The sequence below is a fragment of the Pseudomonas sp. FH4 genome (assembly GCF_000510915.2).
In the GTDB taxonomy this organism is placed as follows: domain Bacteria; phylum Pseudomonadota; class Gammaproteobacteria; order Pseudomonadales; family Pseudomonadaceae; genus Aquipseudomonas; species Aquipseudomonas brenneri.
Genome location: NZ_AOHN01000024.1, coordinates 282810 through 324427, shown reverse-complemented (window position 1 = coordinate 324427; position 41618 = coordinate 282810). Strand labels below are relative to the sequence as shown.

Below are 41618 nucleotides of genomic sequence, written 5' to 3'. Positions count from 1 at the left end.
GGCTGCTAGCTGAAACTGTCCAACTTTTCGGGGGCAGTCCATTTAGTTCTGCTGGGTGTCAGGAAATAGCCTGATTCCTCTTCTTTGGGGAACATCAATCCGTCACACCGGTCGGTTACATAAGTAGCTGCACTGCGCCTCGCGACGAACGCGTGCACAAACGCGACATTTTTAGTTGATCTCAAGCTCCTCACGCCCTAAAGTTCGCGCCGAACGTCCATGCTGGAAACGATCCATCCGGCTCAAGTACTGACGACGAGACAGCAAGGCCAAGGGAAGCTTATCCCATGGCCTTTTTGCTTTCGGCGACATGCCTTGGGAAGTAGGCGAACCAAAGTGGGGATACGGAGGACGTTCATTTGCACCCATTGATCAATTTAGTTTGCCCTTAGGAGTTCCCAGCATGTCGATCAACGTCGAAGACTATTTCGCGCGCGCCACGTTTGACAAAATGAAGGCGTTCGCCGACAAGCAAGAAACCCCGTTCGTGGTGATCGACACCGCGATGATCAGCCAGGCCTACGATGACCTGCGCGCCGGTTTCGAATTCGCCAAGGTGTACTACGCCGTCAAGGCCAACCCTGCCGTCGAGATCATCGACCTGTTGAAAGACAAGGGTTCGAGCTTCGACATCGCCTCGATCTACGAGCTGGACAAGGTCATGGACCGTGGTGTCAGCGCCGACCGTATCAGCTACGGCAACACCATCAAAAAGTCCAAGGACATCCGCTACTTCTACGAGAAGGGCGTGCGCCTGTTCTCCACTGACTCCGAAGCCGACCTGCGCAATATCGCCAAGGCCGCGCCGGGTTCGAAAGTCTATGTGCGCATCCTCACCGAAGGCTCGACCACGGCTGACTGGCCTTTGTCGCGCAAATTCGGCTGCCAGACCGACATGGCCATGGACCTGCTGATCCTCGCGCGCGACCTGGGCCTGGTGCCCTACGGCATCTCGTTCCACGTCGGTTCCCAGCAGCGTGATATCAGCGTGTGGGACGCGGCTATTGCCAAGGTCAAGGTGATTTTCGAGCGTTTGAAAGAAGAAGACGGCATCCACCTCAAGCTGATCAACATGGGCGGCGGCTTCCCGGCCAACTACATCACCCGCACCAACAGCCTGGAAACCTATGCCGAGGAAATCATCCGCTTCCTCAAGGAAGACTTCGGTGATGAACTGCCGGAAATCATCCTGGAGCCAGGCCGTTCGTTGATCGCCAACGCCGGGATCCTGGTCAGTGAAGTGGTGCTGGTTGCACGTAAATCGCGCACCGCCGTCGAGCGTTGGGTGTACACGGATGTGGGCAAGTTCTCCGGCCTGATCGAAACCATGGACGAAGCCATCAAGTTCCCGATCTGGACCGAGAAAAAAGGCGAGATGGAAGAAGTGGTCATCGCCGGTCCTACCTGCGACAGCGCCGATATCATGTACGAAAACTACAAGTATGGCCTGCCGCTGAACCTGGCCATTGGTGATCGCCTGTACTGGCTATCGACCGGTGCGTACACCACCAGCTACAGCGCAGTTGAATTCAACGGCTTCCCACCGCTGAAATCCTTCTACGTGTAAGCGCATTGCAAATAAAAAGCCCATGACATGTCATGGGCTTTTACATCTTTATACGACGATATCTTTGCGAGCAACTTTCCCCTGGACATCAATGTACATGTCCATCCTGCCATCCCCCTTGGTATCGACCCTAAAAAGCGTTCGCTGAAACTCACGGTCGTAGCTCACGAGCACATCACCAGGCTTGGAAATATACGTCGGATTAAGCGGGTCTTGCGGTTTACTGTGATCAAGAGGCAACTTGGAGCAAAATTTCAGCGGGCCTAATTGCTGGCGCAATCCTGAAAAGTCGAGTTTGTCCTTGCCGCTGGTAAAATCCATTACCCAGTTCGGCTTACCACTGGACGTAGTATCAAAAACAAAGGTATTCCCGCCCTTCCCCCCCCACATCTGCGCTCCACCACTGCCGCCATACAGGATATCGCTATCGGGGCCGCCTCGAAGAACATTGAAGGCATCATTGCCAATCAGCGTGTTCTTGCCTTTGCCGCCCCTGGCTTCTTCGATCGTCACACCATTGGCAATTCCGACGTTATTCCTCAATCCACCGACCGAAGAAAAAGAACCCGCGTTGAGGTTTATCGTCTGCGCTTGACTGAACCCAGAGAAATCGAGGGTATCCCAGCCGTCGCCATCCCACACGGCGAACAACGGTTTATCTTCGGCAGTTTTCAGGCTGTAGTGATCACGGTCAGTATTGGAGTTGAAACCGTAGGTTGTATCGCCTTTGCGTGTGGAGTAATTGGCACCATATTTTGATTGAACTGCCTGCATATCATCCATCATCAGACTGACTGGCATCACAGTATCTTCGGCATCACTCAGCAATGGCGTGTTGTAGCTCATTACCGTGTAATTATCCCAATTTTCCGCATAATCTGGAATTTGCGTTTTTTCATTCTCATCACTCCCCGAATGCTCCAGACCAAGGCTATGTCCCAGTTCATGAATCAGGGTAGAACGCCAATAATTGTCCCCATGTGTGCTTTTATCATCATCGGCCCAGTTCCCGAATTTGCTCGTCTGGTCCAGATTGCGCATCCAGAGACTTCCTTGGTGCACTGGATCCTTCGGGTCCGGATAGTAAGCAAACCCGCGAACAGGAGTGGCTTGGTCGCCAGCGCTATACCCTCTGTGGGTCAGATGCCCCTCACCACCGCCCCCCGTTTTTTCGGTGAACGTTACATTGGCAACATCGGCATACTCTTGTTGCGCCGCCCTGACATATTCCTTCTGCCTGAGACTCATCGGTACGATTTTTTCGAGCTTGGCTGCAGCTGTGTCACTCTTAAGTTTTTCGAACTCGTTTGGCTCGGCTGTGGAAAACTCATAGGTGAGCTCAATCCTGCCATTATGATTGCTATCAACCCAGCGCTTATCGCTTCGGTTAAGCCGGTCTGCAACCTGCGCGCTGGTCAGTGACGGCTCATCATCTGCAGACTTTTTTGTAACTCCACGCTTATCGTTTTCAAGAATCCGTTGAACTTCCTCATATCCCGTACGATCAGGTGCCTGATTGATTAGCATAATGAAAACTCCTGAGGCTCAGTAGAAACCGTGTTTTTCTAGAAAGCACCGTCCCCACGATTTGTGGAAAAGAGGCACAACTTTGCCACGCATCTACCCAGGAACTTATAAGCTGCATCTGCATGAAACATCAGAACCATCGGCTCCATCTGTAGTCTTTACAACCCCATTCCCTTAAGACGCATCACAAGCACCCGTGACGCTTTACTCGCAAACCAACTCAAGGGCTCGCAAACGATAGGCCTCAGACAACGCTCGAATCTGTGGGTGTTCCACTTGCGCTAGCACCTTGGTTGCCAGCCGCAAAAACTTCAGGTTCCCGCCCTCCAGCGCCTTGCGCAACCACTCCAGCGCAACCTCGACCTGGCCTTGATCTGCCAGCACCGCCGCATAACTGAACTGCCCGCGAAAGTCCCCACCCTCCGCCGAGCGGCGATACCAATCAAGCGCTGCGGACACGTCCTGGGCGCAGAACTGCCCTTGCTCCAGGTAACGCCCCAGCAGGTTCATCGACTTGGCATGCCCCAGTTCGGCAGCCTGGCGATAACAGGCCAATGCCTGCTGTTGGTCTAACGTCACGCCGCGCCCAGTGGCCAGCAGGTTGGCGTAGTTGTACAAGCCCCAATCCAACCCGGCTTCTGCGGCCAGGCGGTATTCCCCGGCGGCGGCCACCGCATCGGCGGGGCAACCCCAGCCATGCTCCAGGCAGCGCCCCACCATATTGCGTGCCATCCGGTGGCCGCCCCGTGCAGCGATCCGGAACCAGCGCAACGCCAGTGCCTCATCGCGCGCGATACCACGCCCGTCCAAAAGGATTTGCCCCAGCAGCGCCTGGGCGTCGAGCACGCCCTCCTTCGCCGCCATCAGGATCGCCTGAGCCGCACGGGCCGGGGACTCTTCGAGCATGGCCCGCAGTTGTTCACCGTCGAGGGTTTCTTCGCGGCGCAGGTGAAAAACCATGCTCAGACCTCGACCCAGCGACGCAACAGGTTGTGATAAGTGCCGGTGAGCTGGATCAGCGCCGGGTGATCCGGTACGTCACGGGTCAATTGCTGGATCGCACCGTCCATTTCAAACAGCAAGGTGCGCTGGCTGTCTTCACGCACCAGGCTCTGGGTCCAGAAAAACGAGGCATAGCGTGTGCCACGGGTCACGGCGTTTACTTTGTGCAGGCTGGAGCCTGGATACAGCACCATGTCACCGGCTGGCAACTTGACCCGCTGCAGGCCGAAGGTGTCCTGGATCTCCAGTTCACCGCCGTCGTACTCGTCCGGATCGCTGAAAAACAGCGTGGAGGACAGATCGGTGCGCACCCGCTCCGGGCTGCCCTTGGGCTGGCGCACGGCGTTGTCGATATGAAAGTCGAAGCTGCCACCGGCGGTGTAGCAATTGAGCAGCGGCGGGAAAACTTTGTGCGGCAGTGCTGCCGACATGAATTGCGGGTTTTGCCACAGGCGATCGAGCATGGCTGCGCCGATTTCCTTGGCCAGTGGATGGCCTTCGGGCAATTGCAGATTGTGCTTGGCCTTGGCCGACTGATGCCCGGCGGTGATCTTGCCGTCAGCCCAGTCCGCCTGTTCCAGGGCTTCACGAATGCGCAGGACCTCTTCGCGAGAGAACAGGCCGGGAATATGCAGCAGCATGAGGCGTTACCTGAGAGCAGAGGGACGTCAATGGTATTGATTCTTATTGACTGTGTAAAACCCTGATCGGACGAGCAGACGCATGAGCCAATAAAAACCGTAATTTCCCAAGTGTAAATTTTGTAAATACAGTGCAAATAGCAACGTATCTCAATTGCTATACATAATTGATTACAATATATTTCGCGACCTTCACATCCTTGGGGTAAGGAATTTCATGTCGCGCACAATTACAAAAGCACCGATCAGTTCACCGCGCCTGCTGGCTTCGGCCATTGGCGTGGCCATCAGCGCCAGCTCCGTAGCCCATATGGCTCAAGCGGCCGAAGAGACCGAACAAAAAGGCGAGCGCAACAGCATTTCCCTCGGTGCCACCAGCATCACCGGCCAAGAACAGGACGCAACGTCGTACCAGACCGAAAAAGCCTCTTCGCAGAAATACACTGCACCACTGGTCGACACCCCGCGCTCCGTCACCGTGGTGCCGGCGCAGGTACTCAAGGACACCGCCGCGACCTCGCTGCAAGACGCCTTACGCACCGTGCCAGGCATTACCTTTGGTGCCGGTGAAGGCGGCAACCCCCAGGGCGACCGTCCATTTATCCGTGGCTTCGATGCCCAGGGCGACACCTACCTGGACGGCGTGCGCGACACCGGTGGCCAGAGCCGGGAAATTTTCGATATCGAGTCCATTGAAGTCAGCAAGGGCCCGAACTCTTCGTTCGGTGGCCGTGGCTCGGCCGGTGGCAGCCTCAACCTGGTGAGCAAGACCCCACAAGCGCGGGACTTCCTCAACGGCGGCTTTACCTACGGTTCGGACCAGACCCGCCGCTATGCCCTCGACGTCAACCGCCAGTTCCTCGACACCGCCGCATTCCGCCTGAACCTGATGAGCCACGAACAGAACGTGGCCGGTCGCGACGCGGTCAATTACGACCGCTGGGGCGTGGCACCGTCGCTGACCTTTGGCCTGGGCACCCCGACCCGCGTCAACCTCAGCTACTACCACATGGAAAGCAACGACCTGCCGGATTCGGGGATTCCCTACAGCTACAGCAGCAGCGCTGCAAACGCTGCCCACGTGCATGACAAACCCACCGACGGCGGCGACAGCAGCAACTTCTACGGCCTCAAGGATCGTGACTTCCGCAAGACCCGCGCCGACATCAGTACGTTCTCCATCGAGCACGACCTGAACGACAACATGACGATCAAGAACACCCTGCGCCACGGCAGCACCGGCCAGGACTACGTGCTCACTCAGCCGGATGACAGCCAGCACAACGTCAACCAGTTCGGTACCGTGTGGCGTCGGGCCAACAGCCGCGTGTCCACCACCACGACCACCACCAACCAGACCGATCTGTTTGGCAATTTCCAGGCCCTGGGCTTCAAGCACAGCTACTCCACCGGCCTGGAATTTACCGGAGAAGAAACCCGCGTCAGCGGTTATACCGTCAGCCCCAATAGCAACCCGGTTTGCACCGTGGCCGGTGGCGGCAAGGGCGGCCAATGCACCTCGTTGAGCAACCCGAACCCGGACGATGCCTGGACCGGCAGCGTCGCCCGCAACTACCTGGGTACCAACACCAAGGCCACCAGCCGCGCCGCCTATGTATTCGACACCATCGAACTCGACCCGCAATGGCTGCTGAACGTCGGCCTGCGCTACGACACCTTCGACACCGAGGCCAATAGCAACGCAGCCACCGGCCGCACCAAGCTCAAGGACGACAGCCAGTTCTTCAACTGGCAGGCCGGCCTGGTCTGGAAGCCAATGGAAAACGGTAGCATCTACACCTCCTATGCAACTTCAGCCTCGCCTCCTGGCGGCTTGGTGGGTGAAGGTGTCGAGCCCAACAACATTACTAGCGGCATCAACACCAGCGACCTGAAACCAGAAGAAACCGTCAACTACGAGCTAGGCACCAAGTGGGACCTGTTCCACGACCGCCTGTCCCTGACCGCAGCGGTGTTCCGCACCGAGAAGAAAAACGCGCGCATCCTGGTGAACTCCAACACCTATGAGAACGCTGGCGAGTCCCGCGTCGATGGCCTGGAGTTGTCGGCCAGCGGCAAACTCACCGAGCAGTGGCAAGTGTTCGCCGGCTACAGCTACCTGAAAAGCGAGCTGGTAGACCCGGGCAAAAACGGCAACCGTCAGGGCGTCGTCACTGCCGGTTCCAACAAAGGCAACGAAATGCCCAACACGCCGAAGAACGCCTTCAGCCTGTGGACAACGTATGACATCACCTCGAAGCTGACTGTCGGCGGCGGCGCGTTCTATGTCGACGACGTCTACGGCGACGCGGGCAACACCGTCTACGTGCCGTCCTACACCCGCTACGACGCCATGGCCAGTTACAAGCTGACTAAGAACGTCGACCTGCAGTTGAACGTGCAGAACCTGACCGACAAAACCTACTACGACAAGGCCTACGGCGCGCACTTCGCCAACCAGGCAGCCGGTCGTACGGCGCTGTTGACCACCAGCTTCCACTTCTAAGCGGCTGGACGTTTCATGCAAAAGCCCCGTGCATCGGATGCCCGGGGCTTTCGTATGTAAAAAAGAATCTTTCTCGACAACTCACGGCATAATGCGCGCCGTAAAATTCATATCCAGCTCAGCGAGGCCGTCCGACGTGTTGAAGAAAACCCTATTTCAGTTGCACTGGTTTTTCGGCATTACCGCCGGGCTGGTGTTGGCCTTGATGGGGATCACCGGGGCTGCGTACTCGTTCCAGGATGAGATCCTGCGGGCACTCAACCCGACGGTGCTGACCGTGCAAAAGCAACCGGCCGGCGTGCTGCCACCGGCGGAACTGGTGCGCAAGCTCGAAGCCACCGAAGGCAAGGCCGTGTCCATGCTGTGGGTGGAAAGCGAAAGCGGCAACGCCGCACGGGTCTTCTTCACCCCGCCACCGGGCGAGCGCCGGGGCCAGATGCGCTACTTCGACCCGTACACCGGTGACTACCTGGGCGATGCCGTCGGCCAGGATTTTTTCGGCCTGATGCTGCAACTGCACCGCTTCCTGGCCATCGGTGACACCGGCCGGCAAATCACCGGTGCCTGTACGCTGATCCTGATTTTCTTCTGCCTCTCCGGCCTGTACCTGCGCTGGCCGCGCCAGGTGGCGAGCTGGCGTGCCTGGCTGACCCTGGACTGGCGCAAGAAAGGCCGCAGTTTCAACTGGGACCTGCACTCGGTGTTCGGCACCTGGTGCTTGCTGTTCTATTTGTTGGCCGCGCTCACCGGCCTGTACTGGTCCTATGAGTGGTACAGCAAGGGCCTGACCCGGTTGTTGTCCGATGCCCCGCAAAACGAGCGGGTGCGCAACCGTGGCCCGGCGCCTGCGGGGCCAGCCCCCGTCGCCAACTACGACGCCATCTGGAGCAGCATCTACAGCACCGCCGGCCCGGACTTGAGCGCCTACAACATTCGTATGCCGCCCGTGGCTGGGCAACCGGCCACGGTCTACTACCTGTTGCAGAGCTCTCCCCATGACCGTGCGCTGAACCAGATCAACCTGGACCCGGCCACCGGCGTAGTCAAAAGCGTTGAGCGCTATGGCGACAAAAGCCTCAAGGCGCAATTGCTGACCAGCATCTACGCGCTGCATGTCGGCAGTTATTTCGGCCTGGTGGGGCGGATCATCCTCACAGTCACTTCGCTGTGCATGCCGTTGTTCTTTATTACCGGCTGGCTGCTGTACCTCGACCGCCGCCGCAAAAAGCGCCAGGTGCGCGATGCCCGCAAAAGCCTGGGCAGCAACCGCAGTGATGCACCCGCGTGGCTGATCGGTTTCGCCAGCCAGAGCGGCTTTGCCGAACAACTGGCCTGGCAGACCGCCGGCCAATTGCAGGCCGCCGGGTTGCCGGTGAAGGTGCAATCCCTGGGTAGCGTCAACGAAGATGATTTGCGCCAATCAGACCATGCGCTGTTTGTAGTCAGCACCTTCGGCGATGGCGAAGCACCCGACAGCGCGCGCGGCTTCGAACGCAGCGTGCTGGGCAGCGACCTCAGTCTCAAGGGCCTGAACTACTCGGTGCTGGCCCTGGGCGATCGTCAATATGAACACTTCTGCGGCTTTGCCCGGCGCCTGCACTTCTGGCTGACCAACCAGGGCGGCAACGCCTTGTTTGCCCCGGTTGAAGTCGACAGCGGCGACGAGGACGCCTTGCGGCACTGGCAACAACAACTGGGCCAGATCACCGGCCACGCACCGGCAGCCGCCTGGGCCAGCGCCAGTTACGAAAACTGGACCTTGAGCCAGCGCACCCTGCTCAACCCGGACAGCAGCGGCTCGGGTGTCTACCTGCTGGGGCTCAACCCGCCCGCCCCGCGTGACTGGCTGGCCGGCGACCTGGTGGAAGTCATGCCGCGCAATTGCCCGTGGGCCGTCGAACATTTCCTCGATGGCCTGGGCATTGCCGGCACCGACGAAGTACTGATCGATGGCTTGGCGCGCCCCCTGGAACAGGTGCTTGCCAGCCGTCAGCTGCCGGACAATCGCGTGCATCTGGTCGGCCTGCATGCGCGTTCCCTGGTGGATGCACTGGTGCCGTTGGCCATGCGCGAATACTCCATCGCCTCGATTGCCAGCGATGGTGTGCTGCAGTTGATCGTGCGCCAGGAGCGTCATACCGACGGCAGCCTGGGCCTGGCATCGGGCTGGCTGACCGAGCACGCACCACTGGGCTCGGCGATCAGCCTGCGCGTACGGCGTAACAGCGGCTTCCACCTGCCAACTGACCCGGTGCCGATGATTTTGCTGGGCAACGGCACCGGCCTGGCTGGTTTGCGCAGCTTGCTCAAAGCCAGGATTACCGACGGCCAACAGCGTAACTGGTTGTTGTTTGGCGAACGCAACATCGCCCATGACTACCACTGCCAGGACGAGCTGCAAGGCTGGCTGGCCAGTGGCGACCTGGCGTTGCTGGACCTGGCGTTTTCGCGGGATCAGGCAGAGAAGATCTACGTCCAGGATCGCCTGCGCGAATCCGCCGATGTGCTGCGCAAATGGCTGGCCGATGGCGCGGTGATTTATGTCTGCGGGAGTTTGCAGGGCATGGCGACTGGGGTCGATCAGGCCTTGGTTGATATCCTGGGAAGTGAGGCTGTAGAACGGCTGATCGAACAGGGTCGCTATCGCCGGGATGTCTACTGACCTACACCCATCAACCTGTGGGAGCGAGCAAGCCCGCTCCCACAGGTTTTATCAGCTCGGTTGGAGTTTTTGTTCGAACACCGAGACGCCATCCAGGTCGCGCAACGTGACCGTCAACTCTGTCGTCTGCCCATCGATCTGCACCTCCCCAAAAAACTGAAACCCGGCAAACGGCGAAGTGTTTTGCGCCGGCGGGGCCTTTTCAAACACCACCTGCGGGCCGAAGGTTTTATCCAGCGGGTTGGGCCCAAAGCTCCCCGCATTCAACGGCCCCGCGACGAACTCCCAGAACGGCTCGAAATCCTGGAACGCCGCCCGATCCGGGTGGTAGTGATGCGCCGCGCAGTAATGCACATCGGCAGTCAGCCACACATAGTTGCGCACCTGTTGCGCACGTAAAAAGCCCAGCAGTTCGGCAATTTCCAACTCGCGTCCCTGGGCCGGCCCCGGGTCGCCGTTGGCCACCGCTTCCCAGCGTGGCACACCGGGGCTGACCTCACCGTCGGGCACGCCAAGGCCGATGGGCATGTCGGCGGCGATCACCTTCCACTGCGCCTTCGACGCCTTGAGTTCACCCTTGAGCCAGTCCAGTTGCGCTCGCCCAAGAAACGGTTTTGCCCCGCCCAGGTTGTCATCGTTGGCCCCGCGATAGCTGCGCATATCCAGCACGAACACATCCAGCAACGGCCCGTAGCTGAGCTTGCGGTAGATACGTCCGCCCTGGTCGGCACTCTGCAAACGCATCGGTGCATATTCCAGCCAGGCCTGGCGTGCACGGCCCACCAGGGCGGTGATGTCCTTGGTCTGGTAACGCTCGTCCAGTTGCTTGCCGGGCGACCAGTTGTTGACCACTTCGTGATCGTCCCATTGCCAGATCTGCGGCACCTGCGCATTGAAGCGACGCACGTTCTCATCCATCAGGTTGTAGCGATAGTTGCCACGGTATTCATCCAGGGTTTCGGCCACTTTGCTCTTGGCCTCGGTGGTGAGATTGCGCCAGATGCGCCCGCCTTCGGTGGTCACTTGGGCCGGCACCGGGCCGTCAGCGTAGATGGTATCGCCACTGTGGATAAAAAAATCCGGCAGGCGCAGGCGCATGGCTTCGTAGATGCGCATCCCGCCAATATCCGGGTTGATCCCGAAGCCTTGGCCGACGGTATCGCCGCTCCACACAAAGCGGATATCGCGCCGTTGTTGCGGCACGCTGCGCAGGTGACCGAACCAGGGCTCGCTGGCGACGCCCGTCTGGGCGTCCTCGAACTGTACGCGATAGAAGATCGCCTGGTCGGCTGGCAAACCGGTCAACTCGACGCGGGCGGTGAAATCGCTGCGGCTGTCGGCCAAGGGCGAGACGAACCTGCGTGGGTTGCTGAATACACTGCGGGTGTCCCACTCGACCACCATGCGCGCCGGTCGGTCGCAGCGGCTCCAGATCATTGCGCGGTCACCCAGCAAGTCGCCGGACTGCACCCCATCGGTCAACAGCGGCCGGTCCTTGACCGAAGCTATCACTGCCGGTGCCAGCCCCGGCAGCAACAGGCCGGCGCCGACACCCTGGATCACACGGCGACGGCCGAGGTTAAAGTGGCTCATGGGCTTCCCTCCAAGCATCAAAAGGGAAACTAAAGCATGGGCGGATGAAGCGCAGATGACATGCCGCGCCTACAGGGTCAGGCGAGTGCCAGTTCTGCCGCCTCCGGACGCTTGATCACGGCATACACCAACCCGGTGAGTAGGCTACCCGCGACGATCGCCAACAGATACAGCAGCGCATGATTGATCGTGTTCGGGATCAGCATCACAAACAGCCCGCCGTGGGGCGCCATCAACTTGCAGCCGAAGTACATCGACAAGGCGCCGGTCAATGCGCCGCCGGCGATGCTGGCCGGGATCACGCGCAGCGGGTCCTTGGCCGCAAACGGGATGGCGCCTTCGGAGATAAAGCACATGCCCAGGATCAGCGCGGCCTTGCCGGCTTCGCGCTCGGTCTGGGCAAACTTGCGCCGGGCCAGGAACGTGGCGATGGCCATGCCAATCGGCGGCACCATGCCTGCCGCCATGGTGGCGGCCATCGGCGCGCCGCTCTGGGAGGCCAGCAGGCCAACAGAAAAGGCGTAGGCCGCCTTGTTGATCGGCCCGCCAAGGTCGGCGCACATCATCCCGCCCAACAGGATGCCCAACAGCACCGCATTGGTGGTGCCCATGGTGCTGAGAAAATCCGTCAGGCCCACCAGCATCTGCGCCACGGGCGGGCCGATCAGGTAGATCATCGCCAGGCCAGTGACCAGGCTCGCCAGCAACGGGATGATCAGGATCGGCTTGAGCGACTCCAGGCTCTGCGGCAACGGCACCGCACGGGTGATCAGCTTGACGCTGTAGCCAGCGAGGAAACCGGCGAAGATCCCACCGATAAAACCTGCGCCCAGGGTACTGGCCAACAGGCCGCCGATCATCCCCGGCGCGAGCCCCGGACGGTCGGCAATCGAGTAGGCGATGTAACCCGCAAGTAGCGGCACCATCAGGGTGAAGGCATGGTCGCCGACGGTCTTCAGGGCCGCCGCCAGAGTGCCTGACTCTTCGAAAGCGTGGATGCCGAAGACAAACGACAGGGCGATTAGCAGCCCGCCCGCCACCACCATCGGCAACATGAACGACACCCCGGTCAGCAGGTGTTTGTAGACCCCGGTTTTCTCCGGCTTGGCTGTCGCGCCACTGGCGGCGCTTTCCTGCCGGGCCTCGGCCAGGGCTTTATCGAGGATCGCGGCAGACTGCTTGAGCGCAATGCCGGTGCCACAACGATAGATTTTCTTGCCGGCAAAGCGCTCGGTGGCGACTTCGATATCGGCCGCCAGCAGCACCACGTCGGCGTCGCGAATGGCTTGTTCGCTCAAAGGCGTACGCGCGCCCACCGAGCCCTGGGTTTCCACCTGCAAGTCAAAACCCTTGGCCTTGGCGGCCTGCTGCAACGCTTCGGCGGCCATAAAGGTGTGGGCCACGCCCGTTGGACAGGCCGTGATAGCAACGATGCGCGGTGCGTTTTTTGCCGTCGGCACTGCAGCGCTGGCAACGTACAACTGGGCCTCTTGCGCGCCCCGTTGCAGCACCGCTTCAACGTCCTGCAACGCCTGGGCCGGGGTGCTCTGGTACACGCGTTTGCCGACAAAGCGCTGCATGTCCACCGGCGTGCTGGCGACCAGCAACACCCATTCGGCCGCGTCGAGAGTGGCCTGGGACAGTGCGCGTTCGGGGTGGTTTACATCCACCACTTCGACACTGGTGCTCCAGCCCTGGCGCTGCGCGGCGGCGTCCAGCAAACGGGCGCACAGCACACTGGTGACCATGCCGTTGGGGCAGGCGGTAACAATGGCTAACTTCATCACAAACCCTCTTATTGTTCTGTCAGCGGGCGCACAGCGACGCCGCTTTCAAGGCGCGCCAGTTGCGCGTCGTCGCTGATGCCGAAACCGATCTGCGTGACCGCCATGGCGGCTATCGCGGTGGCGCGGCGCAGGGTCTGCTCGGGCGCTTCGCCGCTGAGCAGGCCGTGCAGCATGCCCGCCAGCAAGGAGTCGCCGGCGCCCACGGTACTGGCGACGCTGACCTTGGGTGGTGTGGCGTGCAACGCTGCGCTCCGGCTGAACCAGTTCACGCCGTCGGCCCCGTGGGACACCACCACATGCTCCACGCCTTGGGCGTGCAAACGCTCAGCCGCCAGGGCTTGTTGGGCGACGGTCTGCGTGGGGCAGTCGAGCGCATCGGCGAGTTCTTCAGTGTTGGGCTTGATCAACCACGGCGCGGCCTTCAAGCCAGCGCGCAACGCTTGGCCACTGGTGTCCAGGGCGACTTTCAAACCAAGGTCCTTGAGCGTTTCCAGCAAGCCCTGAAACCACTGCGGGCTGACGCCCCGCGGCAAACTGCCGGCGACCACCACTGCATCGAACTCAGGACCGATCACCGCGATCAGCTTGAGCAATTGTTCTTGTGCCTGCTCACTCACCTGCGGCCCCGGTGCGTTGATGTCGGTGACCCGGCCATCCTGCTCGGCAATCTTGATATTGCTGCGGGTTTCGCCCGGCACACGAATAAATGCATCGCCAAACCCTCGGCTGGCGATCAGGGCATCGAAAGCCTGGGGGTTTTGCGCGCCGAGAAATCCACCCACACTCACGTTATGGCCCAAATCAGCCAACACTTGCGCCACATTCACGCCCTTGCCGGCGGCATGGGTGAGCAGGGTTTCGCTGCGGTTGACCGCACCCGGTTCCAGGCACGCCAAACGCACCGTCAGGTCCAACGCCGGGTTCAGCGTCAGGGTCAGAATCTTCGCCATTTACACGGCCTCCACAAGGGCACGCACTTGGGCCGGGGAACCCAGCGCCAGTGCTTGTTGCGCCAGGCTCCGGGCCTCGCTCAGACTGAATTCACGCACCCGCGCCTTCACTTCAGGAATACTGCGGGCCGACACACTCAACTCATCCACACCCAGGCCCACCAGCACCGGCACCGCCAGCGGATCCGCCGCCAACTCGCCGCACACACCCACCCATTTGCCATGGGCATGGGCCGCACGCACCGTGATGTCGATCAGTTGCAGCACCGCCGGGTGCAGGCCGTCAGCCTGGGCCGACAAGGTTGGGTGGCCACGGTCGATAGCCAGGGTGTACTGGGTCAGGTCGTTGGTGCCGACACTGAAAAAGTCCACCTCCTTGGCCAGCACCGGCGCCAGCAACGCGGCGGAGGGCACCTCGATCATGATGCCCAGTTGCAGGTCCGCCACCGGGATTTCCAGGCGCAGGCGCTCGGTCATGTCGCGGGCCGCACGCCACTCATCAACGCTGCCGACCATGGGGAACATGATGCGCAGCGGCCGGCTGTCCGCCGAGCGCAGCAGCGCGCGCAGTTGCGCCTCCATGATCTGCGGGCGTTGCAGGGTCAGGCGAATGCCGCGCACGCCGAGGAATGGGTTTTCCTCCTTGGCAATCGGCCAGTAAGGCAAGGGTTTGTCCCCGCCGACATCCAGGGTACGCACCACCAGCGGCCGGCCGCCCAGGCCATCGAGCACACGGCGGTATTCGGCTTCCTGGGTGGCTTCATCCGGTGCTTGCGAATGGGCCATGAAAATCAGTTCGGTACGCAGCAGGCCAATGCCTTCGGCACCCTGCTCGACAGCGGCCGCCACCCCTGCGCTTTCGCCGATATTGGCGAATACTTCGACCCCATGCCCGTCGCGGGTCAAGGCCGGTTCATGACGTTGCGCGGCGGCAGCCTGCAGGCGCTGTTCGCGGGTATCACGCTCTTGGGTGGCGCGCTGCAAGGTCGCAGCATCGGCATCCACATGCAGGCGCCCGCGTTGGCCGTCGAGCAACAGCGGCGTGCCCGAGGCCAGCAGCAGCACCGCGGGACCCGCGCCGACCAGCGCCGGGATCCCCAAGGCACGGGCAACGATAGCGCTGTGGGCGGTAGCGCCGCCGCGTGCGGTGAGGATCCCGGCGACCCGCGCCGGATCCAGCCGGGCAACGTCCGAAGGGCCGACTTCATCCATGACCAGAATGTAGGGTTCGTCCGGCTCTTGTGGGGTTTGCACACCACACAGTTGTGCCAGCACCCGACGGCCAATGTCACGCAGGTCGGCAGCGCGTTCGGCGAGTAATGCGTCCTGCAAGGACTCCTGTTGCTTAGCGGCGGCTTCGATCACACTCATCCACGCCGCTTGCGCGCTTTCGCCTTGCTTGAGCCGGGTGTCGACTTCGTCGGTCAGTTCCGGGTCGTCGAGCATTTCCTGATGGGTGATGAAAATCTCGCGGATCGCCTTGGATTTGCTACGTTCGATCAAACCCTGGATATCGCCGCGCACATCGCGCAATGCCGCGGACAAACGCTCGCGCTCGGCGCTGGTCGACTCGCCGCGCAGTGGATAGTCAAACGGCTGCAACACTTGGATATGGGCCGGGCCGATGGCGATCCCAGGCGCGGCGGCGATGGCCTGGATCAGGCTGCCGGAAGCTGGCGCGCGCAGTGGCGGCTCGCTCTCGACCACGTCCAGCCGGGCACTGACGGCTGGCAGCGGCTCGACCTCTTCGCCCAGGCCGGCTTGCACCGCCGCCAATAGCGCGGGCAATGCGTCGTCGGCACTACCGGGTTCGGCGACAAATTCCAGCACCTGACCGCGTCGGGCGCCAAGGCTGAGCAACTTGCTCAGGCTCTTGACCGACACCGCGCCGCCCTGCCCGTCCACGATCCGCACGCGGATTTCACCGTCGAACTGCTTGGCCAGTTGCGCCAGGACCTTGGCCGGCCGCGCATGCAGGCCGTGGGCGTTGGCCAGGGCGATGCGCGCGCTGGGCCAGTCGACAGGCAGTTCGCCACCCAGCACTTCGAGGACCGCTCGGCTGCTGGTGGCCCTTCCCAGTTCCTGGCCGCGACCTTCAATCAGCAAGGCGCACAAGCGCTCAAGCAATGCCTGATGAGCTTCGCCGAGGCTGGCCAGGCAAAACAGGCCGCTCAACGGTTGGCCCAGGTAGCGCATGGGTTTGTCCGGGGTGACAAAGGCCAGGCCCGGACGCTTGACCGTTTGTTCGCTGTGCAACCACCACAGGCCATCGCCCAGGGGCAGCGCATCGACTTGCTGTAGCACGGCGGCGAAGCCATTGCTCACACAGTCGGCCTGGCGCAGCAGGCGAGCGCCGCGCCACACCAGTTCTTCAAAATCGTCGGCGGATACGCCCAGGCCAATCATCTGGGCATCCAGCGCCAACTCCTGGGGAGCGCCTTGCAACAGCTTGAGCAAGGCCTCGGCCGAGGTGGCGCGGCACAGCGCCTGGCCCAGGTCGGTTTCGCCAAGGGCACGGGTCAGCAGTTGCAGCAGGCGCAGGTGCTCGTCGGATTTGGCGGCAATGCCAATCGCCAGGTAGACGATCTGGCCATCGCCCCAATCCACACCGTGGGGAAACTGCAACAGGCGCACGCCGGTGGCGAACACCTGATCGCGGGTTTCGGGGGTGCCATGGGGGATCGCAATACCTTGGCCGAGGAAGGTCGAGCCTTGCGCTTCACGGGCTTGCAGGCCGCTCAGGTAACCTTCGGCGACCAGGCCATCGGCCACCAGTTTTTCGGCGAGCAGTTGCAAGGCAGCAGACTTATCCACAGCCACCTGGCCCATGGATATCTGCTCTACGGTGAGCTCAAGCATGCCTTTCTCCTAGTTAGTGCGGGGGGCGCACTAGGTATTGTTTTGATTAAACCGTGCCAAAATAACTGACTGAGTGGTCAATTGGCAGTAGGCACTCAGCAGCGATCATCGTAAAAATACGCCTGCTGAAACGTTTAATCTAGAATTTATGGCAGATTACTGAGTAATTCTGCATCCTTGAAGCACCACTCGGCGCTTGAGTTGCGACAATGGTCGTGTGCAGGAATCGGTTACGATTGGACAAAATGTCGGGGCAAGCTCTAAAAAACAAGGAAATCCCGGTTTGAAACTCAGTGATATTGCACGCATAGCCGGTGTGTCCGTGACCACCGCCAGCTACGTCATCAATGGCAAGGCCGAACAGCAACGGATCAGCAGCGCCACCGTCGAACGGGTGCGCGCGGTGGTCGAGGAGCATGGCTTTACCCCCAACCCCCAGGCCGCCGGGTTGCGCAGCCGGCATACCCGCACCTTGGGGTTTATCCTGCCGGACCTGGAAAACCCCAGTTACGCACGGATCGCCAAGCTGTTGGAACAAGGCGCACGGGCCCGTGGCTATCAGTTGCTGATCGCCAGTTCCGACGACGATGCCAACAGCGAACGCCAGTTGCTGAAACTGTTCCGCGCGCGGCGTTGCGACGCATTGTTCGTTGCCAGTTGCCTGCCCGCCAGCGATGACTGTTATCGCGAGCTGCAAGCCATTGGCCTGCCGGTGATCGCCATCGACCGGGTGATGGCGCCCGAGCAGTTCTGTTCGGTGGTCAGCGATGACCGCCAGGCCTGCCAGCAATTGACCAGCAGCCTGCTGCAACCGCTGCCCCGGCAGATCGTCTTGATCGGCGCCCACCCCGAATTGAGCATCAGCCAGGAGCGCGCAGCAGGTTTCCAGCAAGCACTGCACGACTTCAAGGGTGACATTCTGATCGAGCATGGCGAAGCCTTCAGTCGCGACTGTGGCCGCCAGTTGATGGAAGAACTCCTGCAACGCCTGGGGCATTTGCCCGACGCGTTGGTGACCACTTCCTACGTCCTGCTGCAAGGGGTGTTTGACGCGCTGCATGACTTCCCGCTCAAGTCCCGACCGCTGCGCCTCGGCACTTTCGGTGACACCCAGTTGCTGGACTTCCTGCCGCTGCCGGTCAACGCCATGGCCCAGCAACACGCGCTGATCGCCGATACAGCCCTGCGCCTGGCACTGGCGGCGATTGAAGAGCAGCACTACCAGCCGGGCGTGCATGCGATTGGCCGGACCTTCAAGCAGCGGATTCACGAGGCATAGGCGTGGAGCTGATCGACAGCCACACACACCTCGACTTCGAGGATTTCGACGCTGATCGCGACGAGGTGCTCAAGCATAGCCGTCAGCTCGGCGTGCGGCGCATGGTGGTGCTGGGGGTGTACCAGCGCAATTGGCAGCGGTTGTGGGACCTGGCGCAACAGGACCCGGACCTGCATGTGGCCTTCGGCCTGCACCCGGTGTATCTGGATGAACATCGCTGCGCAGACCTGATCGAACTAGGTGACTGGCTGACGCGCCTCAAGGGCCACCGCCAGCTCTGTGCCGTAGGTGAAATCGGCCTGGATTACTTTCTTGAGCACCTGGACCGCGAGCGCCAGCAAACCCTGTTTGAAGCCCAGTTGCAGTTGGCTGCAGACTTCCAACTGCCGGCGCTGCTGCATGTGCGACGCAGCCACGCAGCCGTTATCTCTACCCTAAAACGCATCCGCCTGCCCCGGGGTGGGATCATCCATGCTTTCGCCGGCAGCCGCGAAGAGGCCCGTGAATACATCAAGCTGGGGTTCAAGCTCGGCCTGGGCGGCGCGCCGACCTGGCCCCAGGCATTACGCATGCACAAGGTCATCGCCCAACTGCCGTTGGAATCGGTGGTACTGGAAACCGACTCGCCAGACATGGCGCCCGCCATGTACCCCGGCCAACGCAACAGCCCAGAGCACTTGCCCGCAATCTGCAGCGCCCTGGCCGAACGGATGGGGATCAGCCCTTCAGCGCTGGCCGAGGCGAGCACCCGCAACGCCTGCGAACTGTTCAACTGGCCGCTCGATGATGGGGTTGACCGCCTGTAGCGTGAGGGTCATGCGATGCCGGTGGCGGGCGTAGCGCAGGGTGAGGAAGTGAATCAGGATCGCCACCAGCGATACGTTCAATTGCCCGACCTTGCTGATCAAGCCGACCCACTCCACCACCAGGGCCACCAACAAGGCCACGCAGGTCAACACGAGCATGCTTGGGCGCAGCAAGGCCAGGTTGTCCAGGGACTTCAACTGGCGCAGTTGCCTGGGACAATTGAGCAGCAGGACTTTGTGGCAATACGGACAGTCAAAAGGCTCGTTGAGGGCAATGGCATTGAGCTGCCAGGGCTTGAGTACGAAGGTGATATCGCAATGGGCGCAATGCCCTTTCACGCCTGGGGTTGTCGCGGTCATGGCCCTGCCTCCCGGGAGCGCTGGATGGGGTGTGAAACAAATTCTCACCCAATCTCGTTGCGAAAAAAGCTCACCCGGGAAAACAGGACATGCACCACACAGCTAACAGATAAAACCTACATCAAAGTCTTACACGCGAAATGCACCGATCAGCTTTTTCAGTTCAATCACCTGCAAAGACAATTGCCGGCTGGCCTCTTCGGTCTGATGCGCACCTTGGGCCGCGTGCTCGCCAGCCCGATTGATCTCGACGATGTTCTGGTCGATGTCATGGGCCACCGCCGTCTGTTGCTCTACCGCCGCAGCGATTTGCTGGTTCTGATCGACGATCATCCCCACGGCGCCCAGGATATTTTCCAGGGCAAGTTGGACTTTTTCCGACTGCCCGACCGTACCGCTGGCCATTTTATGGCTGCTGCCCATGGCCTTCACCGCCGCACCCACGCCCTGGTGCAATTTGGCGATCATCTGCTCGATCTCTTCAGTGGAGTGCTGGGTGCGCCGGGCCAGGGTGCGCACCTCATCGGCCACCACGGCAAACCCACGCCCCTGCTCGCCCGCCCGCGCCGCCTCGATGGCCGCGTTCAAGGCCAGCAGGTTGGTTTGTTCGGCAATGCTTTTGATCACTTCCAGCACGCTGCTGATCGATTGACTGTCGATAGCCAGTTGATTGATCACCAGCACTGATTGGTCGATCTCGGACGCCAGTTGCGCGATGCTGCCCTGCTGGGATTGCACCAGGCCACGCCCGCTGAGGGTTTCATCGTTGACGCTGTGAGCACTGCTGACAGCCGCCGCCGCACTGCGCGCGACTTCGTGGGCGGTCGCCGACATCTGGTTCATGGCCGTTGCCACCTGTTCGATCTGGCTGCGCTGGCCCGACACCGCCTGATTGCTGCGCGCCGATACCGACTCCACTTGCCCGGCCTGATGCTCGACTTCCTGGACGGTGTGCCCTACCCGTTCAATCAGGTCGTGGATTTTCGCTACGGTGCCATTGAACACCTCACCCAACTCACCCAACTCATCGCGGCTCTGGGACTTGAAGCTGACCGTCATGTCCCCGGCGGCGACCTTATCCATCATCGCGCCCAGGCGGCGCAGGGTGGTGCGGGTCGAGGCGTAGAAGCCGCCGTACAGATAGAAGATCAACAGGAACACCGCCGCCAGCGCCGCAACCAGCACCACCATATGCGTACGGTTCTGGGCCAGGCGCTGTTGCAGCTGCTGGTCGAGGAAGGACAGGGTCGCATCGTCCAGTTGATAGGTCTTGGCCATCAAGGCTGTCACTTGATCATAAAAACCCTGCCACGGCGCCTCAAGGGTCTCGGCCATCACCACCTGTTCCTCGAACAGTTCGCTGCCCTGCTTGAGGCTGGCCTGGCTGGCTTGGGCCAAGGTATCCAACGCGTCATGGGCGGCCTTGCTGGAGTTCAGGGCGTCCTGCACTTTCAAGCCGTATTCAGCCTGGAGCTTTTCCAACTGTTGCAACAGTTCGTCAAAACGCGTGCTGGACGATGAGTTGAGAAAGCCCTGGCCCAGGGAGTACGCACCCATGGCCCGGCCCTCGCCCAAGGTCTGGGTGACTTGTGGGGTGACGCTGGTCACCAGTTCGCTGAGTTGGCGCACATCACCCTGCACATCACGGCTCAACCCCGACTGGCTGGCAATGATCTGGCTGAACATCTGCGCCTTGTTGAGCAACTTGCCAATCAGCGCACTTTTGCTCAACAACGAAGATTCGCTTTGCTGGACCTTGAAGGCCGCGATCATCTCGTCGCGCTTACCCTCAAACACCGCAACTTGCTCGGGATCGACCGTCATCGCCTGGAAGCCTTGCAGGCGTTCAAGGACGCGCAGTTCCAATGCGCTGATCTGACTTTCGATATCGCCCGCCTTGCCCGCCTGGCCGAGGGTGGCGTTGATTTGCACCTGATTGTTCAGGGTTTCCAGGTCGCGGCGCAGGATCAGGCTGCTGCCCAGCAGGTCCAGGCTCTGTAACTCAACCTGCGTGCCCTGGAACTCACGCCAGGAATCGCGCACCAGGTAATAGTTGGTCACCAGCATCGGCAGGAAAAACAACACACTGATCAGGCTGAACTTCATGCCGAAGCTCAGGCGATTCATCAGCGCGATGGCGGGATAGAGCAAGCTCTTCACAGATGAACTCCCTTTTCTTTTATTTTTATTGAAGGCGCAGGGCAGCGGCAGAAAGCCACTATTGGGCGCGCTGTCTGTATAGCTTAAATCGGCGGGGAGTTTTGTAACTTAAGGTTAACGCGATCGGCGGCGCTTAATAGGCCGACCGATTTCTTGATACCAACACATCTTCCCTGTGGGAAATTGCTCTAATGCCAGTCAGTTAAGCGGTCATCGCCTTCTGTAGGAGCGAGCTTGCTCGCGAAAAACGTCAACGATAAGGCGTACTTACTGAATGAACGCGGCGCCTGTAAGTTTTTCGCGAGCAAGCTCGCTCCTGCAAAGGGCGTTTCTCAGGGTAAAACAGTCCAGATCGCAAACCCGGCGTACCACAACACCGCCGCGCGCAGCAGCAGTTCCCACAAGCGATCCAGGCTGTTGATGCCATCTGCACCCACTACCGGCGGCGGAATTTCCCCGGCCACCAGGCCAACCTTTTCCACCAACTGCGCTGCACTGATATCCCAGTTCAGCAGCTCATGCAGCATGACCCGGCTGACCGCGACAAAATTGCCCACCAAGGCAAAGCTCGCTGCCAGCAACCGCACCGGTAACCAGTCGAAAGCATGGCGCAATTGCCCGGCGCGCTCGGCCACCAATGGGTTCTGACTGCGCTCACTGGCCAGCGCCAGCAAGCGGTAGGCCAGGGCCACCACAGGGCCGAGGAGGAAATACCAGAAAATCACCGCGAAAAAACTCTGGTAGGCCTGCCACAGCAAATGGCCCTGGACCCGCTCCAGAAGTTGCTCGCCACTGTCGGCGCCAATGGCCAGGTCGCGTTCGGCAACATGCTCAGCCGCTTGCAGGTCCCCCCGGCGCCAGGCATCACGAAACGGCCCGAGCTGGCCCAACAGATCACCGCGCCCCAGGCTGTAGATCACCACCAGCAGGTGCACCGGCAGTGCCAGCAAACCATAGGCCACCGGTTCCAGGACCAGCAGCAACAGCCCCAGCAGCGCCACCGGCAGCAGTACCAGCAGCGCCAGGATCAGCCAGGGTTGCTTGCCCAGCCGCGTGCTCGACTCAAGCCGGGCCAGCTCGCGCAGCCAGCGGCCATCGCGCTGTACCCGCTGACGCAAGGCCGAGAACTTCTCGATCCACACCGCCAGCACCAACACCAGAAAACTCATTGTGCATGTCCTCCTTCCTGCAAGGCGCCGCGAAAACGCGCCCAATCAAAAGCCGGTCCAGGATCGGTCTTGCGTCCTGGGGCGATGTCACTATGACCGCAAATGCGCTGGAGCGTGATGCCCGGGTAGGCGGCCAGCAATTGGTGACTCAGTTCGATCAAGGATTGGTACTGGGCATCGGTAAAGGGTTGGTCGTCGGTCCCTTCAAGCTCGATCCCCAGGGAAAAATCATTGCAGGTCTCACGCCCCTCGAAACAGGAAACACCGGCATGCCAGGCGCGGTCCTGGCAGGAGACAAATTGCGTCACCGCGCCATCACGCTCAATCAGAAAGTGCGCTGAAACCCGTAAGTCAGCAATACCTGCAAAGTAGGGATGTTCCGTGACATCCAGGCGATTCTGGAAAAACTCCTGCACTTTGCCCGTGGCGAACTGGGCCGGTGGCAAGCTGATGTTGTGCACCACCAACAAGGAAATCTCGCCGCCCGGGCGCTCATTGAAGTTGGGCGATGGGCAATGGGCAACGCCCTGGCACCAACCGCTGGTGGGGTCCAACTGCATACAGGTTCCTTGCGCAAGACTTGGGAGCACTCAGTATGCCGTGATCCGCCTGGCGGTTGCGATCACTTGGCGCGATTGAGTTGCCGCAGATTGCCAATCACCGACGCCAGTGCGCGGTCGAACAACAGCGCATCATCCAGGGTGCGCACCCCGCCACGCTTGAACTCCAGGGCCAGTTCGGTGCAGGTTTTTTCCAGCACTTTGAGGCCTGTGCGATTGACAAAGATATAGCTGTTGGCCGGCTCGATAATCGCCGTCAGCTTGCAGCGCAGGGCATTGTCTTCATCTTCGCGGAACTCGACCCAACTGCCGATACGCAATTGGAGGACCTTGAGCAAATCGGGATCATCCTCTGCCAGGCTGACCGTCTCCACTGCCCCCAAGTCTTCGCGCACTTCAACCAGCGTCACGCTGGCAAGCGTTGCCCCCTGGAACGCCTGGGTATGCAGGGCTTGCAACTGGATAAAAAACTCCCGGGTAACAAAAGAGTCAAACGCCGCCTCGCTCAACCCCTCGCGCAGAGCCTTGAGCAACGCGGGTAATTGCTCCAGCAAGCGACGGCCGGCCTCGGTGTCCTCACTCAGGCCGACACTCCAGATCAGCTCATCCATGGTCCGCAACCGCGCCTGCCATTGCGACGAGTGTTGCCCATGTTTTAGGCATTCAAGCAACAAGACCTGGCTCCAGGCCTGCTGCAGGAACTGCACCACGAAATGTGGCAAGACCTTACCCAGCAAGCGCTGATTGAGCGCATCCGCAACCCGCTGTCGGGCCTGTTCGGTGCGCGCGCGCCCTTCCTCGGCATCGCGGGTACGCTGTTCGAGCAGCTCACTGCGACGGCGCTCGTCCTGGGTAAACGCGGTGAACTCGTGCAGGAGTACCGAGAAAATTGCCGGGTCATCGACAAAATCGTTCAACAACCGCTGCACCACCTGCTCGATGCGCAGGTACAGGCTGTCACGCTGATAATCATCACGCTTGCCCCAGCCCATGGCGGCGGTCCCGATTTCATTGAGCAGACGTCGTGCGGGGTGGTTGGCGCGGCTGAAAAAGCTCTTGTCCAGCACGGCCACTTTCAACATGGGAATCTGCAGGCGCGCAATCAAGGCCTTGAGGGAGTCAGGCAGGGTGCGGTCGTCGAGGATGAACTCGAACAACATGGCGATCAGGTTGATCACATCCTCATCGGCATCTTCGACTACCCGCGACTTTCCACTCTTGACGCTGACCCGGGTGAGCAGTTCTTCCAATTGGCGGCGCAGGTCAAAATCGTCCTCGACCGCAGGCTCCGGTACATATTGTTGCAAATGGGACAGCAGGCGCAGCAGGTCGCGGGTAGAGATAGGCTGGGCCTGGGCACTGGCCTCCAGGGTCGGGGCGACGCTGCCACGCACTGTCAGTAGCAGTTCTTGCAGGGCGGCGAAGACTTGTTGCTCGGCTTCGTCGGCTTGTGGGTCGACAGCCGGGGCGGCCTCGACGGGCGGGCGGGCCCTGCTGGCACGCTCGCCAGGACGCCGTGAAGGCACGGCCTTGAGTTCAGGCAGCACGCCCGTGGCGGCCAGCAACTGATTGGCCTCGCCGTACAGCAGGTCGGCATCGCTGAGTACGTACTTTTCAAACAGCTTCAAAATGATCAGCTTGACCCGGATCTCCACCCCCAGGCTGCGCCCGGCCCGCAGGAAGTACTCGCAGAGCATCGCCGGGCCAAGGGGGTTTTCCCGATCATCCAGGCGCTTGCCCAACAACACACCCAGGCGGGCGCTCAGTTGCCCCAGCGCCAGGCCGTCACGGTGCATGACCTTGTCGAGCATGGCCTCCAGGGCCACGGCTTTTTCCAGGTCGTCGGCGCACACGTCAGGCGTCTCGTCGTAGGAAACCGTCGGTAACAGCAACTCGCCTTGCCCGGCCTGCCCCAGGTTGGCGAACGCCGCGAAGAGCTGCTCCATGAACACACGCTCGAAATTCTTGCGCTTGAGGCGCAGGTCGCGCATCGCCTCAAAGAAAATATTGTGGTCGGCGCTGTTGCGGGCCTTGTCGGCCATTTCGAACAGGGTGTCGTCGGCGTTATCGAACAACTCCTGCAAACCCCGGTCGAGTTGCTGCGTGGCCTTGTCACGAACCTGGAGCACGATCACGGGCAGGCGGGCAAGCGGCGACGGCATCGCGTGTGCAGCGATCTTGTTGATCGGCACCACCTTTGCGTCATTGTGCATGCTGGCCTCCTGGAACGACGGGGTTCGGTTGAGTGAACGATCACTGCAACCGCCGATGGAATACCAGCAGTTACCGCGATTATCTGTAGATCACCGAGACGTCAAAGCTATGACGCCAATTGCAAGGCGCGAGATTATCTTGCAAATAGCCCCTGTAGCGCCAGCAAACTCTGTAGGCGCTTTGTAATCAGGCAGGTTATGGCGGCATACCTTGGGTTCGGCGCTGCCATGCCCCTATAATCGAGGCACTTTGTATGTGGAGCCCGCTATGCCGAATCTACGCCTCGCCGACCTCACCGCCGAAATCGAAGCCAACGTGCGCCGCGCACTGCTGGAAGATGTCGGCAGCGGCGATATCACCGCGCAATTGATCCCCGCCGAACGGCTGGCCAAGGCCACGATCATCACCCGTGATGCTGCCGTCATCAGTGGCACTGCCTGGGTCGATGCCGTGTTCCGCCAGCTGGACCCGCGGGTTGCCGTGCATTGGCAGGTGCGCGACGGTGAACGCGTGAGCCCCAACCAGGCGCTGTTCCACCTCGAAGGCCCCGCCCGCTCGCTGTTGACCGGTGAGCGCAGTGCGCTGAACTTCCTGCAGTTGTTGTCCGGCGTGGCCACGCGTGCGCAATACCTGGCGGACTTTGTCGCCAGCACCCAGGTCAAACTGCTGGACACCCGCAAGACCCTGCCCGGCCTGCGCCTGGCGCAAAAGTACGCCGTAACTTGCGGCGGTTGCCACAATCACCGTATTGGCCTGTATGACGCGTTCCTGATCAAGGAAAACCATATCGCCGCCTGCGGTGGCATTGCCCAGGCCATTACGGCCGCCCACAAGATTGCCCCGGGCAAGCCGGTGGAGGTCGAAGTGGAAAGCCTGCAAGAGTTGCGCGAAGCCCTGGCGGCGGGTGCCGATATCATCATGCTCGATGAGCTGAGCCTGGACGACATGCGCGAAGCCGTACGCTTGAACGGCGGCAAGGCCAAGCTCGAAGCCAGCGGCGGGATCAATGAAAGCACCTTGTTGCCCATTGCCGAAACCGGCGTGGACTACATCTCCATCGGGGCGATGACCAAGGATGTGAAGGCGGTGGATTTGTCGATGCGACTCAGTATTTGAGTGGCTACAAACTTTAAGCTGCAAGAGCGCCTGGCGCCACTTGCAGCTTAAGGCTTGAAATTTGCCGCTGCTTCTAGACCACCAGATTGTTCATCTCGCAGTACTCTTCCCACTCGACTCCCAACACCTCGGCCGCCTCCTTGTGCAGGGCCAGGCGTGCCGCCTCGAACTCTTGCGGCGTGGACGTGTACTTGAGGGTCAGTTCCCAAGGCTGGAAGCCCTGGCTCTCGGCCTCGTCTTCGAATGCCCACTGGATCTGGTCGCGCTGGTCATCAGCACTCAGGTCCTTGATCTCTTCCTTAAGCTGCGGCGACTCCTCAAGGTATTTCTTGAGGGCTTCTGCGTGCCGCACTTCCTGGGTCATTGCTGTCGTGGTCATGGTGTTCTCTTAGATCGAGGAATGGGGATGCATCTGGGTCATCAAGGTTGCGCAGATACAAAAGAACGGGCACGAATACCGGTTCATCTGGCCTTCAGAACCATTCTGGGATCATCTGAAAACTGTGGTGCCTTTTTGCCCGAGACAGGAGTCGAACCTGCGACCTTCGCGTTACGAGTGCGCTGCTCTACCAACTGAGCTACACGGGCGGTGGGCTAAAGCTAGCACTGCATTGGGCGCCCGGCAACTTACCGGACATGCGGCGCAATGACTCCCTGGACCCAGAACCGTGGCTGCAGATGGCGTTTGGTAACGTCGATGTAGTGTTGGCTGCGCTCAGTGGCGCCTGGCAGGTCGCGGTACACGACACATACCAGCAACGCCACCGAAAGCACCGCCGACACCTGCCAGGCCCGACGCAACAGCGGCATCGGCTCGGCAACGGATGTGCGCCACGGATGCAATGCCAACAGCCAGCCCACCACCAGCGCCAGCCATAGTTGTGAATAAGGCATCACAATCACCCCATCGACCATGGCCTGCACCGTCGCGCCCATCAAAGCGGCGAATAGACACAGGCGCAACAGGTCTTGCGATGATCCAGCAGGCCTTTGCCGGCGAATCACCATCAACGTGGCCCAGCCGCCGCGCAGTGCCAGCAACGACACACACAAGGCCGAGGGCACGCCCCACTCACTGGCCCACTGCAAGATTGCCTGGTGCGGATGGGCGGCAATCGGGTTCGGGATATCGGCAAAGTGCATCGGCCCGAAGCCTAGCCACGGCCGTTCACTGAGCATGTCCCAGGCTTGCCACCAGATCACTTCTCGACCTGAAAGGCTGGTGGTGAGTCGATCATTGGAAAGACTGGCGATTTCGAGCCCCAGATAACGCGCCAGGACCGAGAACAACAGCCAGTACAAAAACAGCCCGCCACACAGCGCAGCCATCTGCCAGACCAACCAGCGACGCCCTGCGGCCCCCAAAAAAGCCAGGACGGCTGCGACAACTCCGATACCCAGCCAGGTGCCACGGGTACCGCCACTGATTGCAATCAACCACCAGGCACACAACAGGGTAAACACCAGCCCACGCGCCAACCGTGAGGTGCTCGCGAGCAGCAGCGGCAACGCCAGCAAGGGTAAGGTAAAGGTCTGGAACTGGCCGTAGAAGCGCTTGTTGGAGAACCCGGAAAGCAGGAGATCGGTGTCCAGTATTGGTTCGCCACTGGTAAACGCCAGCACGCCCGCATATCCATATTGAAGGGTCTTGATCAGGCATAGCAGCAACACAAACAGGATCAGCACCTGATCCAGAGTTTGGTCGCCATTGCGCCGCAACCGGGCAAAAGCCGCGACAATCACCCCGCAGGTAATCATCAGCGCCCATTCGGTCAACGCCCAGAGGGGCTGGTGGGCCAACAACGAAGAAACCAGGCCGAGGCCGAACACCAGCACCAGGCCGATAGCGGTGGGTTTGTCGACCAGGCGACCGGCGGGAATCGACAGGCCATAGACCAGCGCACACACACCCACGCCGACCTGCATCACACGCTGCCAGTCATGACCACTGAAGGACAGGGTGATGCCCAGCAGCAAAAGGCTCAGCGTCACCACCAAGAACACGCTTCCTCGCTGTTGCACGGATAACGTCATGGGCAACCTTTACTTCCCTGTGGCGTGCCTGGGAGCCCGTCATATCCAACAGGCTCCGGTCACTGATTTTCGCTGCCCGGCCTCAGTTGCCAGCCGTGCAACCCTTTGCAGCGTACTGCTCTTGAGCAGTGGTGGTGCACTTCCAACCGTCAGTGGCACTGCGTACCAGGGTAATGATCTTGCCCTGGACGGGTGCAGGGGCATCAAGGATTTCACAGGCAATCGAGCCCGCTCCCGAGGCCACATCACCCGCAACGCTGATCACGCAGTTCGCGGTCGGGCTGGTACCGCCGATCAGCGCCAGCGTGGGCGTGGTGCCCTGATTGAAGGTGTCCTCAAAACCTGCCTTCAACGCCGAGATTTCCGCCAACCCCGCCGTGAACTTGGCCTTGGCCTGGTGCTTGGTATACATGGGCAGGCCAATCGTGGCCAAGATGCCGATGATCGCCACGACGATCAACAACTCGATCAAAGTAAAGCCGTTCTGACGCATCACACTCACTCTCCAGAATAAAACCCCATCGCAAGGCACATCCTGCGCCCTGCCCTCAACAACCGCGCCAGTGTACTCATCCGCGTCGGGCCAGGCGCTCACAAGACGCACAATCTGACATTTTTCCCCTGCCCAATCGCCTGACGGACACACAGGCCTGACTAAGCTGTAAATCGTCACCTGTCGATGAGCTGTCGCTCCCAATGAATGATGTCACCGTGAACTCCACCGCCACCTTCGCCTGGGAAGGCACACTGCGCAATGGCCGCAAGGTGTCCGGTGAAACCCGTGGCCATAGCCCGGCTGTGATCAAGGCCCAATTGCGCCGGCAAGGTATCAACCCGGTTCGGGTGCAACTCCGCTCCAGCCTTCTTTCGGGCCTGCGCAACCCCATCACGCCTGCCGATATTGCCCTGTTCACTCGCCAACTGGCGACCCTGCTGAAAGCGGGAATCCCCCTGCTGCAAGCCTTCGATATGATTGGCGAAGGCCTCGACAGCCGGGCCATGCGCACGCTGACCCAAGGATTGAAGCAAGAGGTTGCCGCCGGCAACAACTTGAGCGATGCGTTATTGAAACACCCGCAGTGTTTCAGCCCCCTGTATTGCAGCCTGATTGCGGCAGGCGAACAGGCCGGCACCCTGGAAACCCTGCTGGAACGGGTCGCCACCCACCTGGAAAAGAGCCAGCGCCTCAAGGCCCGGATCAAAAAAGCCATGACCTACCCGCTGGCGGTCCTGCTTGTGGCTATGCTGGTCAGCAGCATCCTGCTGATCCACGTCGTGCCCCAGTTCGAGAGCCTGTTCGCCGGCAGCGACACGCCTCTGCCGCGCTTTACACTGCTGGTTATCGTGCTATCAGAATTCATGCAAGGCGCGTGGTGGATGCTGTTGCTGGCCATGAGCACGACTGCCTGGGGGTTACGCCACAGCTACCGTCGACACCTTGGTTTTCGCCTCTGGCTGGACGCTGGTTTGTTGAAAATGCCGCTGGCAGGCACACTGCTGAAAAAAACTGCGGTCGCCCGTTACGCCCGTACACTCGCCACCACCTTTGCCGCCGGCGTACCGCTGGCACAGGCGTTGGATTCAGTGGCCGCAGCCGCCGGCAACGAGCGGTTCAAACGAGCCATCATGCGTATGCGCCAGGACGTGGCAATAGGAATGCAATTGAATCGAACCATGACCGCCAGCGGCCTGTTCCCTGGCATGGCGATACAGATGACAGCCATCGGCGAAGAGTCGGGCGCACTGGACAGCATGCTGGAGAAGGTCGCCGATCATTATGAGACGGACGTCGACAACCTGGTGGACAACCTGACCAGCCTGATGGAGCCGCTGATCATGGTGGTTCTCGGCAGTATTGTCGGGGCGCTGGTAATCGCCATGTACCTGCCGATCTTCCAGTTCGGCACGGCGTTTTGAACATGACCCTGGACCAACTCCTGATCCTCCACCCCTGGCTGTTCGTCTGGTGTTCACTGGTGCTGGGGCTGATCGTCGGCAGCTTCCTCAACGTACTGGTCTGGCGCCTGCCAAAAATGCTCGAACGGGACTGGCGCGCCCAGGCCCATGAAATACTTGGCCTGCCTCCGGAGCCCCGCGGCCCGACCTACAACCTGTTGCATCCCAACTCCTGCTGCCCGCATTGCTCGGCGCCGATTCGCCCGTGGGAAAATATCCCGGTATTCAGCTATCTGCTGCTCAGAGGGCGTTGTGCGCGGTGCCACGGCTCCATCAGCCCGCGCTACCCGCTGACCGAGCTGGCCTGCGGGCTGCTCTCGGCATTTATCGCCTGGCACTACGGCTTCGGCTGGCCGGCCGCAGGAGTCCTGTTTTTGAGCTGGGGCTTGCTGGCCATGAGCCTGATTGATGCCGATCACCAACTACTGCCGGATGCGCTGGTGTTGCCACTGTTGTGGCTGGGGCTGATCCTCAATTACTTCGAACTGTACGTCAGCCTGCCCGACGCATTACTGGGCGCAGTTGCTGGCTATCTGAGCCTGTGGGCAGTGTTCTGGCTGTTCAAGCTGTGTACCGGCAAGGACGGCATGGGCTATGGCGACTTCAAACTACTGGCCATGCTCGGCGCCTGGGGCGGCTGGCAGATCCTGCCGCTGACGCTGTTGCTGGCATCGCTGGTAGGCGCGATATCGGGGGTGATTCTGTTGCGCATGCGTAACGCGCAGACATCGGTGCCCCTGCCTTTTGGTCCCTATCTGGCGATTGCCGGCTGGATTGCATTGCTCTGGGGTGGTCAAATAACCGACTTCTATTTGCAGTCTGTCGGTTTCAGATGACCACTTCTGTCGCAACACCCTGGATTCTTGGCCTGACGGGCGGCATCGGCAGTGGCAAAAGCGCTGCGGCCCAGCACTTTATCGACCTTGGCGTAGACCTTATCGACGCCGACCACGCCTCGCGCTGGGTGGTGGAGCCCGGCCGGCCGGCACTAGCCAAGATTGCCGAGCACTTCGGCGACGCGATCCTGCTGCCTGATGGCCAGTTGGATCGCGCCGCCTTGCGCAAGCGCATTTTCGAGGCGCCGCAAGAACGCCTGTGGCTGGAGGCCCTGCTGCACCCGTTGATTGCCGACGAGATCCGCAGCCATCTGGCCCGTGCCCACTCGCCCTATGCAATTTTGGTATCGCCGCTGTTGATCGAGTCGGGCCAATACACCATGACCCAGCGCATCCTGGTGATCGATGTGCCGCAATCAACGCAGATTCAGCGTACCCTGCTGCGCGATGGCATCAGCGAAGAACAGGTGCAGGCAATTCTCAAGGCCCAGGCCTCACGGGAAGATCGCCTGCGCCATGCCGACGATGTACTGGTCAATGACCAGGACCTGGCCTGGCTGCAGGCCGAGGTCGAGCGACTGCACCACTTTTACCTTACTTTGCGTGGAGGCCGAACATGAGCCAACCCTTGACCGTCGAATGCCCAACCTGCGGTGCCCCCGTGGAATGGAAAGCGACCAACCTCAACCGGCCATTCTGCTCGGATCGCTGCAAATTGATCGACCTGGGCGCCTGGGCCGCAGAAGAACACAAAATTCCAGTTAGCCCGGATGCCGAAGACGAACTGTTCTCGGAAGATCTGCCACCGCGCGCCCACTAAGGCCGCATAAAAGCGTACTCCTGCTGGTCGTCGAGGTTTTCTGCAAGGTATTGCAGCTCGTCGGCCAGGTCTTCAAAACTGCGCACGCCCTTGCTCTGCTGCACCACGGCACTCAGCAGGGCACGCAGGCTCAAACCAGGGTCAAAGCCAATTTCCAGTGCCGCTTCCTGACTCCTGCGTACCTCTTGCCGCGCCCACTCGTACACACTCATGATCGTGCTCCAGAAAGTTTCGCAGAGCATGCGACCACTTGCGCGTCTCGCCTTTGATTTGGATCAAGGCTGCGAATTGTCGTCCTTCCAGGGCGCCGAGAGGTAGCGCGTACGGTTGAATGTCTCAAGCCATTCCGGGCAAAACACCACCAGAGCACTGATCACTACGCCGTTGATAAATGCTTCGGGAAAGATGATCAGCCACAGGTAACCGATAAAATCCTCGATCCACTCAGGCATGGCGAAGCGGCCGTCCAGCCACAGCAGGCCCAGGCCGGCCAACAGGCACAGCAACGCCGACAATGCAGCGGCAAAAAAGCCCAAACAGAAGATATAGACGAAGGGATTGCGCGGCTGCGCCCGCTCCACCAACAACGCGCATGTCTCGGTTACCAATACTGGCAAGAGGACCAGCAACGCGCCGTTGATCCCGAGCGCCGCCAAGTCCTGGCGTCCGAGCAGCACCAGGCCCAGTTGCGCCGCCAGCCCGCCGACAATTGCCAGCGGCCAGTCGAGCAGCAGGGTCACAGCGGTCATGCCGATAAAGTGGTAGGACACGCCGGTATCGAAGTCACGACGCACCAACCACAGCATGAACAGCGCGAACACGGTGCCAAACAACAGATGCTGGCGCCGTCGGTCGGCAAACAGCTCGACCCAGGGCGAGCGCAGGATCGCCCATAGGATCACGGGCGCATACAACAGCCAGCCCAGCCACAGGGTCAGTGGCGCCAACACAGCGGCGCTGATCACGGCTGCAACGGCTCCCCAAGCTCAACCGCCTGGGCCCACAGAGGCAAAAGACTCAGTAACACCACAACCAGAAACTTCACCGCGAACTCCTTGTAGAAAACCGTCAACCGAACCGCCAGTCTACACCGAGCCTTTTCACACGGGACTTCCTGCGCTCATCATTTGAACGCTAAGCTGCAACCATGGATGACTCAGATTATTTGCGCCTGCTCACCATAGCGGCCGAACAAGCCAACGCGTTCCTGTCCAATGCCCGCAAATGGGAGCGTGAGCGTTGGGTCTGCCAGCGCCTGCTGCAAGGCCTGAATGTGCCCTACCGCGCCGAAGAGTTTCATGCCGCCGGTCAAGAACCGCCGGATGTGCTGTTTCGCGACGCCAGTTTCGAAGTGTTTTTTGTCCTCGACGAAGGCCGGCGCCTGAATGACGAATGGCGCGACGAGCTACTGCGTCGGCGCAGTGCTTTTTCCCTGAGTCAGTTGGTGCGGCGTGAAGCCAAGCCCAGGCGTATTCCCGCCCATGAATTCCTGCTGCGCCTGGCGCCGACCCTGCGCAAGAAAGCCCATAACTACAAAGAACGCGGCATGGACCTGGGCGAGCTGGATATCATCGCCTTCGCCAGCCTCAAGCGCGAAGTGCTGGACCTCAACAGCCATTTCCCGCCGCCCACCGAATACCTGCGCCAGGGCTGGCGCTCGCTGTCATTGGTCGGCCCGACCTTTGCGCGCGTGTTGTTCGCCCACCCGGACGCACCGGATTTCTTGCGCAACAACCTGGGGCGCAGCATAGTGTTCGATGTGGGTATCAGCCTGTAACGTGGTGCCCTTTAGCAACGTCTACCTGACGAGGCCTTTATGACCAGCCGCCTGAACCCTGACGACCAGCAACATGTCGAAGAGTACCTGCAACTGTCCCAGCACCAGGTTGAGCGCAAGCCTTTCCGGCCGTGGCTGCTCCTTGGGGTGGTACTGATTGTGGTGATTGGCCTGGGCCTGCTGAGCCGCCTTTTGAGTTACCTGACGCTATGAGCTGCCTGGCGCTCGCTCGGGTAACCGCACCGATTTCTTTTAGCCTTGCGAGATATCCCCATGACCCATCGTATTATTATCGTCGGCGGCGGCGCCGGCGGCCTGGAGTTGGCTACCCGCCTGGGTAAGACTCTGGGCAAGCGCGGTACCGCCAGCATCACGCTGGTGGACACCAACCTCACCCATATCTGGAAACCCCTGCTGCACGAGGTTGCCGCCGGCTCGCTGAACTCCTCTGAAGACGAACTCAATTATGTTGCCCAGGCAAAATGGAACCACTTCGAGTTCCAGCTGGGGCGCATGAGCGGGCTCGATCGGGATCAGAAGAAAATCCAGCTGGCCGCGACCCTTGATGAAGAAGGCCGGGAACTAGTGCCCGCGCGCGTGCTGAGCTATGACACCCTGGTCATCGCCGTTGGCAGTACCACCAATGATTTCGGCACCGAAGGCGCGGCACAGCACTGCCTGTTCCTTGATACCCGCAAGCAGGCCGAACGTTTCCACCAGCAACTGCTCAATCACTATCTGCGCGCCCATGCTGGGCAAACCGATGTGGTCGAGCAAATCAGCGTGGCGATCGTTGGTGCTGGCGCTACCGGCGTCGAACTGGCGGCCGAGCTGCACAACGCCGCCCATGAACTGGCGGCCTACGGCCTGGACCGGATCAAGCCGGAAAACATGCACATCACCCTGATCGAAGCCGGGCCACGGGTATTGCCGGCCCTGCCAGAGCGGATCAGCGAGCCTGTGCATAAAACCCTGGAAAAACTCGGGGTGACGGTCATGACCAACTCCGCCGTGAGCGAAGTCACCGCCGACAGCCTGATTACCAGCAATGGCCAGGTGATTCCCGCCAGCCTCAAGGTGTGGGCCGCCGGGATTCGTGCGCCAGGCTTCCTCAAGGACATCGATGGCCTGGAGACCAACCGCATCAACCAATTGCAGGTCCTGCCAACGCTGCAGACCACACGTGACGAGAACATCTTCGCCTTTGGCGACTGCGCGGCCTGCCCGCAACCGGGCACGGATCGCAACGTTCCACCACGGGCACAAGCAGCGCATCAGCAGGCGTCGCTGCTGGCCAAATCGCTGAAATTGCGCATCGAAGGCAAGACACTGCCCAGCTACAAGTACACCGACTACGGCTCACTGATCTCGCTCTCGCGTTTTTCGGCTGTGGGTAACTTGATGGGTAACCTGACCGGCAGCGTGATGCTCGAAGGCTGGCTGGCGCGGATGTTCTATGTGTCGCTGTACCGCATGCACCAGATGGCGCTGTACGGGTTCTTCCGCACGATGATGTTGATGCTGGGCAGCAAGATCGGCCGGGGCACCGAACCGCGTCTCAAGCTTCACTAACAGCACGACTAGGTCAATGCGGGGGGCTTGCTCCCGATAGCGGTGGTTCAGACACACCATCATCGGGAGCAAGCCCCTCCCACATTGGATCGGCGGTACTTTCAGGTTTTTCACAGGCAAAAAAAATCCCCGTATCTTTCGATACGAGGATTTTTAATATGGTCGGGGTAAGGGGATTCGAACTCCTGACATCCTGCTCCCAAAGCAGGCGCGCTACCGGACTGCGCTATACCCCGGTAAAAAAAAGGCGACCTTTTCAAGTCGCCTTCTTCGATCAGGGCTTTTGGCCTCTGATCTTAAGATTCGATTCCAGTGTTAACTGGTCTCAAAAATGGTGGGTCGTGTGGGATTCGAACCTACGACCAATTGGTTAAAAGCCAACTGCTCTACCAACTGAGCTAACGACCCAAAAATGGTCGGGGTAAGGGGATTCGAACTCCTGACATCCTGCTCCCAAAGCAGGCGCGCTACCGGACTGCGCTATACCCCGGCTTGAAATTGGCTCCGTGACCAGGACTCGAACCTGGGACCCAATGATTAACAGTCATTTGCTCTACCGACTGAGCTATCACGGAACTACATATTTCAAATTACAACTTTTACTACGATGTAACCTTCTCTTTGACGCTGTCCGTATCGCTACGTTAGCGTGTCTGAGGCGCGCTATTCTACAATCTTAAAAACCCCTGTCAACCCTTTAAATTGCTTTTAAGACAATGATTTGCGCTTCTTTCTGATTTCTTCTTGGGGAGAAGAAACCCGTGGGCTGACGTTGCTGCGGGGCGCACTTTACAAGCCTTTGCCTTACAGTTCAACGCCCTATCGAAAAAAAAGGCCCCGCAATGCGGGGCCTTTGCTTATAACCACCCAATCGGCGCTTAGTGGAAGACGATTTCGTCGTTTTCCACGGTGGCCTTGACGCTGGTCCCCGGCACAAAGCTGCCCGACAGGATCAGTTGGGCCAACGGGTTCTCGATCCAGCGCTGGATCGCACGCTTTAATGGCCGTGCGCCATACACTGGGTCGTAACCCACGGCGATCAACTTGTCCAAGGCCTCGCTGCTCAGCTCCAGCATCAGCTCGCGCTCTGCCAGACGACTGCGCAGGCGGCCCAGCTGGATCTCGGTGATGCCTGCAATCTGATCCCGTGCCAGGGGCTCGAAGATCACCACTTCATCGACCCGGTTGATAAATTCCGGGCGGAAGTGGCTGGTCAGTGCATCCATCACCGCTGCGCGCTGGGCTTCGCGATCCCCTACCAGTTCCTGGATCTGTACCGAGCCCAGGTTGGAGGTCATCACGATCACCGTATTACGGAAATCCACGGTACGCCCGTGACTGTCCGTCAGCCGGCCATCTTCCAGCACTTGCAGCAATACGTTGAACACATCCGGGTGAGCCTTCTCGACCTCATCCAGGAGGATCACCGAGTAAGGCTTACGCCGTACCGCTTCAGTCAGGTAGCCACCTTCCTCGTAACCCACATAGCCTGGTGGTGCCCCGATCAAGCGCGCCACGGAATGTTTCTCCATGAACTCGGACATGTCGATACGTACCATCGCCTCTTCGGTATCAAAGAGGAACTCGGCCAGGGCCTTGCACAGCTCAGTCTTACCCACACCGGTCGGGCCGAGGAACATGAACGAGCCACTCGGGCGGTTCGGGTCGGACAACCCGGCGCGCGAACGCCGTACCGCGTTGGACACTGCCACCACCGCCTCTTCCTGGCCGATGACGCGCTGGTGCAACAGGCTTTCCATGCGCAACAGCTTGTCACGCTCGCCTTCCAGCATCTTCGACACCGGAATGCCAGTCCACTTGGAGACCACCTCGGCAATTTCTTCCTCGGTCACCTTGCTGCGCAGCAGCTGGTTTTCACTGTGACCGTGCTGGTCGACCATTTGCAGGCTGCGTTCCAGATCCGGGATCACCCCGTACTGCAACTCAGCCATGCGGTTCAGGTCGCCTTTACGGCGTGCAGCTTCCAGCTCCTGGCGCGATTGCTCGATCTTTTGCTGGATCTGCGCAGAACCCTGTACTTCGGCTTTTTCCGAGGTCCAGATTTCTTCCAGGTCCGAATACTCACGCTCCAGACGGACAATTTCTTCCTGGAGTTTTTCCAGGCGTTTCTTCGCCGCGTCATCGTCTTCTTTCTTCAGCGCCTGGGATTCGACTTTCAGCTGAATCAGGCGCCGCTCCAAACGATCGAGCACTTCAGGCTTGGAGTCGATTTCCATGCGGATACGGCTAGCCGCTTCGTCGATCAGGTCGATAGCCTTGTCCGGCAACTGACGGTCAGTGATGTAGCGATGGCTCAACTTGGCCGCCGCAATGATCGCGCCGTCAGTGATGGCTACCCGGTGGTGGACCTCATAACGCTCTTTCAGGCCACGCAGGATCGCGATGGTGTCTTCTTCGCTCGGCTCTTCCACCAGTACTTTCTGGAAACGACGCTCAAGGGCCGCGTCCTTTTCAATGTACTGGCGGTATTCGTTGAGCGTGGTCGCACCGACGCAATGCAACTCGCCCCGAGCCAGTGCTGGCTTGAGCATGTTGCCCGCGTCCATCGAACCTTCGCCTTTACCGGCGCCGACCATGGTGTGCAGTTCGTCGATAAACAGAATGATCTGCCCTTCCTGCTTCGACAGTTCGTTAAGCAGGGATTTGAGGCGCTCTTCGAACTCGCCACGGAACTTGGCACCGGCGATCAACGCGCCCATGTCCAGGGACAGCAAGCGCTTGCCCTTGAGGCCGTCAGGCACTTCACCATTAATGATGCGCTGGGCCAGACCTTCGGCAATGGCGGTTTTACCCACGCCAGGCTCACCGATCAGCACCGGGTTGTTCTTGGTGCGGCGCTGCAAGACCTGGATGGTGCGACGAATTTCATCATCACGCCCGATCACCGGGTCCAGCTTGCCGTCTTCGGCGCGCTTGGTCAGGTCGACGGTGTATTTGTCCAGGGCCTGGCGCGACTCCTCGTGATTGGGGTCATTCACCGCCTCGCCGCCGCGCAGGTTGTTGATGGCATTTTCCAGGGCCTTTTTGCTCACGCCCTGGCCCAGCAACAACTTGCCGAGCTTGCTGTTGTCGTCCATGGCGGCGAGTAGCACCAGCTCGCTGGAGATGAACTGGTCACCCTTCTGCTGGGCCAGGCGGTCGGCCTGATTGAGCAGGCGCGCCAAATCCTGGGACATATTCACGTCGCCAGTAGGGTTCTGGATTTTTGGCAGTTGATCGAGCTCTTTGCTCAATTCCTTGCGCAGGCTGTTGACGTCAAAGCCCACCTGCATCAGCAGGGGCTTGATCGAACCACCCTGCTGCTCAAGGAGCGCCTGCATCAAGTGCGCAGGCTCGATGGCCGGATGGTCGAGGCCAACCGCCAGGGATTGAGAATCCGATAACGCCAATTGTAATTTGCTGGTTAAACGATCAATACGCATTAGTCACCTTCCTTTTGAGCAGGCCGGAGCTATGTGCGAGCGAGCTTGCTCGCGATTAACGCATCCTGAATGAAGAAACCTGCCAGATACCCTTATAGATGGGGTGGATTCTGGAAGATTCAAGCCGGCGATGCTTGATATGGATCAGGGGAGTCTAGCGTTCGAGCCAGATAAGGGAGGCGAATCGACCGGTGCGCGGGTTGCGCCGGTAAGAAAAGAAGCGTGAGTCGGTCACCGTACACAAGCCCCCGCCGTAGACCGCCGTGATACCGCGTGCAGCCAGGCGCAGGCGCGCCAGCTGGTAGATGTCGGCCAGGAACTTGCCAGGGTTGTGGCTCGGCACAAAGGCTTCGGCCGTTTGCGCAAGTTGCTGCATGAAGGCTTCACGTACTTCAGGGCCGACTTCAAAGGCCTTTGGGCCAATCGCCGGACCTAACCAGACCATTACCTCGGCAGGCGCTGTTTCCAGGCTTTGCGCAGCAGCTTCCAGCACACCCGCGGCCAGTCCACGCCAACCGGCATGGGCCGCGGCGACCCGGGTCCCGGCCTTGTTGCAAAACAAGGCCGGCAGACAATCGGCGGTCATCGCGGTGCAGGCGATGCCGGGCGTATCGGTCCAACTGCCGTCTGCCTCGGCAATCTGCCCAGGATCGGCCTCGACCACGACGACGCCATGAACCTGGCGTAGCCAGGCCGGCTGGATATCGAACGCGGCAGTGAGACGACGGCGATTCTCAAGCACAGCCCCAGGGCTGTCCTCGACATGATCGCCAAGATTCAGGCTGTCGAACGGCGCCAGACTGACGCCGCCCGCGCGGGTAGTGACGCAGGCTTTCACCCCGGCCGGCGCAGGCCAGTCAGGAATCAGCCAGTCACTCATCCGACAAAGGCCTCGCGGTCTTGCTTGAGCAGCGACAACAACCAGACAAAATCGTCAGGCAGTGGCGATTCCCAGCTCATCCGCTCACCGCTCGTCGGATGGTCCAGTTCCAGGAAGCGTGCATGCAGCGCCTGGCGCGGGAACGATTTCAACGATTCGACCATGGTCACACTGGCCGCCGGCGGAATACGGAAGCGACCACCGTAGGCCGGATCACCGACCAACGGGAAATTGATATGCGCCATATGCACCCGGATCTGGTGGGTACGGCCGGTTTCCAGCTTGACCCGAACATGGGTGTGGGAGCGGAAACGCTCCAGCACGCGGTAGTGGCTGACGGCCTGCTTGCCGCCCTCCATCACCGCCATGCGCTGGCGCTGCTGGCCATGGCGACCGATAGGCGCATTGATCTTGCCACCCGCCACGACTACACCAATCACGATGCACTCATAGATGCGGCTGACGCTGCGGCTCTGCAATTGTGTGACCAACTGCGTCTGCGCCTGGATGGTCTTGGCCACCACCATCAGACCGGTGGTGTCCTTGTCCAGGCGGTGGACAATGCCGCAGCGCGGGACATTGATGATGTCCGGCACATGGTGCAACAAGGCATTGAGCAAGGTGCCATCAGCGTGCCCGGCTGCCGGGTGAACCACCAGGCCTGCGGGTTTGTTGATCACCAGGATGTCGTCGTCTTCATAGACGATATCCAGCTCGATGTCCTGGGCGATCCATTCTCCCTGGGCTTCCTGCTCGGCAGTCAGCTCCAGAATCGAACCGCCATGGACTATGTCTCGCGGGCGGATAACCGCTCCATCCACAGTCAGGCGGCCGTCTTTGATCCAGGCGGAAAGGCGCGAGCGCGAGTGCTCAGCGAATAGTTGTGCGGCGACTTGATCGAGGCGTTGGCCGCCCAATTCGGACGGCACCTCTGCGCGAAGTTCAATTTTATCGGACATGCTCAGACTAGGCGTGGCACAGCCTTTGGTTTCGGCTGCGCGCTTGTGGTTAAATACGGCGTCTTTTGCCCCGAGGCTTTCATCGGGGCGCTCATCATAACAGGACGGCCCCGCCCAAGACAGCGGCCGTCATAGGGACGCAAGCCGCCATGCAAGTGAAACACCTGCTGCTGATCGCCATCCTCGCCATGACTGCTGCTTGCTCGTCAACAAAGGACGTCGTCGACGAAAACCTCAGTGAAGTCGAGCTGTACCAGCAGGCTCAGGCCGACCTGGACAATAATAGCTACACAAGCGCCACGGCCAAGCTCAAGGCCCTGGAGTCGCGTTATCCGTTTGGCCGCTATGCCGACCAGGCCCAGCTCGAACTGATCTATGCGAACTACAAGAACGCCGAGCCGGAAGCTGCCAAGTCCGCCGCCGAGCGTTTTATCCGCCTGCACCCGCAGCACCCGAACGTGGACTACGCCTACTACCTCAAGGGCCTGACCTCGTTTGACCAGGATGTCGGCCTGCTGGCGCGCTTCCTGCCGCTGGACATGACCAAGCGTGACCCAGGTGCCGCGCGCGACTCGTATAACGA

The 41618-nt window shown here is 60.4% G+C and carries 34 protein-coding genes and 5 tRNA genes (1 of these 39 only partly in view); 14 read left to right on the top strand and 25 right to left on the bottom strand.

What is annotated here, in order from left to right; genetic code table 11:
• The first annotated feature begins 403 nt into the window (after positions 1-403).
• A complete protein-coding gene (locus H097_RS20180; protein WP_032861941.1) occupies positions 404-1567 on the top strand; it encodes a type III PLP-dependent enzyme in 1164 nt (387 codons plus the stop codon).
• Between the two features lie 48 nt (positions 1568-1615).
• On the opposite strand, the gene H097_RS20175 is transcribed toward H097_RS20180, so the two are convergent.
• The 3 genes from H097_RS20175 to H097_RS20165 all read right to left on the bottom strand — a co-directional run bounded on the left by H097_RS20175 (position 1616) and on the right by H097_RS20165 (position 4737).
• Positions 1616-3094 (bottom strand): M10 family metallopeptidase C-terminal domain-containing protein, encoded by a 1479-nt coding sequence (locus H097_RS20175; protein ID WP_050593420.1) that lies wholly within the window; start codon positions 3092-3094, stop codon positions 1616-1618.
• A gap of 204 nt (positions 3095-3298) precedes the next feature.
• Complete coding sequence (locus tag H097_RS20170; protein ID WP_032861940.1) at positions 3299-4054, bottom strand: tetratricopeptide repeat protein; 756 nt, start codon at positions 4052-4054, stop codon at positions 3299-3301.
• Positions 4055-4056: 2 nt separating this feature from the next.
• The gene (locus H097_RS20165) at positions 4057-4737 is read right to left on the bottom strand and encodes a Fe2+-dependent dioxygenase (RefSeq protein WP_032861939.1); all 681 of its coding nucleotides are present in this window, start codon (positions 4735-4737) and stop codon (positions 4057-4059) included.
• Positions 4738-4954: 217 nt separating this feature from the next.
• Between H097_RS20165 and H097_RS20160 the strand changes: the two genes are divergently transcribed.
• Complete coding sequence (locus H097_RS20160) at positions 4955-7243, top strand: TonB-dependent siderophore receptor (protein ID WP_032861938.1); 2289 nt, start codon at positions 4955-4957, stop codon at positions 7241-7243.
• 136 nt (positions 7244-7379) lie between these two features.
• On the top strand, positions 7380-9905 hold the full coding sequence (locus H097_RS20155; RefSeq protein WP_032861937.1) for a sulfite reductase flavoprotein subunit alpha: 2526 nt from the start codon (positions 7380-7382) through the stop codon (positions 9903-9905).
• A gap of 51 nt (positions 9906-9956) precedes the next feature.
• Here H097_RS20155 and H097_RS20150 read toward each other — a convergent pair whose 3' ends face one another.
• The 4 genes from H097_RS20150 to ptsP form a co-directional block, all read right to left on the bottom strand.
• Entirely contained in the window at positions 9957-11498 is a 1542-nt protein-coding gene (locus H097_RS20150) for an alkaline phosphatase D family protein (RefSeq protein ID WP_032861935.1), read from the bottom strand.
• Between the two features lie 77 nt (positions 11499-11575).
• Positions 11576-13282 carry a PTS fructose-like transporter subunit IIB gene (locus tag H097_RS20145; protein ID WP_032861933.1) on the bottom strand — a complete coding sequence of 569 codons (1707 nt, stop codon included), beginning with the start codon at positions 13280-13282 and terminating at the stop codon, positions 11576-11578.
• 11 nt (positions 13283-13293) lie between these two features.
• Positions 13294-14235 carry a 1-phosphofructokinase gene (gene pfkB / locus H097_RS20140; RefSeq protein WP_032861931.1) on the bottom strand — a complete coding sequence of 314 codons (942 nt, stop codon included), beginning with the start codon at positions 14233-14235 and terminating at the stop codon, positions 13294-13296.
• A complete protein-coding gene (ptsP, locus tag H097_RS20135) occupies positions 14236-17094 on the bottom strand; it encodes a phosphoenolpyruvate--protein phosphotransferase (protein WP_032861930.1) in 2859 nt (952 codons plus the stop codon).
• A 283-nt stretch (positions 17095-17377) separates the two neighbouring features.
• Here ptsP and cra point away from each other — a divergent pair, with 283 nt between their 5' ends.
• Positions 17378-18373, top strand: a complete 996-nt coding sequence (gene cra, locus H097_RS20130) for a catabolite repressor/activator (protein WP_032861928.1) — start codon at positions 17378-17380, stop codon at positions 18371-18373.
• 2 nt (positions 18374-18375) lie between these two features.
• Positions 18376-19179 (top strand): TatD family hydrolase, encoded by an 804-nt coding sequence (locus H097_RS20125; RefSeq protein ID WP_032861927.1) that lies wholly within the window; start codon positions 18376-18378, stop codon positions 19177-19179.
• On the opposite strand, the gene H097_RS20120 is transcribed toward H097_RS20125, so the two are convergent.
• The 5 genes from H097_RS20120 to H097_RS20100 form a co-directional block, all read right to left on the bottom strand.
• A complete protein-coding gene (locus tag H097_RS20120; RefSeq protein ID WP_032861925.1) occupies positions 19099-19539 on the bottom strand; it encodes a hypothetical protein in 441 nt (146 codons plus the stop codon). The genes H097_RS20125 and H097_RS20120 overlap by 81 nt on opposite strands.
• A 129-nt stretch (positions 19540-19668) precedes the next feature.
• A complete protein-coding gene (locus H097_RS20115) occupies positions 19669-21699 on the bottom strand; it encodes a methyl-accepting chemotaxis protein (RefSeq protein WP_032861924.1) in 2031 nt (676 codons plus the stop codon).
• A 332-nt stretch (positions 21700-22031) separates the two neighbouring features.
• Complete coding sequence (gene ampE, locus H097_RS20110; RefSeq protein ID WP_032861923.1) at positions 22032-22868, bottom strand: regulatory signaling modulator protein AmpE; 837 nt, start codon at positions 22866-22868, stop codon at positions 22032-22034.
• Positions 22865-23428 carry a 1,6-anhydro-N-acetylmuramyl-L-alanine amidase AmpD gene (gene ampD, locus H097_RS20105; protein ID WP_032861921.1) on the bottom strand — a complete coding sequence of 188 codons (564 nt, stop codon included), beginning with the start codon at positions 23426-23428 and terminating at the stop codon, positions 22865-22867. Before ampD ends, ampE begins: the two co-directional genes overlap by 4 nt.
• A 62-nt stretch (positions 23429-23490) precedes the next feature.
• Positions 23491-25641: a DUF1631 domain-containing protein gene (locus H097_RS20100; protein WP_032861919.1), complete on the bottom strand. Its 2151-nt coding sequence runs from the start codon at positions 25639-25641 to the stop codon at positions 23491-23493.
• A gap of 268 nt (positions 25642-25909) precedes the next feature.
• On the opposite strand from H097_RS20100, the gene nadC reads away from it, so the two are divergent.
• Positions 25910-26758, top strand: coding sequence for a carboxylating nicotinate-nucleotide diphosphorylase (nadC, locus tag H097_RS20095; protein WP_032861918.1), 849 nt, complete (start codon positions 25910-25912; stop codon positions 26756-26758).
• A gap of 73 nt (positions 26759-26831) precedes the next feature.
• On the opposite strand, the gene H097_RS20090 is transcribed toward nadC, so the two are convergent.
• The 4 genes from H097_RS20090 to H097_RS20075 all read right to left on the bottom strand — a co-directional run bounded on the left by H097_RS20090 (position 26832) and on the right by H097_RS20075 (position 29285).
• Positions 26832-27137, bottom strand: coding sequence for a DUF6388 family protein (locus tag H097_RS20090; RefSeq protein ID WP_032861916.1), 306 nt, complete (start codon positions 27135-27137; stop codon positions 26832-26834).
• Positions 27138-27273: 136 nt separating this feature from the next.
• Positions 27274-27346 (bottom strand) — tRNA-Thr (locus tag H097_RS20085).
• A gap of 39 nt (positions 27347-27385) precedes the next feature.
• On the bottom strand, positions 27386-28792 hold the full coding sequence (locus tag H097_RS20080) for an O-antigen ligase family protein (protein ID WP_032861915.1): 1407 nt from the start codon (positions 28790-28792) through the stop codon (positions 27386-27388).
• Positions 28793-28874: 82 nt separating this feature from the next.
• A complete protein-coding gene (locus H097_RS20075; protein WP_032861913.1) occupies positions 28875-29285 on the bottom strand; it encodes a pilin in 411 nt (136 codons plus the stop codon).
• Positions 29286-29488: 203 nt separating this feature from the next.
• On the opposite strand from H097_RS20075, the gene H097_RS20070 reads away from it, so the two are divergent.
• Genes H097_RS20070 through yacG form a run of 4 tightly spaced genes read left to right on the top strand, consistent with a single transcriptional unit; the run spans position 29489 to position 32404 of the window.
• Positions 29489-30709 carry a type II secretion system F family protein gene (locus H097_RS20070; protein ID WP_032861912.1) on the top strand — a complete coding sequence of 407 codons (1221 nt, stop codon included), beginning with the start codon at positions 29489-29491 and terminating at the stop codon, positions 30707-30709.
• 8 nt (positions 30710-30717) lie between these two features.
• Positions 30718-31584: an A24 family peptidase gene (locus H097_RS20065; RefSeq protein ID WP_275656704.1), complete on the top strand. Its 867-nt coding sequence runs from the start codon at positions 30718-30720 to the stop codon at positions 31582-31584.
• Positions 31581-32204 (top strand): dephospho-CoA kinase, encoded by a 624-nt coding sequence (coaE, locus tag H097_RS20060; protein ID WP_032861910.1) that lies wholly within the window; start codon positions 31581-31583, stop codon positions 32202-32204. Before H097_RS20065 ends, coaE begins: the two co-directional genes overlap by 4 nt.
• The gene (gene yacG / locus H097_RS20055; RefSeq protein ID WP_032861907.1) at positions 32201-32404 is read left to right on the top strand and encodes a DNA gyrase inhibitor YacG; all 204 of its coding nucleotides are present in this window, start codon (positions 32201-32203) and stop codon (positions 32402-32404) included. Before coaE ends, yacG begins: the two co-directional genes overlap by 4 nt.
• On the opposite strand, the gene H097_RS20050 is transcribed toward yacG, so the two are convergent.
• A complete protein-coding gene (locus H097_RS20050; RefSeq protein WP_032861905.1) occupies positions 32401-32616 on the bottom strand; it encodes a hypothetical protein in 216 nt (71 codons plus the stop codon). The two genes, yacG and H097_RS20050, sit on opposite strands and share 4 nt — an antisense overlap.
• A gap of 63 nt (positions 32617-32679) precedes the next feature.
• Entirely contained in the window at positions 32680-33369 is a 690-nt protein-coding gene (locus tag H097_RS20045; RefSeq protein WP_032861903.1) for an energy-coupling factor ABC transporter permease, read from the bottom strand.
• A gap of 182 nt (positions 33370-33551) precedes the next feature.
• Here H097_RS20045 and H097_RS20040 point away from each other — a divergent pair, with 182 nt between their 5' ends.
• Genes H097_RS20040 through H097_RS20030 form a run of 3 tightly spaced genes read left to right on the top strand, consistent with a single transcriptional unit; the run spans position 33552 to position 35753 of the window.
• Positions 33552-34181: a DUF1780 domain-containing protein gene (locus tag H097_RS20040; protein WP_029292005.1), complete on the top strand. Its 630-nt coding sequence runs from the start codon at positions 33552-33554 to the stop codon at positions 34179-34181.
• A 39-nt stretch (positions 34182-34220) separates the two neighbouring features.
• Entirely contained in the window at positions 34221-34394 is a 174-nt protein-coding gene (locus tag H097_RS20035) for a DUF3094 family protein (RefSeq protein ID WP_032861901.1), read from the top strand.
• A 60-nt stretch (positions 34395-34454) separates the two neighbouring features.
• Entirely contained in the window at positions 34455-35753 is a 1299-nt protein-coding gene (locus tag H097_RS20030) for an NAD(P)/FAD-dependent oxidoreductase (RefSeq protein WP_032861900.1), read from the top strand.
• Positions 35754-35912: 159 nt separating this feature from the next.
• Here H097_RS20030 and H097_RS20025 read toward each other — a convergent pair.
• The 7 genes from H097_RS20025 to rluD all read right to left on the bottom strand — a co-directional run bounded on the left by H097_RS20025 (position 35913) and on the right by rluD (position 41035).
• Positions 35913-35989 (bottom strand) — tRNA-Pro (locus H097_RS20025).
• A 96-nt stretch (positions 35990-36085) separates the two neighbouring features.
• Positions 36086-36161 (bottom strand) — tRNA-Lys (locus H097_RS20020).
• 5 nt (positions 36162-36166) lie between these two features.
• Positions 36167-36243, bottom strand: a tRNA-Pro gene (locus tag H097_RS20015).
• Positions 36244-36252: 9 nt separating this feature from the next.
• Positions 36253-36328 (bottom strand) — tRNA-Asn (locus H097_RS20010).
• Positions 36329-36631: 303 nt separating this feature from the next.
• Complete coding sequence (gene clpB / locus H097_RS20005) at positions 36632-39196, bottom strand: ATP-dependent chaperone ClpB (protein WP_032861899.1); 2565 nt, start codon at positions 39194-39196, stop codon at positions 36632-36634.
• A 154-nt stretch (positions 39197-39350) separates the two neighbouring features.
• Positions 39351-40076 carry a peptidoglycan editing factor PgeF gene (pgeF, locus tag H097_RS20000; protein ID WP_032861897.1) on the bottom strand — a complete coding sequence of 242 codons (726 nt, stop codon included), beginning with the start codon at positions 40074-40076 and terminating at the stop codon, positions 39351-39353.
• On the bottom strand, positions 40073-41035 hold the full coding sequence (rluD, locus tag H097_RS19995; protein WP_032861896.1) for a 23S rRNA pseudouridine(1911/1915/1917) synthase RluD: 963 nt from the start codon (positions 41033-41035) through the stop codon (positions 40073-40075). Before rluD ends, pgeF begins: the two co-directional genes overlap by 4 nt.
• Before the next feature lie 149 nt (positions 41036-41184).
• On the opposite strand from rluD, the gene H097_RS19990 reads away from it, so the two are divergent.
• A protein-coding gene (locus H097_RS19990; RefSeq protein ID WP_032861895.1) for an outer membrane protein assembly factor BamD crosses the window boundary here: on the top strand, positions 41185-41618 show its 5' end (the start). It continues 592 nt past the right edge of the window; the window shows 434 of its 1026 coding nt (coding positions 1-434); it begins with the start codon at positions 41185-41187; its stop codon lies off the right edge, out of view.

Coding starts and splice junctions, on each gene's coding strand:
- coaE (WP_032861910.1), top strand. CDS start 31,581: ATGACCACTTCTGTCGCAACACCCTGGATTCTTGGCCTGACGGGCGGC.
- H097_RS20100 (WP_032861919.1), bottom strand. CDS start 25,641: ATGCACAATGACGCAAAGGTGGTGCCGATCAACAAGATCGCTGCACAC.
- ampD (WP_032861921.1), bottom strand. CDS start 23,428: ATGCAGTTGGACCCCACCAGCGGTTGGTGCCAGGGCGTTGCCCATTGC.
- H097_RS20070 (WP_032861912.1), top strand. CDS start 29,489: ATGAATGATGTCACCGTGAACTCCACCGCCACCTTCGCCTGGGAAGGC.
- H097_RS20090 (WP_032861916.1), bottom strand. CDS start 27,137: ATGACCACGACAGCAATGACCCAGGAAGTGCGGCACGCAGAAGCCCTC.
- pfkB (WP_032861931.1), bottom strand. CDS start 14,235: ATGGCGAAGATTCTGACCCTGACGCTGAACCCGGCGTTGGACCTGACG.
- H097_RS20180 (WP_032861941.1), top strand. CDS start 404: ATGTCGATCAACGTCGAAGACTATTTCGCGCGCGCCACGTTTGACAAA.
- ptsP (WP_032861930.1), bottom strand. CDS start 17,094: ATGCTTGAGCTCACCGTAGAGCAGATATCCATGGGCCAGGTGGCTGTG.
- H097_RS20050 (WP_032861905.1), bottom strand. CDS start 32,616: ATGAGTGTGTACGAGTGGGCGCGGCAAGAGGTACGCAGGAGTCAGGAA.
- H097_RS20165 (WP_032861939.1), bottom strand. CDS start 4,737: ATGCTGCTGCATATTCCCGGCCTGTTCTCTCGCGAAGAGGTCCTGCGC.
- H097_RS20175 (WP_050593420.1), bottom strand. CDS start 3,094: ATGCTAATCAATCAGGCACCTGATCGTACGGGATATGAGGAAGTTCAA.
- H097_RS20040 (WP_029292005.1), top strand. CDS start 33,552: ATGGATGACTCAGATTATTTGCGCCTGCTCACCATAGCGGCCGAACAA.
- H097_RS20170 (WP_032861940.1), bottom strand. CDS start 4,054: ATGGTTTTTCACCTGCGCCGCGAAGAAACCCTCGACGGTGAACAACTG.
- H097_RS20145 (WP_032861933.1), bottom strand. CDS start 13,282: ATGAAGTTAGCCATTGTTACCGCCTGCCCCAACGGCATGGTCACCAGT.
- clpB (WP_032861899.1), bottom strand. CDS start 39,196: ATGCGTATTGATCGTTTAACCAGCAAATTACAATTGGCGTTATCGGAT.
- H097_RS20120 (WP_032861925.1), bottom strand. CDS start 19,539: ATGACCGCGACAACCCCAGGCGTGAAAGGGCATTGCGCCCATTGCGAT.
- H097_RS20075 (WP_032861913.1), bottom strand. CDS start 29,285: ATGCGTCAGAACGGCTTTACTTTGATCGAGTTGTTGATCGTCGTGGCG.
- H097_RS20160 (WP_032861938.1), top strand. CDS start 4,955: ATGTCGCGCACAATTACAAAAGCACCGATCAGTTCACCGCGCCTGCTG.
- H097_RS20030 (WP_032861900.1), top strand. CDS start 34,455: ATGACCCATCGTATTATTATCGTCGGCGGCGGCGCCGGCGGCCTGGAG.
- ampE (WP_032861923.1), bottom strand. CDS start 22,868: ATGAGTTTTCTGGTGTTGGTGCTGGCGGTGTGGATCGAGAAGTTCTCG.
- pgeF (WP_032861897.1), bottom strand. CDS start 40,076: ATGAGTGACTGGCTGATTCCTGACTGGCCTGCGCCGGCCGGGGTGAAA.
- H097_RS20035 (WP_032861901.1), top strand. CDS start 34,221: ATGACCAGCCGCCTGAACCCTGACGACCAGCAACATGTCGAAGAGTAC.
- rluD (WP_032861896.1), bottom strand. CDS start 41,035: ATGTCCGATAAAATTGAACTTCGCGCAGAGGTGCCGTCCGAATTGGGC.
- H097_RS20150 (WP_032861935.1), bottom strand. CDS start 11,498: ATGAGCCACTTTAACCTCGGCCGTCGCCGTGTGATCCAGGGTGTCGGC.
- H097_RS20080 (WP_032861915.1), bottom strand. CDS start 28,792: ATGACGTTATCCGTGCAACAGCGAGGAAGCGTGTTCTTGGTGGTGACG.
- yacG (WP_032861907.1), top strand. CDS start 32,201: ATGAGCCAACCCTTGACCGTCGAATGCCCAACCTGCGGTGCCCCCGTG.
- nadC (WP_032861918.1), top strand. CDS start 25,910: ATGCCGAATCTACGCCTCGCCGACCTCACCGCCGAAATCGAAGCCAAC.